This window comes from Pseudomonas sp. PS01297 (genome assembly GCF_029959305.1).
GTDB classification, from domain to species: domain Bacteria; phylum Pseudomonadota; class Gammaproteobacteria; order Pseudomonadales; family Pseudomonadaceae; genus Aquipseudomonas; species Aquipseudomonas helleri.
The window spans coordinates 1-56,657 of the sequence record NZ_JASCPQ010000026.1 but is presented as its reverse complement, the minus strand read 5'-3'; the positions used below and the strand labels follow the sequence as shown (position 1 = coordinate 56,657).

General features: G+C 59.4%; 44 protein-coding genes and 2 tRNA genes. 30 read left to right on the top strand and 16 right to left on the bottom strand.

Features of this window, described 5'->3' with window-relative positions; genetic code table 11:
- Positions 1 to 110: 110 nt before the first annotated feature.
- Positions 111 to 848, bottom strand: a complete 738-nt coding sequence (locus tag QMX84_RS10460; protein ID WP_048366625.1) for an RsiV family protein — start codon at positions 846 to 848, stop codon at positions 111 to 113.
- 223 nt (positions 849 to 1,071) lie between these two features.
- Here QMX84_RS10460 and QMX84_RS10455 point away from each other — a divergent pair, with 223 nt between their 5' ends.
- From QMX84_RS10455 to QMX84_RS10415, 9 genes are all read left to right on the top strand, one after another.
- A complete protein-coding gene (locus QMX84_RS10455; RefSeq protein ID WP_123751141.1) occupies positions 1,072 to 1,695 on the top strand; it encodes an NUDIX domain-containing protein in 624 nt (207 codons plus the stop codon).
- Positions 1,686 to 2,138, top strand: a complete 453-nt coding sequence (locus tag QMX84_RS10450; protein WP_048366623.1) for a DUF1249 domain-containing protein — start codon at positions 1,686 to 1,688, stop codon at positions 2,136 to 2,138. The genes QMX84_RS10455 and QMX84_RS10450 overlap by 10 nt, the downstream gene beginning before the upstream one ends.
- 131 nt (positions 2,139 to 2,269) lie before the next feature.
- A complete protein-coding gene (cpdA, locus tag QMX84_RS10445) occupies positions 2,270 to 3,085 on the top strand; it encodes a 3',5'-cyclic-AMP phosphodiesterase (protein WP_282363775.1) in 816 nt (271 codons plus the stop codon).
- A 109-nt stretch (positions 3,086 to 3,194) separates the two neighbouring features.
- Positions 3,195 to 3,803, top strand: a complete 609-nt coding sequence (locus QMX84_RS10440; RefSeq protein WP_282363774.1) for a YqiA/YcfP family alpha/beta fold hydrolase — start codon at positions 3,195 to 3,197, stop codon at positions 3,801 to 3,803.
- Positions 3,804 to 3,855: 52 nt separating this feature from the next.
- A complete protein-coding gene (gene parE, locus QMX84_RS10435) occupies positions 3,856 to 5,760 on the top strand; it encodes a DNA topoisomerase IV subunit B (RefSeq protein ID WP_282363773.1) in 1,905 nt (634 codons plus the stop codon).
- A complete protein-coding gene (locus QMX84_RS10430) occupies positions 5,760 to 6,740 on the top strand; it encodes an esterase-like activity of phytase family protein (RefSeq protein WP_262124808.1) in 981 nt (326 codons plus the stop codon). Before parE ends, QMX84_RS10430 begins: the two co-directional genes overlap by 1 nt.
- Positions 6,737 to 7,258: a TIGR02281 family clan AA aspartic protease gene (locus QMX84_RS10425; RefSeq protein WP_048366618.1), complete on the top strand. Its 522-nt coding sequence runs from the start codon at positions 6,737 to 6,739 to the stop codon at positions 7,256 to 7,258. Before QMX84_RS10430 ends, QMX84_RS10425 begins: the two co-directional genes overlap by 4 nt.
- Before the next feature lie 11 nt (positions 7,259 to 7,269).
- Positions 7,270 to 9,534: a DNA topoisomerase IV subunit A gene (gene parC, locus QMX84_RS10420; protein ID WP_262124807.1), complete on the top strand. Its 2,265-nt coding sequence runs from the start codon at positions 7,270 to 7,272 to the stop codon at positions 9,532 to 9,534.
- A gap of 171 nt (positions 9,535 to 9,705) precedes the next feature.
- Complete coding sequence (locus QMX84_RS10415) at positions 9,706 to 10,410, top strand: ABC-type transport auxiliary lipoprotein family protein (protein ID WP_262124806.1); 705 nt, start codon at positions 9,706 to 9,708, stop codon at positions 10,408 to 10,410.
- A 178-nt stretch (positions 10,411 to 10,588) separates the two neighbouring features.
- Here the strand turns inward: QMX84_RS10415 and QMX84_RS10410 are convergent, their stop codons facing one another.
- Positions 10,589 to 12,118 carry an AhpA/YtjB family protein gene (locus QMX84_RS10410; RefSeq protein ID WP_262124805.1) on the bottom strand — a complete coding sequence of 510 codons (1,530 nt, stop codon included), beginning with the start codon at positions 12,116 to 12,118 and terminating at the stop codon, positions 10,589 to 10,591.
- A gap of 132 nt (positions 12,119 to 12,250) precedes the next feature.
- On the opposite strand from QMX84_RS10410, the gene serB reads away from it, so the two are divergent.
- Positions 12,251 to 13,465 (top strand): phosphoserine phosphatase SerB, encoded by a 1,215-nt coding sequence (gene serB / locus QMX84_RS10405; protein WP_282363772.1) that lies wholly within the window; start codon positions 12,251 to 12,253, stop codon positions 13,463 to 13,465.
- Between the two features lie 96 nt (positions 13,466 to 13,561).
- On the opposite strand, the gene asd is transcribed toward serB, so the two are convergent.
- From asd to QMX84_RS10390, 3 genes are read right to left on the bottom strand one after another with little or no spacing between them, the layout of a single operon-like run.
- Positions 13,562 to 14,413 (bottom strand): archaetidylserine decarboxylase, encoded by an 852-nt coding sequence (asd, locus tag QMX84_RS10400; RefSeq protein WP_048385252.1) that lies wholly within the window; start codon positions 14,411 to 14,413, stop codon positions 13,562 to 13,564.
- A gap of 9 nt (positions 14,414 to 14,422) precedes the next feature.
- Positions 14,423 to 15,250: a rhodanese-like domain-containing protein gene (locus QMX84_RS10395; RefSeq protein ID WP_282363771.1), complete on the bottom strand. Its 828-nt coding sequence runs from the start codon at positions 15,248 to 15,250 to the stop codon at positions 14,423 to 14,425.
- A 43-nt stretch (positions 15,251 to 15,293) separates the two neighbouring features.
- A complete protein-coding gene (locus tag QMX84_RS10390) occupies positions 15,294 to 16,832 on the bottom strand; it encodes an HDOD domain-containing protein (protein ID WP_282363770.1) in 1,539 nt (512 codons plus the stop codon).
- 166 nt (positions 16,833 to 16,998) lie between these two features.
- Between QMX84_RS10390 and motA the strand changes: the two genes are divergently transcribed.
- Together motA and motB are read left to right on the top strand one after the other, a co-directional pair.
- Positions 16,999 to 17,850, top strand: coding sequence for a flagellar motor stator protein MotA (gene motA / locus QMX84_RS10385; protein ID WP_123751150.1), 852 nt, complete (start codon positions 16,999 to 17,001; stop codon positions 17,848 to 17,850).
- A 3-nt stretch (positions 17,851 to 17,853) separates the two neighbouring features.
- On the top strand, positions 17,854 to 18,843 hold the full coding sequence (motB, locus tag QMX84_RS10380) for a flagellar motor protein MotB (protein ID WP_048366609.1): 990 nt from the start codon (positions 17,854 to 17,856) through the stop codon (positions 18,841 to 18,843).
- 60 nt (positions 18,844 to 18,903) lie between these two features.
- On the opposite strand, the gene rsgA is transcribed toward motB, so the two are convergent.
- Positions 18,904 to 19,935 carry a small ribosomal subunit biogenesis GTPase RsgA gene (gene rsgA / locus QMX84_RS10375; RefSeq protein WP_123751152.1) on the bottom strand — a complete coding sequence of 344 codons (1,032 nt, stop codon included), beginning with the start codon at positions 19,933 to 19,935 and terminating at the stop codon, positions 18,904 to 18,906.
- A gap of 104 nt (positions 19,936 to 20,039) precedes the next feature.
- Between rsgA and orn the strand changes: the two genes are divergently transcribed.
- From orn to QMX84_RS10355, 4 genes are all read left to right on the top strand, one after another.
- Positions 20,040 to 20,582 (top strand): oligoribonuclease, encoded by a 543-nt coding sequence (gene orn / locus QMX84_RS10370; RefSeq protein ID WP_048366607.1) that lies wholly within the window; start codon positions 20,040 to 20,042, stop codon positions 20,580 to 20,582.
- A 185-nt stretch (positions 20,583 to 20,767) separates the two neighbouring features.
- Entirely contained in the window at positions 20,768 to 21,379 is a 612-nt protein-coding gene (locus tag QMX84_RS10365; protein ID WP_048366606.1) for a trimeric intracellular cation channel family protein, read from the top strand.
- A gap of 411 nt (positions 21,380 to 21,790) precedes the next feature.
- Complete coding sequence (locus tag QMX84_RS10360) at positions 21,791 to 22,786, top strand: hypothetical protein (RefSeq protein ID WP_282363769.1); 996 nt, start codon at positions 21,791 to 21,793, stop codon at positions 22,784 to 22,786.
- Between the two features lie 62 nt (positions 22,787 to 22,848).
- Positions 22,849 to 27,504 carry an RHS repeat-associated core domain-containing protein gene (locus tag QMX84_RS10355; protein ID WP_262124801.1) on the top strand — a complete coding sequence of 1,552 codons (4,656 nt, stop codon included), beginning with the start codon at positions 22,849 to 22,851 and terminating at the stop codon, positions 27,502 to 27,504.
- On the opposite strand, the gene queG is transcribed toward QMX84_RS10355, so the two are convergent.
- Positions 27,481 to 28,587, bottom strand: coding sequence for a tRNA epoxyqueuosine(34) reductase QueG (gene queG, locus QMX84_RS10350; RefSeq protein WP_262124799.1), 1,107 nt, complete (start codon positions 28,585 to 28,587; stop codon positions 27,481 to 27,483). The two genes, QMX84_RS10355 and queG, sit on opposite strands and share 24 nt — an antisense overlap.
- 62 nt (positions 28,588 to 28,649) lie before the next feature.
- On the opposite strand from queG, the gene QMX84_RS10345 reads away from it, so the two are divergent.
- From QMX84_RS10345 to QMX84_RS10290, 12 genes are all read left to right on the top strand, one after another.
- Positions 28,650 to 29,510 (top strand): NAD(P)H-hydrate dehydratase, encoded by an 861-nt coding sequence (locus QMX84_RS10345; RefSeq protein ID WP_262124798.1) that lies wholly within the window; start codon positions 28,650 to 28,652, stop codon positions 29,508 to 29,510.
- Positions 29,498 to 29,968, top strand: a complete 471-nt coding sequence (tsaE, locus tag QMX84_RS10340; protein WP_262124797.1) for a tRNA (adenosine(37)-N6)-threonylcarbamoyltransferase complex ATPase subunit type 1 TsaE — start codon at positions 29,498 to 29,500, stop codon at positions 29,966 to 29,968. The genes QMX84_RS10345 and tsaE overlap by 13 nt, the downstream gene beginning before the upstream one ends.
- 2 nt (positions 29,969 to 29,970) lie before the next feature.
- Positions 29,971 to 31,413: an N-acetylmuramoyl-L-alanine amidase gene (locus tag QMX84_RS10335; protein WP_228392679.1), complete on the top strand. Its 1,443-nt coding sequence runs from the start codon at positions 29,971 to 29,973 to the stop codon at positions 31,411 to 31,413.
- 8 nt (positions 31,414 to 31,421) lie between these two features.
- A complete protein-coding gene (gene mutL, locus QMX84_RS10330; RefSeq protein WP_282363776.1) occupies positions 31,422 to 33,320 on the top strand; it encodes a DNA mismatch repair endonuclease MutL in 1,899 nt (632 codons plus the stop codon).
- Positions 33,320 to 34,300 carry a tRNA (adenosine(37)-N6)-dimethylallyltransferase MiaA gene (gene miaA, locus QMX84_RS10325; RefSeq protein ID WP_282363768.1) on the top strand — a complete coding sequence of 327 codons (981 nt, stop codon included), beginning with the start codon at positions 33,320 to 33,322 and terminating at the stop codon, positions 34,298 to 34,300. Before mutL ends, miaA begins: the two co-directional genes overlap by 1 nt.
- A gap of 90 nt (positions 34,301 to 34,390) precedes the next feature.
- Positions 34,391 to 34,651 carry an RNA chaperone Hfq gene (hfq, locus tag QMX84_RS10320; protein WP_048366600.1) on the top strand — a complete coding sequence of 87 codons (261 nt, stop codon included), beginning with the start codon at positions 34,391 to 34,393 and terminating at the stop codon, positions 34,649 to 34,651.
- 12 nt (positions 34,652 to 34,663) lie between these two features.
- A complete protein-coding gene (hflX, locus tag QMX84_RS10315; RefSeq protein WP_048366599.1) occupies positions 34,664 to 35,965 on the top strand; it encodes a ribosome rescue GTPase HflX in 1,302 nt (433 codons plus the stop codon).
- Positions 35,966 to 36,061: 96 nt separating this feature from the next.
- Positions 36,062 to 37,246 carry an FtsH protease activity modulator HflK gene (hflK, locus tag QMX84_RS10310; protein WP_048366598.1) on the top strand — a complete coding sequence of 395 codons (1,185 nt, stop codon included), beginning with the start codon at positions 36,062 to 36,064 and terminating at the stop codon, positions 37,244 to 37,246.
- Complete coding sequence (gene hflC / locus QMX84_RS10305) at positions 37,246 to 38,118, top strand: protease modulator HflC (protein ID WP_048366597.1); 873 nt, start codon at positions 37,246 to 37,248, stop codon at positions 38,116 to 38,118. Before hflK ends, hflC begins: the two co-directional genes overlap by 1 nt.
- Positions 38,119 to 38,462: 344 nt before the next feature.
- Positions 38,463 to 39,650, top strand: coding sequence for an ATP phosphoribosyltransferase regulatory subunit (locus tag QMX84_RS10300; RefSeq protein ID WP_153333288.1), 1,188 nt, complete (start codon positions 38,463 to 38,465; stop codon positions 39,648 to 39,650).
- Positions 39,651 to 39,704: 54 nt separating this feature from the next.
- Positions 39,705 to 40,994 (top strand): adenylosuccinate synthase, encoded by a 1,290-nt coding sequence (locus QMX84_RS10295; RefSeq protein WP_048366595.1) that lies wholly within the window; start codon positions 39,705 to 39,707, stop codon positions 40,992 to 40,994.
- 418 nt (positions 40,995 to 41,412) lie between these two features.
- The gene (locus tag QMX84_RS10290) at positions 41,413 to 43,347 is read left to right on the top strand and encodes a methyl-accepting chemotaxis protein (protein WP_262124794.1); all 1,935 of its coding nucleotides are present in this window, start codon (positions 41,413 to 41,415) and stop codon (positions 43,345 to 43,347) included.
- A gap of 188 nt (positions 43,348 to 43,535) precedes the next feature.
- Here the strand turns inward: QMX84_RS10290 and QMX84_RS10285 are convergent, their stop codons facing one another.
- The 9 genes from QMX84_RS10285 to QMX84_RS10245 form a co-directional block, all read right to left on the bottom strand.
- Positions 43,536 to 43,793 (bottom strand): DUF3077 domain-containing protein, encoded by a 258-nt coding sequence (locus QMX84_RS10285; protein WP_282363767.1) that lies wholly within the window; start codon positions 43,791 to 43,793, stop codon positions 43,536 to 43,538.
- 467 nt (positions 43,794 to 44,260) lie between these two features.
- Positions 44,261 to 45,814, bottom strand: coding sequence for an iron ABC transporter permease (locus QMX84_RS10280; RefSeq protein ID WP_048366592.1), 1,554 nt, complete (start codon positions 45,812 to 45,814; stop codon positions 44,261 to 44,263).
- Complete coding sequence (locus QMX84_RS10275; protein WP_282363766.1) at positions 45,814 to 46,836, bottom strand: iron ABC transporter substrate-binding protein; 1,023 nt, start codon at positions 46,834 to 46,836, stop codon at positions 45,814 to 45,816. The genes QMX84_RS10280 and QMX84_RS10275 overlap by 1 nt, the downstream gene beginning before the upstream one ends.
- 121 nt (positions 46,837 to 46,957) lie before the next feature.
- A complete protein-coding gene (locus tag QMX84_RS10270; protein WP_282363765.1) occupies positions 46,958 to 48,064 on the bottom strand; it encodes a cytochrome c peroxidase in 1,107 nt (368 codons plus the stop codon).
- Complete coding sequence (locus QMX84_RS10265) at positions 48,061 to 50,802, bottom strand: TonB-dependent receptor (protein ID WP_282363764.1); 2,742 nt, start codon at positions 50,800 to 50,802, stop codon at positions 48,061 to 48,063. The genes QMX84_RS10270 and QMX84_RS10265 overlap by 4 nt, the downstream gene beginning before the upstream one ends.
- A gap of 113 nt (positions 50,803 to 50,915) precedes the next feature.
- Entirely contained in the window at positions 50,916 to 51,890 is a 975-nt protein-coding gene (locus QMX84_RS10260) for a FecR domain-containing protein (protein ID WP_282363763.1), read from the bottom strand.
- Positions 51,883 to 52,389, bottom strand: a complete 507-nt coding sequence (locus QMX84_RS10255; protein ID WP_282363762.1) for a sigma-70 family RNA polymerase sigma factor — start codon at positions 52,387 to 52,389, stop codon at positions 51,883 to 51,885. Before QMX84_RS10255 ends, QMX84_RS10260 begins: the two co-directional genes overlap by 8 nt.
- Before the next feature lie 193 nt (positions 52,390 to 52,582).
- Positions 52,583 to 52,669, bottom strand: a tRNA-Leu gene (locus QMX84_RS10250).
- 175 nt (positions 52,670 to 52,844) lie between these two features.
- Positions 52,845 to 52,931: transfer RNA gene (locus QMX84_RS10245), tRNA-Leu, on the bottom strand.
- Positions 52,932 to 53,154: 223 nt separating this feature from the next.
- Between QMX84_RS10245 and rnr the strand changes: the two genes are divergently transcribed.
- Together rnr and rlmB are read left to right on the top strand one after the other, a co-directional pair.
- Positions 53,155 to 55,818: a ribonuclease R gene (gene rnr, locus QMX84_RS10240; RefSeq protein ID WP_282363761.1), complete on the top strand. Its 2,664-nt coding sequence runs from the start codon at positions 53,155 to 53,157 to the stop codon at positions 55,816 to 55,818.
- A complete protein-coding gene (gene rlmB / locus QMX84_RS10235; protein ID WP_048366586.1) occupies positions 55,815 to 56,582 on the top strand; it encodes a 23S rRNA (guanosine(2251)-2'-O)-methyltransferase RlmB in 768 nt (255 codons plus the stop codon). Before rnr ends, rlmB begins: the two co-directional genes overlap by 4 nt.
- Positions 56,583 to 56,657: the final 75 nt, after the last annotated feature.

The following is a 56,657-nucleotide window of genomic DNA, read 5'->3' as shown; positions in this document are numbered from 1 at the left end:
AAACCCACAACCACAACCCACTGTAGGCGCGCGCTTGCCTCGCGATCTTTTGATCTTTTTAAAAGATCGCGAGGCAAGCTCGCTCCTACAGACGTTTTGGGCGTTTTGGGTTAGCCGCGACCCGGCAACCACTCCGGCTTGATAATCCCGTTCAAGCGCGAATACGGAATGCTCAGCTCAACGTTGCCATCGGAGTACGGGGCAATGCTGTACACGTCGTACTTGAGCAAGACGCTGTCTTTAAGCAGCGCCACGTTCGGGGTTTGCTGGAACGGCCAGGTTTTGACGAACTCCGCATCGTTGCTGCGGTGCGAGTTGATCAGCCAGTTGTTGTGCGCCACTTTGGCCGCGCCCCAGAAGGCTCTTTCCTGACCCGGCAGGAGCATGTCTTGCAAGGTCACTTCTTTATGGTCTTTACGCGACCAGTTGATAAAGCCACGGCCCGGCATGCCATGCGCGCCGCCGGTGTCCAGGTAGCTGATCAGCTCGATGATCACCAAGTCGTCATGCTGCTCACGTACCTTGGCCTGCAAATACATGCTGTTGCGGGTGTCGGCAGTGCGCAGGAACTGCTCGCGGTAAGCGTTCAGCGACGGCGCCAATTTGTCGTCCGGCGAGTTGACGGTCATTTTCAGCAGGCGCTGTTCGATCAGGGCGTCCAGCTTCGGGTCGGCGGCAAAGTGCACGGTCTCAATGTTGACCAGCGGGCAGTCATCGCCCTTGCAGCCCGCTTTGACCTGCTCGGAGGCATCGGGGGTGAACGCCAGCGGTTTGGGTTGAAAAGCACTCTGGCAAGCACCCAGCGCGAGGGCGATGCAAGTCAGGGAAGCCAGTTTTAAAAGTGACATGGTCGTCCTTCATCAACGAAAGAAAGGTGAACGCAGGCTCGTTCGACTGCCAACAAGGGCGTCAGTTCGCCGCTAAGCTTGAAGGTGTCAATTAGAGTTGGTTTGCAGGCAATCCGTCTATCCCCACGTTATAAAAGGGGCTGCATCCACAAGCACAGGCGCGTTAGGATGCGCGATGCCGTGGGGTCACCCCCGGTGTGAATTTGCCAGCAAGAGGTTTTCCATGACTGACATCACCAAGGCCAAGCCCAGCGCCGTCGAGATCGTAAAACGCGAAAACGGCTACCAGGGGTTTTACCAACTGGACCGGGTTTTCCTGCGCCATGAGCTGTTTGCCGGTGGCATGAGCCGTGAGATCAGTCGTGAAGTGTTTGTGCGTCATGACGCGGTGTGTGTGCTGCCTTATGACCCGGTGCGCGACGAAGTGGTGTTGATCGAGCAGTTTCGCGTTGGCGCCCTGGGCAAAATCGACAACCCGTGGCTGATCGAGCTGGTGGCCGGGCTGATCGACAAGGAGGGTGAAAATGACCCCGAAGACATCGCCCACCGCGAAGGCGAAGAAGAAGCAGGGCTGACGTTCTCGGCGTTATGGCCTATTACCCGTTATTTCCCGTCACCTGGCGGCAGCACTGAATTTGTGCACGTGTTTCTGGGGCGTTGCGACAGCTCTAATGCGGGCGGCCTGCATGGTCTGGACGAAGAAGCCGAAGACATTCGCGTGACTAAATGGGCGTATGAAGATGCGCTGCAAGCGGTGCGTGATGGACGTATTTCTAACGCGGCGAGCATTATTGCCCTGCAGTGGCTGGCGCTTAACCGCGCTGAAGTGAGGGGGTTATGGCAGTAAATGGCGTCCGTGATCGCTACCGGGTTGATTTGATTGGCTTGCAGGCTGCCTGCGAAGCCAACTATGCGCGGCTGATGCGTTTATTGCCTGACATGCGCGAGCAACCGAGCGCGCGACAGATCGCGGTCACTCAAGGTGAGCAGATGCTCGGCGTGCTGACCCTTGAAGTGATGCTCGACTGCCCGTACACCAGCACCTTGCGCGTGCGCCAGGAACACAGCCTGCCGTGGCTGCCGGTACCGGAACTGCAAGTGCAGGTGTACCACGATGCGCGCATGGCCGAAGTGATTGGCGCTGAACATGCGCGGCGCTTTCGCAGCATCTATCCTTACCCGAATGATGCGATGCACCAGCCCGACGAAAAGGCCCAGCTCAATGTGTTTTTGGGTGAGTGGCTGAGCCATTGCCTGGCCTGCGGGCACGAGTACGCCGAAGTCCGCTAGGCTTTCCTGCTGTAGGAGCGAGCTTGCCTCGCGATCTTTTAACGATCAAAAGATCGCTAGGCAAGCTCGCTCCTACAGAGGGTTCTGGAGTGGCATAATCGCGCCATTTATCTACCCACCGGGAGAACGCCTTGCCCAACGCTTCCACGCCGACCACCGAACATTCGGTGCTGCTGGTGCAACTGACCGATAGCCATTTGTTTGCCGACGCAGACGGTTCGCTGCTGGGGCTGAACACGGCGCAGAGCCTGCAACAGGTGGTCGACAAGGCGCGTGCCGAGCAGCCACCGGTCGATCTGCTGCTGGCCACCGGCGATTTGGCTCAGGACGGCAGTGTTGCGGCGTATCAGCGGTTTCGGCAAGTGAGCGAGCCGTTGTGCGCCAATGCCCGCTGGCTCCCCGGCAATCACGACCGATTGGCGCAGATGCGCGAAGCCACCGTGCAAACCCGTCTGCTCGACCCGGTTGTGGACATCGGCAATTGGCGCATCATTTTGCTCAACTCGCAGGTGCCGGGCGCCACGCCGGGGTATCTGGAGGATGAGCAATTACAGCTGCTCGCCAAGGCCGTGAGCGAAGCGCCGCAGCGTCATCATCTGGTTTGCCTGCACCATCACCCGGTGCCGGTGGGCAGCGAATGGATAGAGCCAATCGGTCTGCGTAACGCTAAAGAGTTCTGGGCCGTGCTGGATCGCTTCCCGCAGGTGCGTGCCGTACTCTGTGGGCACATCCACCAGCCCTTCGACCAGATCCGCAATAACGTGCGCTTGCTAGCAACGCCTTCTACCTGCGTGCAGTTCACGCCGGGCAGCACAGACTTTGATGTCAGCGGCGAGGCGCCCGGCTATCGCTGGCTCCGCCTGCACCCCGATGGCGCGCTGGACACCGGCGTGTCGCGGCTGGATAACTTTGTGTTCACGCCCGATTACAGCGCGAACAATTACTGAGTGGGCGGGCCTGAATTATCTTGAAACGGCCATGGGCCCTTGAGTCAGGCTAAACTGCGCGTCTTTCTTGAAACAGCGTTCGGCTAAATCTGTACTCGGGGGTTATTGCATGTCGGGTTCCATCTTGTATATCCATGGGTTCAACAGCGCCCCCGAGTCGAAAAAGGCCGTCCAGCTGGCCACCGTGATGCAGCGCATCGGGCTGAGTGAGCAGTTGCGCGTTCCGGCCTTGCACCACCATCCGCGTGAGGCGATGGCGCAATTGCAGGCGGCAATCAGCGAACTGGACCGTCCTCTGCTGGTCGGGAGCTCGCTCGGCGGCTACTATGCGACCTATCTGGCCGAGCAGCATGGGCTCAAGGCCTTGCTGGTCAACCCGGCCGTCAGCCCGCATCGTCACTTCGACGGCTACCTGGGCACGCAAACCAACTTTTACAGCGGCGAAACCTGGGAGCTCACCCACGATCACGTGCTGGCCCTGGCAGCGCTGGAAGTTCCGGCCCCGCAAGACTCGCAGCGTTATCAGGTGTGGTTGCAAACCGGCGACGAAACCCTGGATTACCGCCATGCCGAACAGTACTACGCCGCGTGCGCGTTACGGATTCAGGGCGGCGGCGATCACAGCTACCAAGGGTTTGCCGAACAACTGCCGGGGCTGTTGAGTTTCGCCGGGATAGCGGCACCTCAGTATCAAACCATCGACTTCGCAGCGCTTTAAAGCGCGAGTCGAATGGCCTTTATTTTTCACTTACGACTAACGACGAGACCCTATGGCCACTCCCAGCGCTAGCTCTTATAACGCAGACGCCATCGAAGTCCTCTCGGGCCTCGACCCGGTGCGCAAACGCCCCGGCATGTACACCGACACCAGCCGGCCAAACCACCTGGCCCAGGAAGTCATCGACAACAGTGTCGACGAAGCCCTGGCCGGTCACGCCAAATCGGTGCAAGTGATCCTGCACGCCGACCACTCGCTGGAAGTCAGCGACGACGGGCGCGGCATGCCGGTCGACATTCACCCGGAAGAGGGCGTGTCAGGCGTCGAACTGATCCTGACCAAGCTCCATGCGGGCGGCAAGTTCTCGAACAAGAACTACCAGTTCTCCGGCGGCCTGCACGGCGTGGGGATCTCGGTGGTGAACGCCTTGTCGACCCAAGTGCGGGTCAAGGTCAAGCGTGACGGCAACGAATACCAGATGACCTTCGCCGATGGCTATAAAGCCACCGACCTCGAAGTCGTCGGTACGGTCGGCAAGCGCAACACCGGGACCAGCGTGTACTTCGCCCCGGACCCTAAATACTTCGATTCGCCCAAGTTCTCGGTCAGCCGCCTCAAGCACGTGCTCAAGGCCAAGGCCGTGTTGTGCCCGGGCCTGTTGGTGAGCTTTGAAGACAAAGGCACCGGCGAAAAGGTTGAGTGGCACTACGAAGACGGCCTGCGCTCGTACCTGGTAGACGCGGTCAGCGAATTCGAACGCCTGCCGGACGAGCCGTTCTGCGGCAGCCTGGCGGGTAATAAAGAAGCCGTCGACTGGGCGCTGCTGTGGCTGCCAGAGGGCGGCGACAGCGTGCAAGAAAGCTACGTCAACTTGATCCCGACCGCCCAGGGCGGCACGCACGTCAACGGCCTGCGCCAAGGCTTGCTCGACGCCATGCGTGAGTTTTGCGAGTTCCGCAGCCTGCTGCCACGTGGTGTGAAGCTGGCGCCCGAAGACGTCTGGGAGCGCATTGCCTTCGTCTTGTCGATGAAAATGCAGGAGCCGCAGTTCTCCGGCCAGACCAAAGAGCGTCTGTCGTCCCGTGAAGCGGCGGCGTTTGTCTCGGGTGTGGTCAAGGACGCGTTCAGCCTGTGGCTCAACGCCAACCCTGAACTGGGCATGCAACTGGCAGAGCTGGCGATCAACAACGCCGGTCGTCGCCTCAAGGCCAGCAAAAAGGTCGAACGCAAACGCATCACCCAAGGCCCGGCCTTGCCCGGCAAACTGGCTGACTGCGCCGGGCAGGACCCGATGCGCTCCGAGCTGTTTCTGGTAGAGGGTGATTCCGCAGGCGGTTCTGCCAAGCAAGCGCGGGACAAAGAGTTCCAGGCCATCCTGCCGTTGCGCGGCAAGATCCTCAACACTTGGGAAGTCGACGGCAGCGAAGTCCTCGCCAGCCAGGAAGTGCACAACATCGCCGTGGCCATTGGTGTTGATCCGGGCGCCGCGGACATGAGCCAGCTGCGCTACGGCAAAATCTGCATCCTCGCCGACGCCGACTCCGACGGTCTGCACATTGCCACCTTGCTCTGCGCGTTGTTCGTGCAGCATTTTCGGCCGCTGGTCGACGCCGGTCACGTGTACGTGGCCATGCCGCCGCTGTACCGGATCGACCTGGGCAAAGAGATTTACTACGCCCTCGACGAAGCCGAGCGCGACGGTATTCTCGACCGTCTGGTGGCCGAGAAAAAACGCGGCAAGCCGCAGGTCACGCGATTCAAAGGCCTGGGCGAAATGAACCCGCCGCAACTGCGTGAAACCACCATGGACCCGAACACCCGGCGTCTGGTGCAACTCACTCTCGACGACTTTGCCGCGACGTCAGAAATGATGGACATGCTGCTGGCGAAAAAACGCGCCGGTGACCGCAAGTCCTGGCTTGAGTCCAAAGGCGATCTGGCGCAGGTGCTGGCCTGATGCGCAGTGCCTTGCTGGCGTTGCTGTGTGTGACTGCGGCCCCGGTTCTGGCGGATACCTGGCCAGAGCTGGCGCTGCAGTCCGAGCATCCGGTAGCAGGCATGCGCGGAGGTAACTTGTCCGGCCTGGCGATGTGCCAGGGCGAGATGTGGGCCGTGTCTGATCGCGATGATGATCAACTGTACCGTCTCGATACACGCGACCCGCTGTGGCAGGCCGAGGCGGTGGCCATTGAAGTGCCGCCTGCGCCCGAAAGCGGCTTGCCGTGGGGCGTGCGCATGATGGGTAAAGCCATCAGCCCGCTGCGCGGGGGCGATCTGGATTTCGAAGGCATCACCTGCGACGACGCCGGTAACCGTTACGTGGTCAGTGAAGCCCATGCTGCCGTGCTGCGGGTGCCGCCGATTGGCGCCCCGGCCTGGCTGAAAATCGACCCGGCGCTGGTGCGTCAGGCCCGCGCCAGCGGCATGTTGCTGCACTTTAATGCGCTGTTTGAAGGCATTGTGGTCAACCCGCAGGGCACGCAGCTCTGGTTGGCGGCCGAGCGCGAGCGCCGGGGTTTGCTGACCATTCGCAAAAAGCAGAGCGTGTGGGACTGTGAAAACGGTTGCGTGTTGATGAGCGAAGGCGGCCTTGAACAGCCACCGCCGCAACTCAAGGGCAAGCCCCAGCAGAAAGACTTTTCTGATCTGGCGCTGTTCGAGGGCAAGCTGTTTACCCTGGAACGCATGGCCTACCGCGTGTGCCGTCGCACTCTGGACACCGGTGAAGTCGAGCGTTGCTGGTCATTTGCCAACGACGCCTTGACCAAAGAACGTTTGTACAAAAGCCCGTACGGCAACGCCGAAGCGCTGGTCATCGACGCCAAAGGCGCGTGGATCGGGGTGGATAACGGCAGCCACGTGCGCGCCGATGGCGAGAAACGCCCGATTGTCTGGCGCTTTGCTGCCCCGCAAGGTGGCTGGAGCGCCAAGTCATGAGCCAGCAGGCGCCGGGTAAAGGGATGGGCCGCATCTTCATGATCGTGGCCTGGTGCGCCGGTTTGTACCTGGCTACCCAGTTTTTCGGGCGTGTAGAGCAGCGTCAGCAAAACCCCAATACCGAGGTGGCCTCGCAGCAAGGCAAGGGCTATATCGAAGTGACCCTGCGCGGCAACGTGCAGGGCCACTTTGTCGCCAGCGGCCGGATCAACAACGTGCCGGTGGAATTTTTACTCGATACCGGGGCCACCGATGTGGCGGTCCCGCAGGAACTCGCCAGGCAACTGGCATTGCCCAGGGGCGCCGCCGTGACCCTGAACACCGCCAATGGCCGGGTTCAGGGCTACCGCACGCAAATCGACCGCCTGCAACTGGGCGCCATCGTGTTGCGCGACGTGCGTGCGGTGGCGGCGCCGGGGCTTGAAGGCGAACAAGTGCTGCTGGGCATGAGCGCTTTGAACAAACTTGAATTTACCCAGCGCGACGGCACCATGCTGTTGCGCCAGACAACGAACTGAATGAGGTCCGCATGAGCGACTCCCTTGATCTCAGCCTGGACGGCGTAGAACGCCGGTCACTGGCCGACTTCACAGAACAGGCCTACCTCAACTACTCCATGTACGTGATCATGGACCGGGCCTTGCCGCACATCGGCGACGGCCTCAAGCCGGTACAGCGGCGTATTGTCTACGCCATGAGCGAGCTGGGGCTGGACGCTGACGCCAAGCACAAGAAATCGGCGCGTACCGTCGGTGACGTGCTCGGCAAGTTCCACCCGCACGGCGACTCGGCCTGCTACGAAGCCATGGTGCTGATGGCTCAGCCGTTCAGCTACCGCTACACCTTGGTCGACGGCCAGGGTAACTGGGGTGCGCCGGATGATCCCAAGTCGTTCGCGGCGATGCGTTACACCGAAGCGCGCCTGTCGCGCTACTCCGAAGTGCTGCTCAGCGAGCTGGGCCAGGGCACGGCAGACTGGGTGCCGAACTTTGACGGCACCCTTGATGAACCTGCGGTGTTGCCGGCACGTTTGCCGAACATTCTGCTCAATGGCACCACCGGCATCGCCGTGGGCATGGCCACCGACGTACCGCCGCACAACCTGCGCGAAGTCGCCAGCGCCTGCGTGCGTTTGCTCGATGAACCAAAGGCCACCGTCGAGCAACTGTGCGAGCACATTCAGGGCCCGGACTACCCGACCGAAGCTGAAATCATCACCCCGCGTGCCGACCTGCTGAAGATCTACCAGACCGGCCGTGGCTCGGTGCGCATGCGTGCGGTGTATCACGTAGAAGACGGCGACATCGTGGTCACGGCGTTGCCGCACCAGGTGTCGGGCGCCAAGGTACTGGAGCAAATCGCCGCGCTGATGCAGGCCAAGCCGACCAAGCTGGCGATGGTCACCGACCTGCGTGACGAGTCCGACCACGAAAACCCGTGCCGCATCGTGATCATCCCGCGCAACAACAAGGTGGATCTCGACGAGCTGATGCAGCACTTGTTCGCCGTGACTGAGCTGGAGTCGACCTTCCGGGTCAACATCAACATCATCGGTCTGGACGGCAAGCCACAGCTGAAAAACCTGCGTGCCTTACTGGTCGAGTGGCTGGAGTTCCGCGTACAAACCGTGCGCCGCCGCTTGCAGTTCCGTCTGGATAAAGTCGAGCGCCGCCTGCACCTGTTGGACGGTTTGCTGATCGCTTATCTAAACCTCGACGAAGTGATTCACATCATTCGGACCGAGGAACACCCCAAGGCTGAACTGATCGCCCGTTTTGAGCTGAGCGAAATCCAGGCCGACTACATCCTCGACACGCGCTTGCGCCAATTGGCCCGCCTCGAAGAGATGAAGCTGCGCGACGAGCAAGACGCCCTGCGTAAAGAACAAGCCAAGCTGCAAACCTTGCTGGGCAGCGAAGCCAAGCTGAAAAAACTGGTGCGCAGCGAGTTGCTGGCCGACGCCGAAACCTACGGCGACGACCGTCGTTCACCGATCGTGGCCCGTGCAGAAGCCAAGGCCCTGTCGGAAAACGAGCTGATCCCGACTGAAGCCGTCACTGTGGTGCTGTCTGAAAAAGGCTGGGTACGTTGCGGTAAAGGCCACGACCTGGACGCCACCGGGTTGTCCTATAAAGCTGGCGACGGTTATAAAACCGCGGCGGCCGGGCGCTCCAACCAATTTGCCGTGTTTATCGACTCCACCGGGCGCAGCTACTCGGTGGCGGCGCACACCTTGCCGTCGGCTCGTGGCCAGGGCGAGCCGCTGACCGGGCGTTTGGCCCCGCCACCGGGCGCCACCTTTGAATGCGTGCTGCTGCCTGACGACGACGCGCTGTACGTGATCGCCTCGGACGCCGGTTACGGTTTTGTGGTGAAAGGTGAAGACCTGCAAGCCAAGAACAAAGCCGGTAAAGCCTTGCTGACCCTGCCAAAAGGCGCGCAAGTGATGGTCCCGCGCCCTGTGGCAGACCGCGAGCACAACTGGCTGGCGGCGGTGACCACCGAAGGCCGGCTGTTGATCTTCAAAGTCAGCGACCTGCCGCAGTTGGGCAAGGGCAAAGGCAACAAGATCATCGGCATTGCGGGCGAGCGCGTGGCCAGTCGCGAAGAGTACGTGACCGACCTCGCCGTGCTGCCCGACAACGCCACGCTGGTATTGCAGGCGGGCAAGCGCACCTTGTCACTCAAGGCCGATGACCTTGAGCATTACAAAGGTGAGCGCGGGCGCCGAGGCAACAAGCTGCCGCGTGGCTTCCAGCGCGTAGACGCCCTGTTGGTAGAGACGCCTAACTAAGCACGGTGCGCCGATCTGGGTTTTTTCGCGCAGATCGGCGCTGCGGCGCTGGAGTCAGGCTGCATATTCACGGATGATATGGCGCTCTTTCGCACAGCTAATGGCGATGTGCCCGATATTTTCTGAGAATGACACTGTGGCGTGCCGTGTGGCGGCCACCTGGATGGAATGATGAACGTTCTGCGCCTTCCTTTAATTGCGTTGCTGGCCGGTGTGCTTGGCCTGGCGGGGTGCAGCGTGCACCAGCCAGCGTCCTTGTACCAACTGGACAGCGGCAACCCCGGCCAGCCCAAGCAAAGCGCTGGCATGGCCGTACTCCTTGGCCCGGTGACCGTGGCTGATTACCTGCAACGTGAAACCCTGTTGCAGCGCCAAACCGATGGCAGCCTGAGCGCGGCGACCGATGGTCGTTGGGCGGGCAGTTTGTCGTCCGACATTGACCAGTTGCTGGTGCGCCAGTTGGCCTGGCGTCTGGACAGCCAGCGCGTGGTACTGGCCCCGGCCACGGCGGGGTTTGCCCCGGACGTGCAAGTGCTGCTGTCGATCACCCGATTGGACTCGGGTAAAAACCAGCCAGCGATCCTTGATGCCCAATGGCGTTTGCTCGACCGTCGCGGTCAGGTGCGTGACAGCCGTATGGTGCACCTTGAGCAGAAGCACGATGGCAGCACGGCCGATCAGGTCCGCGCCCAAGGTGAGTTGTTGCAGCAACTGAGCGAACAACTGACCGTGGCGCTCAAGCCATTGGCCAACCAGCCGCCGTTGATCGAGCCACGCAAGCCCGAGCCCAAGCCTGCGCCCAAGCAGGACGTGAACAGGCCCAAGATCCCGACGGCTTCACCGATTCGCACCGACATGGAAGTGTTCCGCTTCTGAGGTGATAGCCAGAAAACAAAAATCCCGCACGTGTGCGGGATTTTTTTTGGCGTGTGGCCGGTACGTCAACCTCTATGTGGGAGCGGGCTTGCTCGCGATTCAGTCGACTCGGTACGTCTGACCCACCGAGGCGTGGCAATTGCGAGCAAGCCCGCTCCCACAGGATGTTCCGAGTGGCCTACCCGCGGTTCTCGTGCATCCGCGCCAGTTGGCGTTCGAGCATGGACGGGTAGGGCTCCATCAGGCGCTCAACGCAGCAGGCGCCTTCGGGGCTGGCGATCGGGCGGATGCGCGCGCGCTGACGAATCAGTGCGTCGTCGCTGATCTTGCGCTCTACCAGCAGCAGGTTGCGGCTGTGTTGCGACAAGGCCAGGGCGTCCTGGGCGGTTTCGGTCAGCAGCAGGTCGATCTGGCTCATGCCACTCAGGCCTTCGCCCAACACCAGGCCCAATTGCAGTTGCAGGGTGATGCCGCTGTCCGCGACTTCGATCTGCAAGGCATGGCCCAACGCACGTAGCAGTTCACCGCAGCAAATGGCGTTGGTCAGGTAGTCTTCGCCGCTGTCGTCGCTGTGGAACAGCATCAGCGTGCTGCCATCGTTCAGCGTGTGCAGCTCGCTCTGGTACAGCGACGCCGCTTGGTTGAGGCAATCGCGATAACGCTCCAGCAGTTCCATCAAGCGGGCACGTGGCAGGCGACGCAGTTGCTCCTGGGCGCCCAGTTGCACGGCCAGTACAGCACTCGGTTGCGGTGCGGCAGGCTTGGCCGGTTGGGCCTTGACCACCGGCGCTGGCGCCTCGGACGCTGTGTCGCGCAGGTCGGCAAACGGGTCTTCGTCGTCGTTTTCGTCTTCTTCGGCGCTGATGACCTGACGCGGCGCAGCTTTTAGCGTCGGTGCAGGCGGGGTTTCATCAAAGCCCGGATCACGCAAGTTACGCACTTCGAACGCCGGCTCGTCGTCTTCGGCTTCTTCGTCGTCGTATTCGGGTTCTGGCTCGGGTTCCGGCTCAGGCGCTGGCGGGGCCAGGCGTGTGTGCAACTGGCGGGCGAGGTCGCCGATTTCATCCTGGCGGTTGATGGCCGGGGTGTAAGGGTCCGGCTCACGCAGCCAGACACGCAGTTGCAACAAAGGTGTCGTAATGTTCCTGCCCAAACGCAAGCTCAAGGCCAAGGCCAGCGCCAGCAAAATGGCACTCAGGATGCCCATGCTCTGCAAGCTGATGGTCATCGGCTGTTCGAACTGGTGCATGTCCAGGCTGATACGCAAATGCCCGGCGGTCACATCCTGAAAGGTGATCTTGGTTTGATACACGCCTTCGGTTTCGCCCAGCAGGCCGCTTTTCGGGCGTTGCCCGGCTTCAGCGAGGATGCGGTTATCGACGCTATAAATAGCGGCGTGCGCCACCAGCGGGTTTTTCGTCAGGTTATTGAGCAGCACGTTGAGGCTGAGGATGTCGTTGGACACCAGCAACTCGGTGGCCGACGTGGCTGTTTGTGTGGTCAGGCTCTGACCCAGCGCATCGGCTTGCTCGTGCATGGCCTGTTTGAACTGCAAACCCATGACGACTGCATAAATGACCAACGCCAACGCGACCAGAATCACGTTGTGGCTGGCAATACGCAGAGCTATCGGAACGCGTCTATCGCGAAGGGCCCGGAAGATCAGCAGGAAGAAGTTATCGGTTTTGACAGGCGATGGCCGGTTCACTGAGCGCGGCTCTTAGTCCGTTAAGTTGGTGCGCAGTATAGCGAGCAGCCCTGAGGCGGCAAAGCCTTGGCGATGCCCGATGGTCACTGAAAGTGGGTAGAATGCGTTTTTTTTAGCGAATGGGGGTGTGCCTTGCGCGAAATCGTCCTGATAAACATCACCGGTGAAGACCGTCCGGGTCTCACTGCGGCCATTACCGGCGTATTGGCCAGCAATGGGGTGAATATTCTCGACATCGGTCAGGCCGTCATCCATGGCGTTTTGTCGTTGGGTTTTCTGGTGAATATTCCCGAAGCCGAGCAAGTCTCCGCAGTGCTTAAAGACCTCCAGCCCTTGATTGCCAATGAGGGCCTGCAACTGCGTTTTGACCCGATCACTGAAGATCACTACCAGCGCTGGGTCAGCGAGCAAAGCCAAAAACGCCATGTGGTTACACTGATGAGCCGCCAAGTGACGGCCCATGAGTTACAACGTGTGACGTCGGTGATCAGCCAGCACGGGCTGAACATTGAACAGACCGATCGTTTGTCGGGCCGTGTCCCGCTGGACGCCCCCACCGAACTGAGCAAAAGCTGCATCGAATTGCGTGTGGTCGGTGAACTGGCCGACATCGACGCCCTGCGCACCGCCTTCTTTAACCTGGCGCAAGAACTCCAGGTTGATATCGCTTTGCAGGAAGACACCCTGTTCCGTCGCAACCGCCGCCTGGCGGTGTTCGACATGGACTCCACGCTGATTGAAGCCGAAGTGATCGACGAATTGGCCAAGGCCGCAGGTGTGGGCGACAAAGTGTCGGCCATCACCGAGCGCTCCATGGCTGGCGAGTTGGACTTCAAGGCCAGCTTCAAAGAGCGCTTGGCGCTGCTGCAAGGGCTGGATGTGAGCGTGCTGGACTCGATCGGCGCGTCGCTGCGACTGACCGAAGGGGCTGAGGTGCTGTTTGCCGAGCTCAAGCGTCTGGGCTACAAAACCGCTATTTTGTCGGGCGGCTTTACCTACTTCGCCAAGCAATTGCAGGCCAAGCTGGGCATCGACTATGTGTTCGCCAACGAGCTGGAAGTGGTGGATGGCAAAGTGTCTGGCGTGGCAGTCGAGCCGATTGTTGATGCACAGCGCAAAGCCGATTTGCTGACAGAGCTGGCGCGCAAGGAAGGCTTGAGCCTGGAGCAGACCATTGCGGTCGGTGACGGCGCCAATGACTTGCCGATGCTGGCAATTGCCGGGTTGGGTGTGGCGTTCCGCGCCAAGCCGCTGGTTAAAAAATCGGCTAAATACGCGATCACGACCCTGGGTCTGGATGGTGTGCTGTACCTGCTGGGCCAGCGTGACCGTAACGGCCAGGGCTAAGGGTTGACGCATCCCCTGTAGGAGCGAGCTTGTCTCGCGATCTTTTGAGGGTTTAAAAGATCGCGAGGCAAGCTCGCTCCTACAGAGGTAAAGGTGTTATTCGCCGATCTTCTCGCCCATCATCACCGGCGTACCGGCCGCCAGGGTTTCAGCCCACTTCACTTGCTCCGGGCCAAACAACACGATGGCCGTCGACCCCAGTTTGAAACGACCCAGCTCTGCACCTTTTTCCAGGTGGATCGGCGCACGGGCCGCTTCGTCGTAACGGAAGGTTTTCAGCTCGCGTTTAGGCGGCGTCACCAGACCGGCAAATACTGTTTCAATCGAGGCCACGATCATGGCGCCCACCAATACCACCGCCATCGGGCCGCGTTCGGTATCAAAAATGCACACCGCACGTTCGTTGCGGGCAAACAGCTCCGGCACGTTTTCAGCGGTGGTCTGGTTCACCGAGAACAGACGGCCCGGTACGTAGATCATCTCGCGCAGGGTGCCCGCCAGTGGCATGTGCACACGGTGGTAGTCTTTTGGCGACAGGTAAATAGTGGCGAATTCACCGCCCATAAACTGCGCTGCCACAGCGGCATCGCCGCCCACCAGTTCTTGCACGCTGTAGCTGTGGCCTTTGGCCTGGAACACGCGACCGTGTTCAATCGGGCCGAGCTGGCTGATTGCGCCGTCTGCCGGGCTGAGGATGGCGCCGGGCGTTGGGTCCAGCGGGCGGGCGCCGTCTTTCAGGGCGCGGGTGAAGAAGGCGTTGAAGTGCTCGTAGGCGGTGACGTCTTCAATCAGCGCCTGGGACATGTCCACTTGGTAGCGCTTGGCGAACCAGGTGGTGAAAGCATTTTTAAACCAGCGCACACGGCATTCGGCAATACAGCCCGCCAGGCGCGACAACAGATGGTGCGGCAACAGGTACTGACTCAGAAGGAACAAACGCTTTTTCATGCAAAATCCTTAGTGTTTTACAGGCGGCTCAACAGGCGTGTCTGGGTGGTTGCCCCATTCGCCCCAGGAACCGGCATAGGCTTTAACGCGCGGATAACCGAGCGCTTTGGCGACCAGATAAGTAAAGCCAGAGCGGTGGTGGGTCTGGCAGTGGGTAATCACTTCTTTGTCCGGCGTGATCCCGAGGTCCTTGAGAATCTCGGGCATGTCGGTGCGGATACGCAGGCTGCGTTCTTTGTCCATGCCTGCGGTCCATTCAAAATTCGCGGCGCCCGGGATGTGCCCACCCTTGGCTGCCAGCACTTTCTCACCACGGTATTCGGCGACGCTGCGGGCGTCCCAGATGGCCAGGTCCGCAGCGCCCAGGCGGCTTTGCAGGTACTCGCGGGTGGCGGTAGGTTCGTCGTGCAAGGTCAAGGCAACGGGGCCGCCGACCGCTGGCGGTACGTCTTGGGTAACGTCGTAGCCTTCAGCAATCCAGGCGTGAATGCCGCCGTCCAGATAGTGATAAGCCCGGTGCCCGATAACATCCAGTAACCAAATAAAACGCCCGGCCCAGCCGCCGCCTTCGTCGTCATAGACCACGTACACCGCGTCTGGGGTGTGCCCCAATTCGCCAAACAGCGCTTCGAGCGCGGCCTGGGTCGGCAGCAGTCCCGGTGCTGGCGGCAAACCCAGTTGCGTGCGTTTGGGCTCGACAAAGCGGGCGCCCGGGATATGCCCGGCTTCGTAGCGTGCAGCGCTGCTCAGGTCGACCACGATCACATGGGGCGCATCGAGCCGGGCTTTGAGGTCGCGGGGTTCAATGACTAACGGCAAGCCAGAGAAGTCAGGCATGTGTTCTCCAGAGCAAAAAAAGGGGTGAATTGTAGCGCAAGCGTTAGCGCCCGCGAGCAGTAAAGGTGTGCAGCGCTTTCTCGATACATTGCGCGGTTTTACCAAACGCTTGCACGCTGGTTTCCGAAAACGACCCGCCGTCCTGGTCGGCCAGTATCAGCATGACCACGCGCCCGTTATTGCTGAGCGAGCGTAACAGCAGATGCTCGCCGGGGAACAGACTGCGCAGGTTAGCGGGCATGGCTGCCGAAATCACCGCGTTGTTTTCGGGCGTGAGGCGCACTTGCGCCGGTTGCGCCATCAAGCGTTGCAGGGCAGGGCTGTCGCTGACATTGAGGGTCATGTCGAACGCAGTCTTGGGCAGGCCGAGCACTTGAAACGCGCGCAACAAACTTGAGGTTTTATCGGCCATCAGCAGGATGATCCGGCGCATGCCGCACGCTTGCAGGGCTTCACGGGCGCACAAGGTCAGGTGCATCGGGTTGGCGAAGGCCGTGGGTTCTTCCAGCAGTTGCCCGCAGTATTTGCGCCAGGCCTGCAAGGCTTGCGCGGACGGTGGCGGGGCCGGTTGCCCGTGGGTGTTTACGCGGCGCGCCTCCCACGGCATGAGCAAGGCCAGCGCCGGGTGCCAGAGGTCCGGGGTTGAGTGATAGCGGGCGCTGCTCGCGGCGTTCTGGTGCACTTGCTGCTGTACTTCATGCAGCGGCAGTTGCAGGTACAGGCTGGTCAGGTACTGCCAGCGCAGGTTGTGCGGCGAGTCCCAGCCCTGTTGCGCAGACAGTGCCAAACCGTTGGCCAGCAACAGGCTGTTGGCGGGATGGCTCAGCCAGCGGCGCAGGGCCGGGTCGGCATCCAGTTGTTGCTGCTGGTGCAATGGGCGATGGGTGTCGCGGGCAATATGCAGCACGCGGATCAACGTGCGTTTATCGTCGGTGATCACCGCGTAGCCCTGCATGATCCACTCGGGCAGCCGCCACAACTGGGCCAGCGCCCGGCAGATCTCGAACAGGCGCACGCCGAACAGCGCCCGTTCAACCTTGTCGGCGCATTCGCCTTTATGAATCACCCGCGCTTCCCATTCTTCCAGCTGTTTGGGGTGCGTCATCGCCATGGCCCACAACGGCGAGAAGAACAACAAACTGCCCCAGTACACTTTTTGCCACAATCTGGCCAGGCGGTTGCCGAACAGGCCAATCCCTTGCTGGGCCGCGTGCTGGCTGATGAGCAGCACTTGGCGCAGGGCAACGGGGATGTCTTCGGCCGGCAGCACCGGCATGCTTTCGAGCAACTCTTGGGTGCGTTTTAGCCCCAGCCGATTGAGCGCCACTTCAAGGCTTTCGGCGGGTTCGGTCAGGCTGCTTTGCGCGTGTTGATTGGCTTCGCGGATCAGGCTCAAGGCTAGCGCCGGGCTGTCTTGCATGACTTCGGCGATCTCGCGCAATGAGCGGCGACTGTCGCTGAGGGTCTTGGCGACTAACACATGGCTGCGCTGCGGGATCGGCAAACGCACCGCGTCGAGGTGGCTGACCCACGCGTCCAGAGAAGCAGGTATGACTGTCGATGGAACGGTTTCATTCGCCATGATGGTCGCGCGGTCATCATCTATTGTTTAAAGGCCCTATAGGGCCAAATGGCTTTTCGGCTTGAACGACTATAGTCTGGCGCAGATTAGCCGATAAGGATAAGAAGAGTTTTAGCGACGCTGGAATATGACCTTGAACCGGACTCAAAAAGTACCTTAATGACCTATGGCTAAAATTATCGGCATCATCGTCGTGTTTGCGAGCGTGCTCGGCGGCTACGTACTCTCTCACGGCAAGATCGGAGCGCTGATTCAGCCTTTCGAAGTCATGATCATCGGCGGGGCTGCCTTTGGTGCATTCCTGCAGGCCAACCCCGGCTACATGACCCTGCACGTGATCAAAAAATCACTCAGCATGTTCGGCACACGCTTTACCCACACCTTTTATTTGGAAGTGCTGGGCCTGGTGTACGAGATCCTCAATAAAAGCCGCCGCGAAGGCATGATGGCCATTGAGGCTGATGTTGAAGACCCTGCGGCCAGCCCGATTTTTGCCAAGTACCCGACTGTATTGAAAGACGAGCGCATGACCGCGTTTATCTGCGATTACCTGCGCATCATGTCGTCGGGCAACATGGCGCCCCACGAGCTGGAAGGGCTGTTCGACATGGAACTGTTCAACCTCAAGGAAGAACTCGAGCACCCGTCCCACGCCATCACCGGCATCGCTGACGGGATGCCGGGCTTCGGCATTGTGGCAGCGGTTCTTGGCATTGTTGTGACAATGGCGTCGTTGGGTGAGGGCGATCAGGCGGCCATCGGCATGCACGTGGGTGCGGCGCTGGTGGGGACGTTCTTCGGTATCCTCGCGGCCTACGGCTTCTTTGGCCCGCTGGCGACGTCGCTGGCCCATGACGCCAAAGAAGAGATCAACGTGTACGAGTCGATCAAAGCCTCGCTGGTGGCCTCGGCCTCGGGCATGCCGCCTTCGCTGGCCGTCGAATTTGGCCGCAAAGTGCTGTACCCCAAGCACCGGCCGAGCTTTTCCGAGCTGGAACAAGTGGTTCGCGGTCGCTGAGTTATGGAAAACAATCAGCCGATCATCATCAAGCGCGTCAAGCGCTATGGCGCAGGCCACCACGGTGGCGCCTGGAAGATCGCCTTTGCGGACTTTGCCACCGCGATGATGGCGTTCTTTCTGGTGTTGTGGCTTATGACCGCCGCCACGCCAGAGCAGAAAATCGCCATTGGTGGCTACTTTAAAGACCCGATCGGTTTCTCTGAAAGCGGCACGCCGTACACCATCGACCTGGGCGGCACGCCCGCATTGGCACCAGAAAACACCCTCAACCCGGAAGAGAAAAAGGAGCCCGTGCCGGACAAGATCAAAATCGATGCGGACCAGATTCAGGGCATGGCCGAGCAGGTTGAGAAGGAGCGCCTTGAGTTGCTGCTTCAGGAGTTGCAAAACAAGGTCGAAGAAAACCCGCAACTGAAGAAATTCAAAGACCAACTGTTGTTCGAAATCACCCCGGACGGTTTGCGTATCCAGGTGATGGACGCCGAAAACCGCCCGATGTTTGACGTGGGCAGTGCGCGCCTCAAGCCGTATTTCGAAGACATTTTGCTGGCCATGGCTGACACCATCGCGGCGGTGCCGAACAAGATCAGCATCAGCGGTCACACCGACGCCATGCCCTATGCGGGCACGGGCGATTACGGTAACTGGGAATTGTCGGCCAACCGCGCCAACGCGGCGCGGCGCACGCTGGTGGCGGGCAGCTACCCCGACAGTCAGGTCGCGCGGGTGGTGGGGTACGCCTCGTCAGTGCTGTTCGACAAGGCCCACCCAAACAACCCGGTCAACCGCCGGATCGACATCGTGGTGCTGACCAAAAAGGCCCAACAAGCGATTGAGGGTGAACAAGGGCCGGACCCGGTCAAGGCTGAACAGTTGCCCAAAGCCCTGGACGACCCGATCACCTTGCCGCCCGACCAGCAGCCAAAGCCGATGCATGAAGAGCGCCAGAAGCTGAACTTGTTTGATGACAAGCCCCCGGCCAACCCCTAAACCTGTGTAGGAGCGAGCTTGTCTCGCGATCTTTTAAACGATCGCGAGGCAAGCGCAGGCTTAGTAACTGCTTTCCGGCAAGCTCGCAATAATCGAGCGGTAGCTGTTCATGCGCTGTTGCTGCACACGGCCGTCTTCCAGGGCCATCAACAACGCGCAGCCCGGCTCGCGGTCGTGCTTGCAGTCGCGGAAGCGGCAGCGGCCGATCAAGTCGTGGAACTCGATAAAGCCCGCCTCAACGTCAGCCCGGCTGACGTGGCCCAGGCCAAATTCACGAATACCCGGTGAGTCGATCAACTGACCGCCGCCCGGGAAGTGGAACAACCGCGCGGTGGTGGTGGTGTGCGTGCCCTGACCGGACAGCTCCGACAGCGGCCCGACCCGCAGGTTGACCTCCGGCAGCAAGCTGTTGACCAGCGAGGATTTACCCACGCCCGATTGGCCCACAAACACGCTGATACGGCCGTTGAGTTGCTCTTGCAACTGCTGCATGCCGTCACCGTGGTGCGCAGACACTTCCAGCACCGGGTAGCCCAACTGGCGATAAACCCCCAGCAGTGCATTCAGAGCGGGTGCGTTTTGATCGTCGATCAAGTCTGCCTTGTTCAGCAGCAGGAACGGGCGGATCCCGGCGTGCTCGGCAGCCACCAGATAACGGTCGATCAAGTTGGCATGAGGCTCGGGCATTGGCGCGAAGACGATCACGATCATGTCGACGTTGGCCGCGACCGGCTTGAGCTGGCCACGGTTGTCGGGGCGGCACAGTTCGGTCTTGCGCGGCAACTGGGCGACGATCACGCCGATGCCCTGATTGCCTGCGCGCCACACCACGGTGTCACCGGTGACCAATGCGGGCAGGTTGGCGCGCAAGTGGCAACGGAACGTCTGGCCTTTCAGCTCGCCTTCTTGAGCCTCGACTTCGACCTGCACACCGAAGTGCGCGATCACCAGGCCGAGTTGCTCGGGGCCTAAGTCGCCGCCCTCAAGCGCTTCAAGGGCGCTGGATTCGCGTTTGGCGGCGCGGGCAGCGCGCTCGCCCTGGATCTTTTCGATGCGCCAGTTTTGGCGACGATTGAGCTGGCGTTTGGCCATGGGTGTTCCGTGTTGATAACGATAAGAAGGGTAAAACGCTGGCGAGTTTAGCACGTGGGCCGGGCGCCTAAGCTAAACTGCGCGACTAAGCACTGGAGGCCTTTATGAACAACGCGCAGAACCTGATCTGGATCGACCTGGAAATGACCGGCCTTGATCCGGACAACGACGTCATTATCGAAATGGCCACCATCGTCACCGACAGCAACCTCAACACCTTGGCTGAAGGCCCGGTGATTGCCATCCACCACAGCGACGAAGTGCTCGCCCGCATGGACGAATGGAACACCCGCACCCACGGCGCCAGCGGCCTGACCCAGCGGGTCAAGGACAGCACCGTGAGCATGGCACAAGCCGAAGCGCAGACCTTGGCCTTCCTTGAACAGTGGGTGCCTAAAGGCAAATCGCCTATCTGCGGCAACAGCATCTGCCAGGACCGACGTTTTCTGTACACCCACATGAAGGCCCTCGAAAGCTACTTCCACTACCGCAACCTGGACGTCTCGACCCTCAAGGAACTGGTCGCCCGTTGGGCGCCTGAAGTGCGCGATACCCTGGTGAAAAAAGGCACGCACCTGGCGCTGGACGACATTCGCGAGTCGATTGCCGAGCTGCAGCATTACCGCAAGCACTTCATCAAGTTTTAAGCGCCCGCCCCTGTAGCCGCTGCCGCAGGCTGCGATGGGCTGCGCAGCGGCCCCCGCTTTTAAGATTCAAAGAGAAGGTCCTTCGGCCCTTATCGCAGCCTGCGGCAGCGGCTACAAAAATACGCCCCCTTTTGGTGCTCTCAGCAACTGAGTAGACTGCGCGCCTCATTGCAAGGATCGCCGCCATGTTGCTGATGCTCTATTTAGTTGCCATTACTGCTGAAGCCATGACCGGCGCGCTGTCTGCCGGGCGTCGGGGCATGGACTGGTTTGGTGTGGTGCTGATTGCCTGCGTCACCGCGCTGGGCGGCGGTTCGGTCCGTGATGTGCTGCTGGGGCATTACCCGCTGACGTGGGTCAAACACCCGGAATACCTGGTGCTCACCACCTTTGCCGCGTTGGTGACGATTTTTATCGCACCGCTGATGCGCCATTTGCGTTCACTGTTTTTAGTGCTCGATGCGCTGGGGCTGGTGGCGTTTACCCTGATCGGCTGCATGACCGCCCTGGAAATGGGTCAGGGCATGCTGGTGGCGTCAGTGAGCGGGGTGATAACCGGCGTGTTTGGCGGTATCCTGCGTGACATCTTCTGCAACGATATCCCGCTGATCTTCCGTCGCGAACTTTACGCCAGCGTGTCCTTCGCGGCCGCGTGGTGCTTTTTGCTGTGCACCTACCTGAACATGCCCAACGAACAGGCGATCTTCGTCACCTTGTTCGGTGGGCTCTTGCTGCGACTGTTGGCGATTCGCTTTAACTGGGAAATGCCCAAGTTCGTGTACAACGACGAGCATTAATCGGCCAGCAGCGCCGAGGAGTCTCGCGAACTCGGCGCACCCGAAGATGCCCACATGGCCGTCATAAAGCGGTGATAGCCATGCGAGCTCAATCGATCTGTCAAAACCAGCAGCTGACATCAGTGACCTGGCGAGACTATCCGCACAGTTCCAGCGCCACAAGGCGGAGGGGGATCTCTCGGATATATCCCGCAAGGGAAAGGGGAATATAAGGTTAAAACGTTGCTGTTTGTGTGAGATGTAACGCCCTAGCGTGTAGTTTAATATCCATTAATAAATCCCTCTTCATAACTGAATACTCCTACATAATGCGTAGATGATAAGGGGTGGTTGTGCGCAGTTGTTTAACTATTCTAAGGGGGCGGTTAATTAAAAATAGTTAGTTAAACAGGGAAAGGTTGGGTTTATATCATGGATAGATTATTGGATTCTGCGCCAACGGCGCAAACAAACCAGATTGTAGGTGTGGCAACTTTTGAAGTTGTGTTTGACTCAGCCCCGGGTACGGCTGTCAAAAAAATATACGCCAATGGGCGGATGCGAGCGCGTTTGATTGTGTGTGTGAGTTGCCTTGATTCGGAGGGGCGAGAAGTTCGTCCTGCACCCGAGATTTTAGAATCACTTAAATTAATTGAATATTTCGGTGGCGCTGATCTTGGTTCACACTGGAGTGTCTCTGAAAAGCCTAATAAATACAGGCATGACATGTCAGGCGCGGGTGGTCGTAGTCGCCGGCACATTGGCGAATTTGACGATAAGGTCGTACGAATTGAGCGCTGGGTCAGTTGTGAGCAGCCCGATGAAAAGCGGATCGCTGCAGCCATCACGTTGCCTAATGGCAGGCTTGTCAAAAGCAATAATCCGAGTGCGCCGTTTGGAGGCAGCGACAGTTCTGTCACCCTCAATGCAATTGCACCTGTCCAATATGGTTTGGAAAATTTTCGATTAACAAAAGTCGACGAGTTTTCTGGAACGGACAGATCAATTTGCAAGTGGTACTTGGGGCTGTATCTTGGTGGTGAAAAAGTACCGCTTGCAGGGTGGTTTTCCCCTGGGTTTGATAGCGAAAGTGAAGTTGAAATTTACTGTAATTCCTGGCGGCAAGGAACATGGGAATACCCGCAATATATAGTGTGCGCTATCGCTGATGATCACCATGGAATGATAAATATGTGGTTGCCAAAAGATTCGGCAGACCACAGTGGGCGGGTCAAGGAGAATTATTTAATTAGTGTCAACGACAGGCCGGGTGAAATCTCGTTGGTCCAAGGCTTCTCGGGGTGGGCAGACAGAAGTGTGTCGGCCAATACTCAACCGTTTGCGATTACGGTATTGGATGATTTTGGTACCGCTCACAACTTTCAAATTGTCACTAACTCGAACAGTTTTGAACTTGAATTAAAGTAGGCTTGTCGCCTTTGAAATAGTGGCGGCGTGCTTGTAAATTACTTATTAAATGGACGTTATTTATGTCGGATGTGGAATACGATGAAGTGTATTCAAATGCTTTTAATTTCAGTAGCTTCCTGTTAGGAGGTGTCGATCCGCGAACGGGTATTTATAGTTGCACGCTGTCATTGGGGGAGATCACTTCGCACGCTCTGAATGGTCCCTCCTTGCCCATTAATTTTCACTTCAATCCGCTCAACCCCTTGGACTGCGGTTTTGGCAAAGGTTGGACCCTGGCGTGTACGCGTTATGACCGAGCGGCTAAATGTTTAACGTTGGTCAGTGGTGAAACCTCTAAAACGCTGGAGTTACCTGACGAAGTCCAGCTCGTTGACCAAAAAATTGAGCGTTTCAGGCTGGTCAAAACCGACGAAAACCGTTTCATCCTTTCGACTGTTAGTGGTCAGCGTGAAGAATTAAGCAGAGTGGGCCAGAGCAGCGTAGCCGTATCGCAGCGTATATGGGCAGCCAATGGAGCAAGACTTGATCTGGAATACACGCTCTTCAACGGCCGGCCAATGCTTGCAGCCGTTCGTGATAGCCAGCGTACGTTGCTATCGATAACGCGCACTGGCGCCGGGGTACAGCTCAAGCGATACCCCAACTCAGATCAAGAAGCCAGTTTTGATATCCGTTTCACCAATAACCGTATCGTGAGTATTACGCTGCCCTGCGCAGGCCGTTGGGATATTGGTTATCAGGTCATTGATGGCTTGACGTATGTATCTCGAATTTTCTCGCCCATGGGGGCTGTTGAGCGCGTCAGCTATAAAAAATCGGGATTGCGCTTTCCGGCAGGCGCCGGCCGCGCGGCAATGGCGTCGGTGGCAGCCTATACGGTGTTTCCAGGTAATGGGCAGCCAGCCATCCATAAGCGCTATAGCTTCTCGGACCAAAACTTTTTGGGTTTTGGCGCCCCCGGTGTTTCAGCGTCAACGGCCAGCGATGCGCTCTATAAATTGGCTGGGGACTACAACTACACGTCCTGCGAAACCCTGTTGCGAGACTCCAACGTTTATCAGGAGACGGTGCGTACCTATAACAAGTTTCACCTGTTGGTGTCTGAAGTCCGCCGTAGCGGCGCAAAAATCACCTCTCAGTTGTTTGATTATTACTATGAGCCAGGCAAAAGCTTTGAAGAGCAGCCTGCTCAATGCTGTTTACCAAAGCGCTCGGTCATGCGCTATGACGACGCCATTTCGAAGCGCTCGCGAGAAGATGTCACGCAGTTTGAATACGACAATTTCGGGAATGAAATCAGGAGAGTGGAGCCCGGTGGCTTAACCACGTTGACGGAGTATTTTGCAACTGAGGGCGGTATTGACTGCCCGCCAGATCCGCTCGCTTTTGTCAGGTTTCCCCGCCAGAGAACGGAATTCAACCCCGCAGACTCAAAGTCTGGCAGCAGTATCACGCGCTACCGGTATGCGAGCTCCCCGCTGCTTGAAGGCTATTCAATTGCTTCAATTGTTCCCGTACGCGAACAGTTTTATTTGCGCGACGAACAGGCGGAGCATTTATACGAACAAATCGATTATGAATACGTTAATGCGCCCCAGGCTCCTGACGTCCATGGCCGCTTGTTGGCCAAGACGTCGACGCTCAACGCTTTGGCTACCCGGCAAACCTATACCTACAGCGTCAACAACCTGACAGTGAGTGTTAAAACTGTGCTCACGGCGCACGACGCAAAGAGCGCCGCGAGCACGGTCGTCTATGCAGCGCTGACGGGCAATTGCCTGATGACCCAAGAAGAAGGTAAGGCGCCTGTTAGTTACGAATATGACGCATTGGGGCGTGTGACCCGCGAAACAGTGTCGCAAGGTACGGCCTATGCGGCGCATACCGTACGCGTTTATCAATTGCCGCAGGCAGAGTCTCAGTACCCCACTCTATGGGTGACCGATGTTAATGGCATGCAGCAGCGGGTGACTTATGACGGTATTGGCCGTGTCTGCACACTCGAAGAAGAGGAGGAGGTAGACGGTTCTGCGAGCGGCATCCCTTTGCGGGTCGTTAAAGCGAATATGTACAACAGTTCTGGCCAGCTTCAGAGTGAAACAGCCACTGACTGGCTCAATGGAGCCCCTTTAGCCCAGCGCACCCGCTATGAGTATGACGAATGGGGCCAGGTTAAAAGCATTCAGGGCCCAGATGGTTTGCATGACTACATCGAGCGAGAGCAAGAGCGCTTATGTGAAACCCGATGGAAGCAGGGACATGGCAAAACCGTGACGTTTTTCAATGAGCGGGGCAAGCCTGTGAGTGTCGAGTTGTTCGACTTGGAGGGGGTTAGCCAGGCTAAGATCACCCATGTCTATGATGGCTTTGATCGGTGCACACAACAGATAGACCCCGCAGGCAACGTGACCTCCTTTCGCTACGATGCGTTTGGGCGTCTTAGTCGAAGTACGTTGCCAGATGGCAATGTGGTTGAAACCCGTTATGCGTCCTTTAGTCATGACGCTCTGCCTGTAGAGATTCGCGTGGCGGGCAAGACCTTGGGCAGTCAAACCTTCGATGGATTGGGGCGATTGACCAGTGCCGTGACGGGCGGGAGGGAGGTCAAGCGCGAATACGTTGGCTCGGGGCTCGCGCCCACGGCCATCATCCAGCCTGATGGTCGACGAGTTACCCACCAATACGAGCCTTTGCTGGATGGGCTTTTGACCCGACGTACGCAGGCCGATCAAATCTCGAACTATGCCTATTACCCTCGGTCGGGGTTGATGTCGGAGTGCTCCGAGCAGGGCCGCGTGGGAACTTTCCGGTATTCACGTGCCGGGTGGCTGACCTATGAGCGATGGGCTTTACCTGGGCACGCCTATGAAACAACCAACCGCTATTCGTTGGGCGGCCGTGTCTTGAGTCATGTAGACGTGAAAGGGGAGGAGCACCGTTACGAGTACGATGCTACGGGTCGAGTTAAGTCTTTCAGGCATACGAGTTTAAATGCTGAGTTCACATACAACACGCTAGGTCAGTTGCATGTGATGCGCGCGACGGATGCATCATCACAGCAGTTGAAGACCACGCTGAGCTATGACGCGCTGGCGCGTGAAGTGCAGCGAGTGATCGAACTTGTTGGTAGTGAGTCCTATACGTTAACAACCCGCTACACCAAGGCCAGCAAAGTGGCGCAGCGCACCCTGGTTGGCGCGAATGATATGCTTCGGGACGAAAACTTCAGTTATGACTCGCGGGGCAGGCTAGAAACCTACCAATGCTCGGGTACGCACCGGCCGCTTGACGTTTTCGGCAAAGAGATAGTGGGGCAACGGTTCACGTTTGACGCGTTTGACAATATTGTTTCGCTGGAAACCCAGTTCCCAGGGGGAGTAAACACCACCATTTATACGATGAGTGAGCGTGATCCGACCCAATTGATCAGCATCCAGCACTCTCATCCGGATTACCCGGCGGCGATCACGCTGCATTATGACGATAACGGCAAACTGCTAATCGACACTCAGGGCCGTAGCCTGGGTTATGACGGGCTGGGTCGTTTGAGCGAAGTCTCAGTGGCAGTGAGTTCGGTCATCCGGCGTTATGGATATGACGCCCGGGATCGGTTACTTGAAATGACCGATAACGAGCAAACATCCACGCATCTTTTTTATCGAAATGATGCCGTCAGCAGCGAAGTCAGGGGCCCTGATGCGGCGACGTTCTTCCGGCTGGGGGATGTATTACTGGGGCAAGGCTTGCGTGGCTCGCTTGATCAAACAGTGTTGTTGGGTGTTGACCATCAAAATACCATCTTGGCCGAGGCGGCACCTTTACGCGCTGTCACCTATACACCCTATGGCGCACGCACAGCCCAAGATGGCCTGCAGAGTTTGTTAGGGTTAAACAATGAGCGATTTGATTCGATCACCGGGTGCTACTTATTGGGTAATGGTTATCGCGCTTATGATCCGCTGCTGATGCGTTTTCAAAGCCCTGACAGCCTTAGCCCGTTTGGTGAAGGTGGTCTCAATCCTTATGTGTATTGCTTGGGTGATCCGATTAATCGCAGTGACCCCACTGGGCACTCTTCGTGGCAGGCCTGGTTGGGTGTTGGCCTTGCAGTGTTTGGTATTCTTGCGAGCATTCTAAGCTTCGGCGCCGCGACCCCCTTGGCGATTACCGGGTTGGTGGCGGGGGTCGCCAGTGGCGTAGCAGGTATCGCGGGAGCCGCAGCACAGGAGTTGTTTCCGAACTCGGGCGCGGGGGACGTGCTGGGTTATGTGAGTTTAGGTTTGGGGCTTTTATCGTTAGGGGCTGGGCTCGCGGCCTCGACGAAAGCATTCAGTCAGTGGGGTAACCGCATGAATGATGCATTTAAACAAGGCCTCTCTGGGAGGGGGGGAGCAAAGGCGGCAAATCGGATGGCCAAGTTAAAACCGGTAGAGGAAGAGTCTTCGGTCACGTGGAAGCTTATCAGGCCCAAACCGCGAAATATAAACCCCGACTTGAGCGATAGCGCAAAACGTGATTACAACGTGTTCACTGACGCGATTGAAAAGGAGAGCCTTCACCCTAGATCTGCTGCTAAACGAATAGGTGAATCGAAGTACGGCAAATTAGGAGGTACTTCGAATCAATATAAAGTGCGCATTGGCGGTAAAGACCGGGTGACGTTTTTACTGCATAAGGCCTCTGTAGAGATTTTACAAGTCGGGGGGCACACTTGAATTAAGGCCAGGGGCTGTTTGCCGAGTGGCGTGTTGTGCCAACGCCCATTCCACATGCTCTTGCACCAGCTCCGACGGGTACTCACGCCGGGCCTTCAGCGCTTCCAGCACAGGAATAGTTGAAGGCGCATTGCCCAGCCCCACCGCCAAGTTACGCAGCCAGCGCTCGTAACCGGCCCGGCGCAGGGGCGAGCCTTCGGTGCTGCTCAAAAATTTGTCTTCGTCCCACATGAACAATTCGGCCAGTTCGGCGTTGTCCAGGTTGTGGCGGGGCTTGAAGTCGCCCTCGCCGGTCGCGCGGGCGAAGCGGTTCCACGGGCAGACGATCTGGCAGTCATCGCAGCCAAACACCCGGTTGCCCATCATTGAGCGCAGTTCTTCCGGGATCGCGGTTTTAAGCTCGATGGTCAGGTACGAAATGCACCGCCGCGCATCCAGCACATACGGCCCCACAAACGCCTTGGTCGGGCAAATGTCCAGGCATGCGCTGCAGCGCCCGCAGTGTTCGGTGGTGTGGGGCTCGTCCTCGGGCAGCGGTATGTCGACAAACAGTTCACTTAAAAAGAAGTAACTGCCCGCCTTGCGGTTGAGCACCAGGGTGTTTTTGCCGATCCAGCCCAGCCCGGCTTTTTGCGCGATGGCTTTTTCCAGCACCGGGGCGCTGTCAACGAAGGCGCGAAAGCCGAACGGGCCTATTTCGGCCTGAATGCGGTCAGCCAACTGTTGCACGCGTTTGCGGATCAGCTTGTGGTAGTCGCGGCCCAGGGCGTAACGCGATACGTAGGCTTTTTCGGGTTGGGCCAGCAATTGCGCCATGTGCGTGTCGCCGGGCAGGTAGTCCATGCGCAACGACACCACGCGCAAGGTGCCGGGCACCAGCTCTTCGGGGTGCGAACGTTTGCTGCCGTGGGCGCCCATGTATTCCATGTCGCCGTGGTAGCCAGCGGCCAGCCAGCGTTCAAGGTGTTGCTCGTGTTCCCCCAGATCAAGGCCGGCAATGGCGACTTGTTGAAAGCCCAACTCACGGCCCCATTCCTTGATGGACTGAGCAAGAGCGGGGAGGTCGGCAGTAATAGCAGGCATGAGGCAAGAGAAACCAGAGCTGAGATGCGTATAATTCTGCCAGACATCGGAGCCCGACACGCATGCCGCAGACCAAACACCTCTTTGCTGACTCCCAACCGCTGCTGGCAGACACCCTGCCACGCCTGCCTGCACGTGCGCCCGACGCCCATAAAGGCCAGTTCGGCCATGTGCTGCTGATTGGCGGTGACCGGGGTTTTGGCGGCTCCATTACCCTCAGCGCCCAGAGCGCCTTACGCTGTGGTGCCGGACTGGTGTCACTGGCTACCCGCCCGGAGCATGTACCGGCTGCCTTGACCCGCTTGCCCGAGGTGATGACCCTCGGCGTGTCGTCGGCCAACCAGTTAATGGGCGTGCTGGCGCAAGCCAGCGTGGTTGTGGTGGGGCCGGGGTTGGGGCAGGCCGCGTGGGGGCGCAGCTTGCTGTCGGCGGCGGCTCAGGCAAAAAAGCCACAAGTCTGGGATGCCGATGCGCTCAATCTGTTGTCCAACGCTGACTGTGCGCTGCCAGCAGGCTGCGTGCTCACCCCGCACCCCGGCGAAGCCGCGCGTTTGTTGGGGTTGAGCACTGAACAGGTGCAGGCAGATCGCCCGGCGGCGGCTCGTGCGCTGGTTAAAAAATACTCAGCGGTGTGCGTTCTTAAGGGGGCAGGCACGCTGATTGCCGGGCTGGAGGGCCAATTGGCGCTGTGTACGCAGGGGCATCCGGCCATGGCCACGGCCGGTTTGGGCGACGTGCTGGCCGGTGTGGTCGGCGCGCTGCTGGCGCAGGGCATGAGCGCCTTTGATGCTGCATGCCTGGCGGTGTGGCTGCATGCCCGCGCCGGCGAACAACAAGGACAATTGGGCCGTGGGCTGGCGGCCAGTGATTTGATACCAGCCATTCGTCAGTTGTTGGAGGAGCAAACACCGTGTCTGAATTAACACTGCATCTGGCGGATGAAGAGGCCATGGTCGCCTTTGGCGGGCATTTGGCCCGCATCACCCAGGGGCATGGGCTGATTTTTCTGGAAGGGGATTTGGGCGCGGGTAAAACCACCCTGTCTCGCGGCATTATTCGCGGCCTGGGCCACACCGGCGCGGTTAAAAGCCCGACGTTTACCCTGGTTGAACCCTACGAAATTGGCGACATCCGCGCATTTCACTTCGACCTTTATCGCCTGGTTGACCCGGAAGAGTTGGAATATATGGGGATTCGCGACTATTTCGACGAAGACGCCCTATGCTTGATTGAGTGGCCCCAACAAGGTGCAGGCTTTTTGCCAAAGGCCGACCTGACCATTACCATTAGGCCGCATAACACCGGGCGCGCGCTGACGTTGTCGCCCCAAGGCTCGCGTGGCGAGGCTTGGTGTGCCGCAGTGGCGCTGGAATACAAATAATGATGGGGTTTGGTATGCGCTTTCGCGCGTTAGTGAGTGTCGTGGGTCTGTTGCTGAGTGTCATGGCGGTTAATGCCATAGCAGCGACACAAGTGAAAAGCGTGCGTTTGTGGCGTGCCCCGGACAACACGCGGCTGGTGTTTGACCTGACCGGCCCGGTGCAGCACAGCGTGTTCACGCTGACGGCGCCTGACCGTCTGGTGATTGATATCAACGGTGCAACCCTGGCCGGGCCGCTGAATGTGGCCACGGCCAATACGCCGATCACCAGCATGCGCTCGGCGCAGCGCACACCGACCGACCTGCGGGTGGTCATCGACCTGAAAAAACCGGTCACCCCCAAAAGCTTTGTGCTGGCCCCTAACGCCCAATACGGCAATCGCCTGGTGGTCGATTTGTTCGACCAGGGCGCAGACCTGACGCCAAGCCTGCCCGCCACGACAGTGGCCAAGGTGCCTGTGGTGCCGGTCCCGGTCCCTGTTCCGGTCACGCCTGCCCAGCCTGATATCAAGCTGCCGCCGGTGCCGAGCGGTAAGCGCGAAATTGTTGTGGTGATCGACCCCGGCCACGGCGGTGAAGACCCGGGTGCTTCGGGTTCTGCGGGCCAACACGAAAAGAACGTGGTGCTGGCGATTGCCAAAGAGTTGCAGCGCCAGATCAACGGCATGCGCGGCTTTCGGGCTGAGCTGACCCGTACCGGCGACTATTTCATCCCGTTGCGTGGCCGTACCGAAATCGCCCGTAAAAAGGGTGCCGACCTGTTTGTGTCGATTCACGCTGACGCTGCGCCGTCGAAGGCGGCGTTTGGTGCATCGGTGTTTGCCTTGTCTGAACGCGGCGCCACGTCCGAGACGGCGCGCTGGCTGGCTGACAGCGAAAACCGTTCTGACTTGATCGGCGGCGCGGGCAACGTGAGCCTCGATGACAAAGACAAAATGCTCGCAGGCGTATTGCTCGACCTGTCGATGACCGCCTCGCTGACCTCCAGCCTCAACGTCGGCCAGAAGGTTCTGAGCAACATCGGCCGGGTCACGCCGTTGCACAAGCAGCGCGTGGAGCAGGCCGGGTTTATGGTGCTCAAGTCGCCGGATATCCCGTCGATCCTCGTGGAAACCGGATTTATCTCGAACGCCAACGAAGCCTCGAAACTGTCCTCGGCCAGCCATCAGCAGGCGCTGGCGCGTTCGATCAGCAGTGGCGTGCGCCAGTTCTTCCAGCAAAACCCGCCACCGGGCACCTACATTGCCTGGCTACGTGACACTGGCAAAATCGCCCAAGGGGCCCGTGAACACACGGTTCGCCCTGGCGAAACCCTGGCGATGATTGCGGTGCGTTACCAAGTGGGCGTGGCGACGCTGCGCTCCACCAACGGCTTGAAAAGCGATGAACTGAAAATCGGTCAAAACTTGAGCATTCCGGCCACTGAGCTGGTGACCAAGCAATGAGTGATGAGGTGATGAACAGCGCCCGCATTGAACTGCTTAGCCCGCGGCTGGCTAACCAGATTGCCGCGGGTGAAGTGGTTGAGCGCCCGGCCTCGGTGATCAAAGAGTTGCTGGAAAACAGCCTCGACTCGGGCGCCAAGCGCATTGACGTGGACGTCGAGCAGGCCGGGATCAAGCTGCTGCGGGTGCGTGACGACGGCAGCGGTATCTCCAGTGACGACTTGCCGCTGGCGCTGGCGCGACACGCCACTAGCAAGATCCGCGACCTCGAAGACCTTGAGCGGGTGATGAGCCTGGGCTTTCGGGGCGAGGCGCTGGCATCGATCAGTTCGGTGGCCCGCCTGACCCTGACCTCGCGCACCCGTGGCGCCGAGCAGGCGTGGCAGGTCGAAACCGAAGGCCGCGACATGGCCCCGCGGGTTCAGCCAGCGGCGCACCCGGTGGGCACGTCGGTTGAAGTGCGCGACCTGTTTTTCAACACCCCGGCGCGGCGCAAATTCCTCAAGACCGAAAAAACCGAATTCGATCACCTGCAAGAAGTGATCAAGCGTCTGGCTTTGGCGCGTTTTGATGTGGCGTTCAACTTGCGCCACAACGGCAAAAGTATTCTCAATCTGCATGAAGCTCGCGACGCCACGGCCCGCGCCCGGCGTGTGGCGGCGGTGTGTGGCCCGGCGTTTCTGGAGCAGGCGCTGCCCATCGAGGTCGAGCGTAACGGCCTGCATTTGTGGGGCTGGGTGGGCTTGCCGACGTTTTCTCGCAGCCAGGCCGACTTGCAGTACTTCTATGTGAATGGCCGTGCGGTGCGCGACAAGCTGGTGGCGCACGCGGTGCGTCAGGCGTACCGCGATGTGCTGTTCAATGGTCGGCACCCGACCTTTGTGCTGTTTTTTGAAGTCGACCCGTCGGTGGTCGACGTCAACGTGCACCCGACCAAACACGAAGTGCGTTTCCGTGACGGGCGCATGGTGCACGACTTTTTGTACGGCACGCTGCACCGCGCGCTGGGCGACGTACGCCCCGAAGACCAATTGGCCGCGCCTGCGCCGGTGCCGGGGGCTGAACGCCCGACCGGGATCGAAGCCGGTGAGTTCGGCCCACAAGGCGAGATGCGCCTGGCCGCGCACCTGCTGGAGCAGCCTCAGGCTGCACCGGCTGCGCACGTACCGGGTTCCGGCGCGGGGGCGGGTTATCAGTCTTACTACCGGCCGCCGACTTCCGGGCCGTCCATGGCGACCGCCGAAGCCAAAAATGCCTACCGCGAGTTTTTCGCGCCATTGCCCGAGGCCACGGCGGCGCCGATGCCTGAGGGGCAGGGTGATATTCCGCCATTGGGCTTTGCCCTGGCGCAGCTCAAGGGTATCTATATCCTTGCGGAAAACGCCCACGGCCTGGTGCTGGTGGACATGCACGCGGCCCACGAGCGGATCATGTACGAGCGCCTCAAAATCGCCATGGCCAGCGAAGGCCTGAGCGGCCAACCGCTGCTGGTGCCTGAGTCGATTGCGGTCAGCCAGCGTGAAGCCGATTGCGCCGAAGAGCACGGCGAATGGTTCCGTCGCCTGGGCTTCGAGTTGCAGCGCTTGGGCCCGGAGACTCTGGCCATTCGCCAGATCCCGGCCTTGCTCAAGCAGGCCGAGGCGCAGCGCCTGGTGCATGACGTGCTGGCCGATTTGATGGAGTACGGCACCAGTGACCGCATTCAGGCGCACCTCAACGAATTGCTCGGCACTATGGCGTGCCACGGCGCGATCCGGGCCAATCGGCGTTTGGCCATCCCGGAAATGAACGGCTTGTTGCGCGACATGGAAAACACTGAGCGCAGCGGTCAGTGCAATCATGGTCGTCCCACCTGGACCCAAATGGGCCTGGACGACTTGGACAAACTCTTTTTGCGCGGTCGCTGATGACAGGTTCCAAGGCTTTACCCCCGGCCATCTTTTTGATGGGCCCCACCGCCGCAGGCAAGACGGATCTGGCGATCGAGCTGAGCAAGGTGCTGCCCTGTGAGCTGGTCAGCGTGGATTCGGCGCTGGTGTATCGCGGCATGGACATCGGCACGGCCAAGCCGTCCAAAGATATTCTGGCGGCGCATCCGCACCGGTTGATCGACATCATTGATCCGGCCGAGAGCTATTCGGCAGCTGATTTTCGCCGCGATGCGTTGCAATCCATGGCCGAGATCACCGCACGGGGCAATATCCCGCTGCTGGTGGGCGGCACAATGTTGTATTACAAAGCGTTGCTTGAAGGTCTGGCCGACATGCCAGCCGCCGACCCGCAGGTGCGTGCGCAGCTCGAAGAAGAAGCCCAGCGCCTTGGCTGGCAGGCGCTGCATGATCAGTTGGCAGCGGTCGACCCGGAGTCGGCGGCGCGCATTCACCCCAATGACCCGCAGCGTCTGACCCGGGCGTTAGAGGTGTATCGGGTGAGCGGCCTGAGCATGACGGCCCACCGGCACAAACAATCTGAAGAATCTACTAAAGCAGCAGCTTCTGGCGGCGGCCAATTGCCCTATACTGTCGCCCAACTGGCCATCGCTCCGGCGAACCGGCAGGTGCTGCATGACAGAATCGCGCAAAGATTCATGCAAATGCTGGAACAGGGATTCATCGACGAGGTCTTAGCCCTGCGAGATAGAAGTGACCTGCACGCCGGGTTGCCGTCTATACGTGCAGTGGGCTACCGCCAAGTCTGGGATTATCTGGACGGCAAGCTGACAGCGACCGAGATGCAGGAGCGCGGCATCATTGCTACGCGCCAATTGGCCAAACGTCAGTTCACCTGGTTGCGCGGTTGGGATGATCTACATTGGCTGGACAGCCTGGACTGCGACAATCTGCCGCGCGCCTTGAAATACTTGGGATCGGTCTCCATATTGAGCTGAGTCCCGGAAATTGCCGTCTATCCTATGGGTATGGCGACATCGCCATCTAATTTTTGTATCTATTTTTTTATCCTTACAGGAGTGCGGCACATGTCAAAAGGGCATTCGCTACAAGACCCTTACTTGAATACTTTGCGTAAAGAGAAGGTTGGCGTTTCCATCTACCTGGTCAACGGTATCAAGCTGCAGGGGACTATCGAGTCGTTCGACCAGTTCGTGATCCTGCTGAAAAACACCGTGAGCCAAATGGTTTACAAACACGCTATCTCGACAGTCGTCCCAGTACGTCCGATCCGTCTGCCTAGCGCGAGCGAATCTGATCTGGCAGACGCTGAGCCAGGTAACGCTTGATAGGAGTCTCCTTTGTTCTTTGAGCGCCACGGTGGTGGTGAGCGGGCGATCCTCGTTCACTTGGAAGTTCAGGACCCTGAGGCGCACGAAGATCCGCAGGAGTTCCAGGAGTTAGCAGTATCGGCTGGCGCCGAGACCGTCGCGTTTTTCAACGTGCCGCGTCATCGGCCTTCGGCCAAGTACCTGATTGGCAGTGGCAAGGTCGAGGAGTTGCGCGACCTGGTCAAGGCCGAGAAGGTCGACATTGTGATTTTCAATCACGTCCTCACGCCCAGTCAGGAGCGTAACCTCGAACGCGTGTTCGAGTGTCGCGTGCTTGACCGTACCGGGCTGATTCTCGACATCTTCGCTCAACGCGCCCGTACCCATGAAGGCAAGCTGCAGGTCGAACTGGCCCAGCTTGATCACATGAGCACGCGTCTTGTGCGCGGCTGGACCCACCTTGAGCGTCAAGGTGGCGGCATTGGTATGCGCGGGCCGGGTGAAACCCAGCTCGAAACCGACCGCCGTCTGTTGCGTATACGCATCAGCCAGATCAAGTCGCGTCTGAAAAAAGTCCGCAGCCAACGTGAACAGTCCCGTAGAGGGCGCCAACGCGCCGATATTCCTACGGTGTCGCTGGTGGGGTATACCAACGCCGGTAAGTCCACGTTGTTCAACGCGGTCACTCAGTCAGACGTATTTGCCGCAGACCAGTTGTTCGCCACGCTCGACCCGACCTTGCGCCGCGTTGACCTGGACGACCTGGGGCCGATCGTACTGGCCGATACCGTGGGCTTTATTCGTCACTTGCCGCACAAGCTTGTTGAAGCATTCCGGTCTACGCTCGAAGAGTCGAGCAATTCGGATTTGCTGCTGCACGTGATCGACGCGCATGAGCCCGAGCGCATGCAGCAGATCGAACAGGTGATGATCGTCCTCAACGAGATTGGCGCGCAGGACTTGCCGATCCTTGAGGTCTACAACAAAATCGATTTGCTTGAAGGTGTAGAGCCGCAGATCCAGCGTGATGCCGATGGCAAACCGCAGCGGGTCTGGTTGTCGGCCCGTGAAAACCAAGGTCTGGAGCTGCTTGAGCAGGCCATTGCCGAGTTGCTGGGCAGTGATTTGTTCGTTGGCACCTTGCGCTTGCCGCAACGTTTTGCTCGACTGCGTGCACAGTTCTTCGAACTGGGGGTTGTGCAAAAAGAAGCGCATGACGATGAGGGCTCCAGTTTGTTGGACGTACGCCTGCCGCGTTCCGAGCTCAATCGCTTGGTCAGCCGTGAAGGGATGCAACCGCTGGAATTCATCGAAGAACACACTTTGCAATAAAAGCCTCCTAAAGCGGCCGTGCCGCTGTGGTAGGCATTCTGTAGCATTGGTCGGCGCGCCGTGGGCGCGTCTTTGCTTTATCAGATGGAGAGCGCTATGGCTTGGAATGAGCCGGGTGGCAACTCGAACAATCAAGATCCCTGGGGTAGCAAACGCCCTAAAAATGGCGACCGCAAGGGACCACCGGATCTCGACGAGGCCTTCCGAAAGCTGCAGGAAAGCCTGAATGGGTTGTTCGGTGGTGGAAAAAAACGTACCGGTGGCGGTGGCAACGAAGGTGGCTCAGGCGGTAAGAGCGCCGGCTTCGGTGTGCTCGGCCTGGTACTGGTCGTTATGGCAGCCGTCTGGCTGTACAGCGCGGTTTATGTGGTCGACGAGCAGGAGCAAGCCGTCGTGCTGCGCCTGGGCAAGTACTACGACACGGTAGGTCCGGGTCTGAACATCTACTTGCCGCCGTTCGATAAAAAGTACATGGAAAACGTAACGCGTGAGCGTGCGTACACCAAGCAGGGCCAGATGCTCACTGAAGACGAAAACATCGTCGAAGTGCCGCTGACCGTGCAGTACAAGATCAGCAACCTGCGCGACTACGTGCTGAACGTTGATCAACCGGAAGTCAGCCTGCAGCAAGCCACAGACAGTGCCTTGCGTCACGTCGTGGGTTCCACGTCGATGGACCAGGTGTTGACCGATGGCCGTGAACAAATGGCCGTAGAGATCAAGGAGCGCCTGCAGCGTTTCCTCGATACCTACAAAACCGGTATTACGGTGACTCAGGTCAACGTACAAAACGCTGCTGCACCGCGTGAAGTACAAGAAGCCTTTGACGACGTGATCCGTGCCCGTGAAGACGAGCAGCGTGCCCGCAACCAGGCCGAAAGCTACGCCAATGGCGTGGTGCCGGAAGCCCGTGGTCAGGCACAGCGCATCATCGAAGATGCCAACGGTTACCGCGATGAAGTGGTATCTCGCGCCAAGGGTGAAGCTGACCGCTTTACCAAGCTGGTGGCCGAGTACCGCAAAAATCCTGACGTGACCCGTGACCGTCTGTACCTGGACACCATGCAGGATGTCTTCAGCAACACCAGCAAAGTACTCGTGACCGGCAACAAAAACGGCCAGAGCAACCTGCTGTACTTGCCGTTGGACAAAATGATTGAAGGCCGTACTGGCGGCAGCAACTCGGTAACGGGTTCGGCAGCTGCGGCGAGCAGTTCTGATGCTGGCACGCACATCAACACGGATCTGCCGACACCACCGCGTACCAGGGAGAGTCGCTGATGAGCAATAAATCGCTGGTCGCCCTTATTGTTGCCGTTGTTGTGGCGATCGTTGCCTGGAACAGCTTCTACATCGTCTCGCAAACCGAACGTGCCGTGCTGTTGCGCTTCGGCCGTGTGGTTCAGGCCGATGTTCAGCCAGGCCTGCACGTGAAGATCCCTTACGTTAACCAGGTGCGCAAGTTTGACGCCCGCCTGATGACGCTGGATGCACCGACGCAGCGTTTCCTGACGCTGGAAAAGAAAGCGGTCATGGTCGATGCTTTCGCCAAGTGGCGTGTGAAAGATGCCGAGCGCTTCTACACCGCGACCTCGGGCATGAAGCAGATTGCTGACGAGCGCCTGTCGCGTCGTCTGGAATCGGGCCTGCGTGACCAGTTCGGTAAGCGCACCCTGCACGAAGTGGTGTCGGGTGAGCGTGATGCATTGATGGCTGACATCACCGCATCGCTGAACAAAATGGCTGAGAAAGAGCTGGGCATTGAAGTGGTCGACGTTCGCGTCAAGGCCATTGACCTGCCCAAAGAAGTAAACCGCAGCGTTTTCGAACGTATGAGCACCGAGCGTGAGCGTGAAGCACGTGAGCATCGGGCCAAGGGTAACGAACTGGCAGAAGGCATTCGTGCTGACGCCGACCGTCAACGTCGTGTTCTGCTGGCCGAGGCTTATCGCCAGTCCGAAGAAGCACGCGGTGATGGCGATGCCCAGGCTGCTGCGATTTACTCCAAGGCTTACGGTCAGGACCAGGAGTTCTACAAGTTCTATCGCAGCCTGCGCGCTTACCGCGAAAGCTTTGCGAACAAGAGCGACGTATTGGTTCTGGACCCAAGCAGCGAGTTCTTCCGCTACCTGGACAAGTCCAAGCCGCAGTAAACCTGTAGGAGCGAGCTTGCCTCGCGATCTTTTGATCTCCAAAAGCTCGCCCCTGCAGCAAAAAAGCATCCTGTACACGCACTCCGCCGGGCGGGCAAATTGCCTCGCGGGGTGATCCTTTTAGAAAACGTGTGTATGATGCGGCAGCCGGGAAATTCCCGGCTTTTTTGCGTCTGCATGTTTGATTGACCGAATGGCTGTGACAGCATCGGTAGATTTTTCGAGGAATGTGCTGAGCCTGTCATTCAGGCTTTTTTGCTGTGCGCGCTAAAGACGCAGCCACGTTCTGCTTTACTCAAGGCTTGCCTGCTGGCTGGCCACCCGGATCATAGGGGAATGGCGTAATGGCAACGGTAGACCGCTGGCTTCTGCCAGATGGCATCGAAGAAGTACTTCCACCAGAAGCTGCGCGCATTGAAGTCGCGCGGCGTCAGGTGTTGGATCTGTTCCAGAGCTGGGGCTATGAGTTCGTCGTCACCCCGCATATCGAATACCTGGAGTCTCTGCTGACAGGGGCTGGCCAGGATCTCGACCTGCGGACCTTTAAGGTTATTGACCCCAAGACGGGTCGCCAGATGGGTTTTCGTGCCGACATCACGCCGCAAGTGGCGCGCATTGATGCGCATACCTTGCGTCATGAAGGCCCGAGCCGTCTGTGCTACGCCGGTAGCGTTCTGCATGCTCAACCGCGTGCATTGTCGTCCTCGCGCAGCCCGATCCAGTTGGGCGCCGAGTTGTATGGCGATGCCAGCCCGAGCAGCGATGTAGAAGTCATCAGCTTGATGCTGGCCATGCTGCAACTGGCCGATGTGCCGGATGTGCACATGGACCTGGGGCATGTCGGCATTTACCGTGGGCTGGCCCGTGCGGCCAACCTGTCGGTTGAAGTGGAACAACAATTGTTCGACGCCCTGCAACGCAAGGCGATCGACGAAGTAACAGCCTTGACCGAAGGTTTGCCGGCCGATCTGGCTGACATGCTTCAGGCATTGGTGGGTTTGTGTGGCGGCCGTGATGTGCTGGTTGCTGCGCGTGAGCGTCTGGCCAAGGCTCCGGCCGAGGTGATGGCAGCTCTGGACGACTTGCAGGCCATTGCCGAGCGGTTGTCGGTGCGTTTCCCGCAGTTGCCGCTGTATTTTGACCTGGGTGAGTTGCGTGGGTATCACTACCACACAGGTGTGGTGTTTGCGGTGTTTGTTCCGGGCGTTGGGGATTCCATCGCCCAGGGCGGTCGTTATGACGATATCGGTGCTGTGTTTGGGCGTGCCCGTCCGGCGACCGGTTTTTCGACCGATTTGAAAACCCTGGTAACCCTGGGGCGTGCTGAGGTTCAGCTACCGTCTGGCGGTATCTGGATGCCTGACAGCACAGATGCGGCACTCTGGCAGCAGGTTTGCCAGCTTCGCAGTGAAGGTCAGCGTGTGGTTCAGGCATTGCCTGGCCAGCCACAGACCGCCGCCCGTGATGCGGACTGCGACCGCCAATTGATTCAGCAGAACGGCTTGTGGCACGTCGTGCCGCTGGCTTCTTGAGTTTTCCTGCCGGCGGTTGCCGGCACCAAGTTTGCGCGAATGAGGACAAGTGTTATGGGTAAGAATGTCGTAGTCCTGGGCACCCAGTGGGGTGATGAGGGCAAAGGCAAGATCGTTGATCTGCTGACCGAACATGCTGCCGCTGTAGTGCGCTACCAAGGTGGCCACAACGCTGGCCACACCTTGGTGATCGACGGCGAAAAAACCGTTCTGCACCTGATTCCGTCGGGCGTATTGCGCGAAGGCGTGCAGTGCCTGATCGGCAACGGTGTGGTGGTTGCTCCAGACGCTCTGTTGCGTGAAATCATCAAGCTGGAAGAGAAAGGCGTACCGGTGCGTGAGCGCCTGCGTATTAGCCCGTCCTGCCCGCTGATCCTGTCGTTCCACGTTGCACTGGACCAGGCCCGTGAAAAAGCCCGTGGCGAGCTGAAGATCGGTACCACCGGTCGCGGCATTGGCCCGGCATACGAAGACAAGGTTGCTCGCCGCGGTCTGCGCGTTGGCGATCTGCTGAACATGCCGCGTTTCGAAGCCAAACTGCGTGAGCTGGTGGATTACCACAACTTCATGCTGGTGGGTTACTACAAAGACACCGCCATCGACTTCGACAAGACGCTGGCCGAGTGCAAAGAATACGCTGAGCTGCTCAAGCCGCTGATGCTGGACGTGACCGCTGAGCTGCACGACCTGCGTCGCGCTGGCAAAGACATCATGTTTGAAGGCGCTCAAGGTTCGCTGCTGGACATCGACCACGGTACCTACCCGTACGTGACCAGCTCCAACACCACCGCCGGTGGCGTTGCGACCGGTTCGGGCGTTGGCCCGATGTTCCTGGACTACATCCTGGGCATCACCAAGGCTTACACCACTCGCGTAGGTTCGGGCCCGTTCCCGACTGAGCTGTTCGACGACGTCGGCGCTCACTTGGCCAAGCAAGGTCACGAGTTCGGTGCAACCACTGGCCGTGCCCGTCGTTGCGGCTGGTTCGACGCCGTTATCCTGCGTCGCGCTATCGATGTGAACAGCATCTCGGGCATCTGCCTGACCAAGCTGGACGTGCTCGACGGTCTGGAAACCATCAACATCTGCGTTGGTTACAAAGATGCAGACGGCAACGAAGTGGCGCCAACCGACGCTGACAGCTACGTAGGCCTGCAGCCTGTGTACGAAGAAGTACCGGGCTGGACTGAATCGACCGTGGGTGCCAAAACCCTGGAAGAGCTGCCAGAAAACGCCCGTGCTTACATCAAGCGCGTAGAAGCACTGATCGGCGCGCCGATCGACATCGTCTCGACAGGTCCGGACCGCAACGAAACCATCGTTCTGCGTCACCCGTTCGCGTAACACGTCGCGATGCAAAACAAAGGGCCCTTCGGGGCCCTTTGTTGTTTTAGCCCTCTGTAGGAGCGAGCTTGCCTCGCGATCTGTTGATCTTGATCTGGTTTTTGATCTTGATCTAAGAGGCCCCGTTAAACCACGCTGGCCGAACGCGGCGGGCCCACGGCGTAAGGCCGGAACCCTAAGTGGCCGTTGCCGCAGCAACGGATATGTACTCAAATCAAGAGCAACCCTCACCCTAGCCCTCTCCCGAAGGAGAGGGAACCGATTGGGGGATGCTGTCGATTATCGATGGCCTGTTTGCTGCGCGACAGCGCGGCGTCCAAGACTGTAAGTCCCGCAAGAGATCCACGGCATGACCCTTGCTTCAAAAACGCCATAAGCGTGCCATCAAAATAATGGCACCGTTGTGGAGGGGTTTTCTGTGTCTGCCGTACTCTCATTGTTACAAAGCCGTTTGTTGCGGCCGGTATTCGTTACCCTCGGTATCGCTCTTTTGGTGCAAGTGCTGGTGGCTGTCGCACTGACGCGGAGCACGGTCACGGCTCTGGAGTCTGATCTGGATGCGGGTCTGAGTGCAGACAGCAAGCAGTTGGCGGCCGAACTCGAGTTGGCCGGGCGTGAGGTCAAGAGCAACCTGGACGGGTTGTCGGTCAGCACTCGCCAGCGCCTGACCGCAGGCCTGGAACCGCGCCTTAAAGACGAACAGATGCAGCTCTGGGAAATGCTCGAGCAGAGCCTCAAAGACTCCGCGAACGACATGGCGCAGTTGCTGGCGGCCGTTTCGTCCCGGGCCATTTGGGATAACGATGTGCCAACCCTGTCGGACTTCGCCCGGCGTGCCCAGCGCAATCCCAATGTGCTGTTCGTGGTGTATGACGATGCCTCGGGGCAGCATCTGACGCGCTACCTCAACCGTGATAACCCGATCAACAAAGCCCTGCTGGAAAAGGGCAAGGGCGAGCGCGCGCTGGATAAAGTCCTCGATGCTGCGCGCAACGATCCGGCGGTGTATTACCTCGAAGCGCCCATCAGCCCCAACGGCGTGGTGATCGGCAAAGTCTTGATGGGTGTTTCTACCGCGTCGATCGAACAGTCGCTGGCGGCGCTGGACCAGCGTTTTGCGTCGTTGATTGTGAGCAGTGATCAGTTGGTCGACGACAGCCTGCAAGGCGCGGCCAGCGAAAGCTCCAAGGCCCTGGGCGCGCGTTTGCAGTCGGCGCAGGCAGCGGCCGCACAAATGCAGGTCAATACCGCGCACACCGTCCGCGAGGCAGCAGAAGCGCTGCGCTGGCGCATCGGCTTGAGCCTGGCGCTGGTGGGGCTTGGGGTGTTGCTGGTACTGGCGGTGGTGTTGGGGCGGCGCGTGGTGAGCAAATTACTGCTGCTTAACGCCGCCTTGAATGACCTGGCGGCGGGCGAGGGTGACCTGACCAAGCGCGTAGGCCTGAACAGCAAAGACGAGATTGGCGACATGGCGGCAGCGGTTGACCGTTTTGTCGACAAGTTGCAGCCCATCGTGCGTGAAGCGGGGGATGTGGCCCAGCGCACCGGGGTCGAGATTGGCGTGATGACGATGCGCAATGCCGGGGCGGATGCGGCGGCGCAGTTGCAGCGCGATGAAGTGGCGCAAAGCCTTGAGGCGCTGTCGACCATGGCTGATGCGGCGCAGTCTGAAAGCCAGGCGATGCAGGCGGCGCTGCGCCAAGTGGTGGACATTCGTCAGGCGACTGACGAAAACACCCGCACCTCGGCGCAAGTGGGCGGCTTGATTGAAGCGCTGGCCGGGCAAGTGGGCGAGGGCGCCAAAGTGATTGAGCGGCTGGCGCAGCAAAGCGAGCAGATCGAAGTGGTGCTGACGGTGATCCATGGCATCGCTGAGCAGACCAACCTGCTGGCGTTGAACGCCGCCATTGAAGCGGCGCGGGCAGGCGAGACGGGGCGCGGCTTTGCGGTGGTGGCCGATGAAGTCCGCGCCTTGGCGAGCAAAACGCAAAGCTCTACCGGCGATATTCAGGCGCACATCGTGGCCTTGCAGCAGGGCGCGAAAGAAGCGGTCGCGGCGATTGCACAGGCCGGGCGTCAGGCGGACGAAGGCTTGGCGGTGCTACGCGGCAGCGTGAAATTGCAGAAGACCGTGCAGGCCTCGGTTGAGCAGGTGCACACGGCCATAGACGATGCGACCAAAGCTGCAGCGCATCAGGCCCAGGGCGCCCATGCAGTGCGTGGGCGGGTCGAAGTGATCCATGCTCAGGCCGAACGCGCCGCCGAGGCCGTCACGCAGACCACGGCCAGCGGCAAAGTGCTGGACAGCCTGGCAGAGCAGTTGAAGGCCAGTTTGGGGCAGTTCAGGGCTTAAAATCAAAAGCCCCTCACCCTAGCCCACTCCCGGAGGGAGAGGGGACTGATTGGGGGATCTTGGAGATGATTTGCGGTCTGCAAGCAATGGCGTTGAATCCGAAACCACCTCGGTAAAGCTCCCTCTCCCTCGGGAGAGGGTTGGGGTGAGGGCTGGCGGGTTACGCACAAGCGCATTCATGGCGAGCATTAATCAGTCAGTAGCGAGTCCACCAGCGCACGGGCCATCTCCATGCTGTGGATAACATTCCACAGCTGTTCGGCTTCAAGGCCTGATAGGTGGGCGCTGACGTCGTCGGCGTTTAACTCTGCGCCTTTAAGCAGCAGCGAAACGTGTTCAAGCGCGTCTCGTGCGGGAATACCAGGGTGGGTGGCGAACAGCAGCGTGCCGCGATGGGCGCTGGTGTGGAAGGCATCGAGGGGTGGGTCTGGGACGATTTTATTCATAGCGGTAATTTCCAATTGAGTCTGGATGACCGCCACTGCCCGCTGTCAGACGGAGGGTGGCAGCTGCGTGCGGGCTGACAGATCGAGGGAAATACCAAAGCTCGATGCACCCGAAGGTGCTCCCGCACACAGCCGCCATGACACATGAACTGTGTACGCGCTGATTTTGGTTATTCCATTCGGTCTGTCAAAACCGGTCACTGAAATCAGTGACCCGTCGAGACTATCCGCGCAGTTCCAGCGCCACAAGGCGGTGAGGATTCTCTAGGAAAGGTCCTGCGAATGAAAGAGACGAAGCCGGTGCAGGCGTTGCGAATTGTGTGGGAAAAAGCCCCTCTCCCGGCGGGAGAGGGAGCTTTACCGAGGTGTTCTCAGGTTCAGTGCATGGCTTGCAGGCCGCAGAACATCTACAACATCCCCCAATCGGTTTCTTCTCCCTCCGGGAGAGGGCTAGGGTGAGGGCGGCTTCAGCGGCTCAAATACATCCGCGTGGTCAGCAAATACACCGGCAAGCCCGACACCACGATCAACAGCGCGGCATAAGGCGCCGCGGCCGCAAACTCGACATTCGAGGTGTGCGCCCACACTTGGGTGGCCAAAGTGTTAAGCCCGGTCGGGCTCAGCAGCAAGGTGGCGGTCAGTTCTTTCATGGCGTCGAGAAACACCAGTGCAAACGCTGCGCCCAGCGCCGGGAAGATGATCGGCAAGGTCACCCGGCAAAACGCCGAGAACGATGAGGCGCCCAAGGTGCGGGCGGCTTCTTCCAGTTGCGGGGCGGCCTTGTTTAGCGCGGTGCGGATCGGTGCTTGCGCCAAGGGTAAAAACAGCAGCGCATACGCCACCAGCAGCAACGCCGAGGTCTGATACAGCACCGGCACGTAATGCAGCGAGAAGTACACCAGCGCCAGGGCAATGACCAGGCCCGGCAGGGCGTGCAGCAGGTACGGCAGGCGTTCGGCCCAGATCGCCAGTTGGCCTTTGTAACGCACCACCAGCAACCCCACCGGCACCGCCAGCACCAGGCACAAGGCAGCGCCGCCCAACGACAAGGCCAGCGACGAGAACAGCGCCTCGCCAATCGCCGCCATCGGGAAGGCCGCCGAGCTGCCCTTGATCAGCCAGTACGCCAGCATGCCCAGCGGGATGCCGCTGCCAATCACCGCCAGCAGCAGGCAATACACTTGCCCCACCAGCGACCACTTGCCCAACCGTACCTGCTCGGCGCGCCGTGCAGCGCCTTGGCCGATGCGAATGTGGCGGCCTTTGCCGCGCACTTTCAGCTCCAGCCACAACAGGCTCAGGCACATCACCAGCAGCACCGCCGACAGCATCGCTGCATTGGCGTTGCTGAATTCCAGTTCAAATTGCTGGTAGATCGCGGTGGTGAAGGTTTGCAGGCCGATGATCGACAGCGCGCCAAATTCCACCAGCATGTGCAAGGCAATCAGCAGCGAGCCAGCCAGGAGCGAAGGCCACAGCAACGGCAGGGTGATCTTGAAAAACACGCCCCAACGGTTCTGCCCCAGGGTACGCGCTGATTCTTCCAGGGCCGGGTCAAGGTTGCGCAGGGTCGCGGCGACTGGCAGAAAGATCAGCGGGTATTTGGACAGGCTCATCACCAGAATGGCCCCGCCCAGGCCTTCAAAGCTGGCGCTGAGGGATACCCAGGTGAAGCTGCTGACGAACGCCGGGACGGCAAACGGCAAGCACAGGATCACGCCCCACAGGCGCCGCCCCGGCAAGTTGCTGCGTTCCAGCAGCCAGGCCAGCGACAGGCCGACCACGGCGCAGGTCACGGTGACGCCCACCATCAGCAGCAGCGTGTTGCGCATCAGGCCGAACACATACGGCCGCCACAGCAGGCTCAATGCCTGCGTCCAGCCGGCTTGCCAGGCTTTGGTGGCGACATACAGCAGCGGCAGCAGGCTGAGCCCGACCAGCAGCAGGACGGGCAGCAGCAGCCAGATCGACGGCCTTTTGCGCTTCAGGGTGTGGCGCACAGGGTGGGCAGTGGCGAGCATCAGAGCAGGCCGGTGTCGCGTTCGAGGTCCAGCGCTTCTTCAGCGTTGCCCAGGTCAGCCGGGGTGATTTTCGGCGCTTGCAGTTCTTCGAATGGCTTAAGACCACGGTCCGACACCATGCCTTTGCGCATCGGGTATTCGGCGGTGGTGTTGGTGATCACTCGCTGGCCTTCTTCGCTGGCCATGTAGGCGAGCAATTGCTGGGCTTCTTTGGGGTGCTTGCTGGCTTTGATCACGCCTGCGCTGGACACAGTGATCAAGCCGCCCGCATCACCGTCGGTGAAGTAGTGCAGTTTGGAGTCCAGTTTGCCTTTCTCTTTTTCCAGGGCGAACCAGTAGTAGTTGTTCACCAGCACGGTGGCGACTTCGCCGTTTTCCACCGCTTTGAGCGCTACCATGTTGTTGGTGTAGGTTTTGCCGAAGGCGCGCAGGCCGGTCAGCCATTCTTCTGCGGCGTCGCGGCCGTGCAGTTTAATGATGGCCACAGCCTGTTCCTGGAAGGCGCCGCTGGTGGGGACGAAGCCGACTTTGCCTTGCCACTCGGGGTCGGCGAAATCGAGTACCGATTTGGGCAAGTCTTCTTCCTTGATCAGCTTGGGGTTGAACGCCACGACGCGGGTGCGGGCGGTCACGCCGATCCAGGTGCCATTGGCGGCCACGTATTCTTTGGGCAGTGCTTGCAGGGTGCTGTCGTCGGCCTTGGCCAGAAAGCCTTGCTCGCCCAGGTTGTTCAGGGGCGGCGATTCTTCGGCGTAAAACACGTCAGCCGGGGAGCGGTCGCCTTCTTCCATGATTTGGCTGGCCAGTTGGTTGCTGCTGCCCTTGCGCACGTTGACGTGAATGCCGGTTTTGGCTTCAAAGGCGGCGGCCAGGTTGTCGCCCACTTCTTTGTGTTGGCCGTTGTACAGCGTCAGGGTGACGGGGTCGGCTGCGTAGGCGGGGGAGGTCAGTGCAAGACCGAGGATGGAGAGCGTCAGGCCGCGCAGTAGAGATGTCGCAAGCCGGGTATTTCGGAGCATCATTCGCTGGGTTCCTCACTTTGGTACTACAAAACTTGTAACAATAATAAACGATATCGTTTCTCAAGTGCGCTTGACCCAGCGTCCAATTGCGCTTGTGCGACGAGTTGTGATGTTGCTGGCGTTAAAGCGTGTCGAGAAAACTGCGCAAGGCTCGCAATTCGTCCTTGTCCAGGTTCAGTGCTTTCAGGCGTTCGCTGGTGCTCGGAAACAACGGGTCATTGGCCTGTTGCGCGGTGGGTCGGGGGCGTGGCATGCCCATGTTGTAGAAGGCCAGCGTGCCTTCCATGTTGACGAACAGGCCGTTGTGCATCCACGGGGCGGTCTTCATCACCAGCCGCAAGGACGGGGTGCGGAAGGCGCCCACATCCTGTGGCTGGTGTGTCACTTCATAGCGCCCCAAGTCTTCGTATTTACGCCCGTAATAACTCAGCCCCACGTTATGGAACTGTTCGTCGCTGAGGGCCGAGCCAAAGTGGCAGTTCATGCAGCGCGCTTTGGTGCGAAACAGGTGCAGACCGTAGAGCTGCTCATCGCTCATGCGTTGTGGGCGCCCGCGCAATAGTTGCTCGAAGGCGGTGTTGCGCGTGGCTTTGACCAATGTGCGCTGGAAAGTAGCGAGGGCTTGCCCGGTGAGTTCGGGGGTGATCGGGCCGGGGCCGAAGACCTGGGCAAATTGTTGCCGATAAGCCGCGTCGGCATTGAGCCGTTCGAGCAACGACGGGATATCAAAGGCCATTTCCACGGGGTCGACGATGGGGTGCAGGGCTTGTTGCTCGAGGCTGCCGCCCCGGCCATCCCAAAACAGGTGGGTGCTGTAACCGCTCATCACCAGGCTGGGGGCATTGCGGCGACCGCTCTGGCGATCATGCCCAAACGACACCCGACGACCATCGGCAAAAGCCATGTCGGCTTCATGGCAGGACGCGCAGGCAATTTGCCCGGAGCGCGACAGTTTGGGGTCGTTAAACAGCTTTTTACCCAGTTCGGCTTTGGCCTCGCTGAAGGGGTTTTCGGGCGGTGCCGGGGCGTGGTCGGGCAGGGCGGCCATCTCTTGCCAGTGCACATCGGCGTCTACCTGCGGGGCAGGCCATTGGGCGACGGGCTGGCGATACAGTTGGGCGACGCAGGCCGTGTATTGGGCGGTCTTCTCATCGCAAGCGTTTGCTGCGTAAGCGTCGAGGCAGCTTAACGCCAGTGCAGCGCTGAAGCAGGCGGTCAGGCGGTTCAAAAGGTGTACCCCACTTCCAGCATGAATTGGCGCCCGACTTCAAAGGTGGGCAGGCCGCTGGTTTCGGTGGCGCCGACGATTTTTTTGTCCAGCAGGTTGGTGACGTCTAGGTTGACGAACACGGCCTGGTCTTTGGCGGTGGGCATTTTCCAGGCCAGCCGGGTGTCCCAGGTCAGTGCGCCGGAATACGGTGTTTCGGCCCACACGTAAGCTTCGGAGCCTTCATGCACGACTTTTTTGCCCGTGGCAGCAATGCGACGATAGCCATCGCGATAACGCAGGAAGTTGCTCCAGGTGAGGTTCAAGGGGTCGATTTCGGTGATGGTCGTCAGGCGTGCTGTCCATGGCCGGTTGTAATTGGTCGCAGGCATGTCGGAATACTTCATGAACTTGCCGTCGTACTGGATCGTCGGGTCTTCAACGTAAATGGCGCCGATGCTGGCGTTGTAGTTCGATAGGCCGGTGTTGTTGATCTTGCTCCAGTCCATGGCGAACTGGCCCGAAGTGCGGGTGCTGCCCAGGGTAAAGGCTTGCAGCGGGGTGATGGTGAGGGTGTAGATGTCGGCGTCACTTTTGCCGCCGTTGTAGTAGGTGTAGTAGTTGGCCGCTAGGGCGCCGGTGTCTTCGGAGGGCTGGCCGATTTGCGCGCCCCAGGCGCGGCTGACTTGCTCGCGGCCCATGCGCTTGACGTATTTGACGGCGAACTCGGTGTCCCACTGCACGTGGCTCAGGCCCAGTGTCAGTTCATCGTCATAGGGCACTTTCAACTGGTTGAACTTGCTGTCGTTGGCGTTTTGCTTGCCCATCACCCAGTCAGAGGTCTGGCTGGCCCGGCTGTATTCAGTGCCCATGGCGGCGATGCCGTCGCGCAGACGGTAGGCGTACAGGTTGCGCCCGTAGTATCGGTTGGCGCCGCCGGTGATGCGGGTTTTGTTGTCGCCGAACACGTCCAGTTCAATGGCCAGGCGTGGGGCTACCGTTGTCTGGTTCATGTAGTTGTCGCCGTCGATGCGCACCCCGGGCCGCACGGTGAGGCGTTTGTAGCGCATTTCATCTTGCAGGTATAACGCCCATGAGCGGGTGTCGAAGGCGACTTTGCCCTGGGTCAGGGTCATCTTGTTGGCGTATTGCCCGGCCCAGCCATTGGCGGTCTGGCCGATGGAGCAATACGGGTCGTTGCCCATGCAGGTGTCGGTGCTGGCGACGCTGTAGCTGCTGTAAGGTTTATTGCGTTCATAGCTGGCCGAGCTTTGCGACAGTTCCAGGCCGGTTTGCAGCGCGTGGTCGATGCCCAGCCACTGGACGCTGTTCCAGTCGGCCTTGAGTTTGTAGGCCAGGGTCTTTTGGGTTTCTTCGATGTCGCCAAAGCCGCCCTCGGTGGCGAAAGCCGAAGTGCTCCAGTCTTTGCTCGTGGAGGTGCGCCATAGCACCATGTAGTCGCTGTCGGAATAGCGCGAGGTGTTCAGTTCACTCCAACTGAGGTTTTGTTCGACCCGGGCCAGTGGCGCATTCCACACCAGCCGTGCGCTGAGGCTGTCGCCGCCGGCCTCCATCTCGCGGGCAGAGAGCACTGAGTTGGGGCCAAAGGTTTTCGCGGTTTCCGGGGCGTGGGTCAGGCTGACGTCGAGCTTCCAGTCGTCGTTGACCTGCCAGGCGGCCTTGAGGAAGTAGTTGTCGATGCGTCGGGTTTGGGTCTCGGCGGCGTTGGCGGTTTCGGTCTGGTTGGAAATGGCAAAGACCCGGGTCGGAATGGTCGAGTCTTTACGCGAGAAACTGCCCAGCAAGCCGAAGTTGTCCGTCAGGTGCCCTTCGAGGGTGGCGCGTGTAATGACTTTTTTAAACTCGGGCTGGCTGCTGTTACCAAAGCCCGCTTTGAAGCTTTCAAGGTCGGGGTCGTCTTCATTGAGGTGGTAGCGGGTCCACTCGGAGCGCGACATCTGCACCGACAGTTTGCCGTGAAAGTCTTTCTTGGGATCGCGGGTATTGGCCTCGACCACGCCGCCGTTAAAGCCGCCAAATTCCACCGGCACGTTGCTGTCATAGACCTTGATGTTTTCCAGCAGGTCGGTGTCCAGGGCCATGCCCTGGCTGCGCCCTGGCAACTCGTCGAAGTCGTCGTTGCTGTTACCGGGATCGAGGTCGTTGTTCATGTTCATGCCGTCGACCACAAACAGGTTTTGCCATGGACGCGCGCCGTTGATGCTGATATCGGCCGGGGCAATTTCGCCGGGCGTCTTGCTGCTGAGCTGATTGTTGTCGAACTGTACGTTGGGGTTGGTGCGTAGCAGGCTGGTTATGTCGCCATTGCCTGAAGGCAAGTTCTCGATCATTTGCCGATCTATCACTTGTTCACCCTGGAAAACGGCGTCCATGGCGGTAATCGGTGTGCTTTTGATCAGCAAGACGTCGTTGTCGGTGGGCGGCAGGATCGATGCGCTGTCTGGCGAGGTGACTTCCCATTGCAGGCCGCTTGAGCGCAACAGGCTAGCCAGGGCGTGTTCCGGGTCCAGGTTGCCGTCTACCGGCGAGCTGCTTAAACCTGTGAGCAGGGCGCTTTCTGCGCTGACCTGCCAGCCCGACTGCTGCGAAAACGCAATCAGCGCGGTAGCCAACGGCTGGGCGGCTATCTGGTAATGCTGACGGTCGGGTTCAGCCTGAGCGGCGAGGGGCAGCGCCGGTAAACCCAGAAGCAGGCCCAAAGACAGTGAGCGCACGTAACGCAAACGCAGAGAAAGCATGAGAGGACCTACGAAATGAAACGCCTTGGTCACTAATGCGAATCTTTATCAGTGACGTTCGTAGGTAAAGACTCTCGGCTGCAGGAGATTTCCAGAAATAGTTGAAAAAAGATTTACGGCGCGTCGGTGACGATCAAGGTATACGGCAGGCCGTCTTGCACGGCGCCGCCCAGCGGGGCGATGGCAGCCTGCAAGGCGCGTTTTGGATCGCGCAAGTTCAGGGCGGCAGTGATGCGCCGTTGGCCCAGTGCTTTGTCTGTCAGCAGGATCAGGCCGGGCTGATAGCGCCGCAGTTGTTTGATGACGTCTTCTACCGATTGATCGACGGCAACCAGTTGCCAGCGGCGCCAAGGCGCGATGGACTCATTGGGCCATTGTGCCCGCCGGGTCTGGTTGTCTATCGCGCTGTAGCTCAGGTGCTCGCCGTGATGAAGGCTGGCGGGCTCAGGCGCGGTCGGGGTTTTTACCGCGACGGTGCCGCTTTCAACGCTGACCTGTACCTCGCCGTTTTCCACGCTGACGGCAAAGGCGGTGCCGGTGACACGAACGCGCACCTGCCCGGCATTTACGTAAAACGCGCGATCTGGCTCGGACTTGACCGAGAAAAATGCCTGGCCCCGCAACAGCGTGACCTGTCGCTGCTCGGGGTCGAAGTGCACATCGGCCACGCTGTTGCTGTCGAGCAGCATGTGGCTGCCGTCGCTCAGGGTGATGTCACGATGCTCGGCAGTAGGGCTGCGGTAATCGGCCTGCAGGGCTTGCCAGTCGGGCAGCAGCATAAACACTGCGCAGGCCGCAGCGGCTGCGCCGATCCATGAGTACTGGCGGCGGCTAAAGCGGCGCGGCGCAGGCGTGGCCACTGCAACTTGTGGCGCAGCGGCGGCGGGCGGATTTGGCAAGCTCAGGGCTGCGCCGCTCAGTTGCCAGACTTTCTGCGCCTTGCGCCACGCAGCGTCGTGTTCGGGGGCGCTGGCTCGCCAGTCATTCAGGCGGCGGTTGAGTTCGGGGTCGTCGGGGTTTTGCTGGATCAGCAGCAGCCAGTCCAGCGCTGTTTCCCAGACCAGATTCGGAGGGGGCGTATCAGTCATCGCTCAGTTGTTCCGCGCAGTAGGTCAGGGCATCGCGGACCAATTGATGGGCCAGGCTCACAGAGATACCCAGCTGGGTACCAATTTGTTGGAACGTCAGGCCTTGCAGTCGATGCAGGACAAAGGCCTGTCGAGTACGTTCAGGCAGGCGGGACAGAGCATGTTGCAATTTACGCAGCTCGTCCAGATGCAGGGCTTCTTGTTCAGGGGAGGGCGCGTTGGAAACGTGCTCGTCGAGCTGTTCGTCGCGCAAGGTGTGGCGGTTCTCCAGGGTGACCCGGCGGTTCAGGTCAAAGGCCAGGTTGCGCACGATCCGGTACAGGTAGCCGACCGGCTGAGTGAGCGGGACCAAGTTGTCGGCCCCTTGGCTAAAGCGTAACCACGCATCCTGAACCACATCTTCGGCCTTGGCGCGGCAACCCACGATGGGGGCGGCATAGTCCACAAGCGCATGTCGATGCGTGAGGTAGAGCTGAAGTCTTTCGTTGTTGTCGGACACTCGAATCCAGGAAGTCGCACAGGCGATCTGAAGGTGGCCGGATATTAGTGCGAGTGAGATGGATTATCAAATACAACGTTGGTGGACTGGATAGAAGGTGTCAGACCAAGGGAGGGGGGAATGCCGGAAACTAAAAAGCCCGCTTTCGCGGGCTTTTTGGGTGGTTTCACAACCGTAGGCTGTAAACCTGAATTGGTGCCCAGAAGAAGACTCGAACTTCCACGGCCTTGCGGCCACCAGCACCTGAAGCTGGCGTGTCTACCAATTTCACCATCTGGGCAGTATCAGCAACGTTGCCGCTGTTGATGTGGCGCACTATACGGAGAGCTATTTGATCTGTAAACCCCTGTTTTGGTTTATAAATCAAAATTCTTTATGAAACCCCCAAATGCAAAAAACCCGCTTTCGCGGGTTTTGTGTGAGATGCAAGATTGTACTAATCTCACTCTCTAAATTGGTGCCCAGAAGAAGACTCGAACTTCCACGGCCTTGCGGCCACCAGCACCTGAAGCTGGCGTGTCTACCAATTTCACCATCTGGGCAGTATCTGCAACGTCGCCGTTGTCGATGGCGCGCACTATACGGATGCCCCTTTGACCTGTAAAGCGTTGTGATTAAAAATATTGAAAATATTTCGCGGGCGGTGTGTTTGAGCCCGCCAGGCGCGTCAGAACCGGCTAATACGGCACTGCTAGAGTCCGAAATTTCCCGTTTCAATACGCGTATGCCAAACTAACCGCATATAGACAAGGTGAAAACTATCTAATGGCCGATTGGCAGACCCTCGATCCCGAGGCCGCACGTGAAGCGGAAAAATACGAAAACCCTATCCCAAGTCGCGAACTGATCCTTCAGCATCTGGCTGAACGCGGTTCGCCTGCTGCTCGTGAGCAGTTGGTCGCAGAGTTTGGACTCACGACCGAAGACCAAATTGAAGCCCTGCGTCGTCGCCTGCGTGCGATGGAGCGCGATGCTCAACTGATTTACACCCGCCGTGGCACGTACGCGCCGGTAGACAAGCTCGACCTGATCCTGGGCCGCATCAGCGGTCACCGTGATGGCTTCGGCTTTTTGGTGCCGGACGATGGCAGCGATGACCTGTTCCTGAGCCCGGCGCAAATGCGTCTGGTGTTCGATGGCGACCGTGCGCTGGCCCGTGTTTCGGGTCTGGACCGCCGTGGCCGTCGTGAAGGCGTGATCGTTGAAGTGGTGTCGCGTGCTCACGAAACCATCGTGGGTCGTTACTTCGAAGAAGGCGGCATCGGCTTTGTAGTGGCCGATAACCCGAAAATCCAGCAGGAAGTGCTGGTGACTCCGGGCCGCAATGCGGGCGCGAAGATCGGGCAGTTCGTTGAAGTGAAGATCACTCACTGGCCGACCCCGCGCTTCCAGCCGCAGGGTGATGTGCTTGAAGTGGTGGGCAACTACATGGCGCCCGGCATGGAAATCGACATCGCGCTGCGCACCTACGACATTCCTCACGTCTGGCCGGAGGCTGTGCTTAAAGAAGCCGCCAAGCTCAAGCCAGAAGTTGAAGAGAAAGACAAAGAGAAACGCATTGACCTGCGCCATCTCCCGTTCGTCACCATTGACGGCGAAGATGCCCGCGACTTCGACGACGCTGTGTACTGCGAAGCCAAGTCCGGCAAGCTGCGCTTGTTTGGCGGCGGCTGGAAGCTCTACGTGGCCATTGCCGACGTATCCAGCTACGTGAAAATTGGTTCGGCACTGGACGCTGAAGCCCAAGTGCGTGGCAACTCGGTGTACTTCCCGGAGCGCGTGATTCCCATGCTGCCCGAGGAGTTGTCCAACGGCCTGTGCTCCCTGAACCCGAAGGTCGACCGTTTGGCCATGGTGTGCGAGATGACCATCTCCAAAACCGGCGAAATGACCGACTATCAGTTCTATGAAGCGGTGATCCACTCGCAGGCGCGTCTGACCTACAACAAGGTCAGCACCATCCTTGAGCACCCGAAAACCAACGACGCCAAGCAACTGCGCAGCGAATACGCTGATGTGGTGCCGCACCTCAAGCAACTGTACGCACTGTACAAAGTGCTGTTGGGCGCTCGTCACACCCGTGGCGCGATTGACTTTGAAACGCAGGAAACCCGGATCATCTTCGGTTCCGAGCGCAAAATCGCTGAAATTCGCCCAACCACGCGTAACGACGCGCACAAGCTGATCGAAGAGTGCATGCTGGCGGCCAACGTGGCCACCGCTGAGTTCCTCAAGAAGCACGAAATCCCGGCCCTGTACCGTGTGCACGACGGCCCGCCGCCTGAGCGTCTGGAAAAACTCCGCGCGTTTCTCGGTGAGTTGGGTCTGAGCCTGCACAAAGGTAAGGATGGCCCTTCGCCGAAGGACTATCAGGCCTTGCTTGAGCACATCAAGGATCGCCCCGATTACCACCTGATCCAGACCGTGATGCTGCGCTCGTTGAGCCAGGCGGTGTACAGCGCTGATAACCAGGGCCACTTCGGCCTGAACTACGAAGCCTATACCCACTTCACTTCGCCGATCCGTCGTTACCCGGACTTGCTCACGCATCGGGCGATTCGCAGCGTTATCCACTCCAAGCAGGATACCCCGCACGTTCTGCGTGCCGGCGCGATGACCATCCCGAAAGCGCGCATTTACCCGTACGACGAAGCGATCCTGGAACAGCTCGGCGAGCAATGCTCGATGAGCGAGCGCCGTGCCGATGAAGCCACGCGTGACGTGACCAACTGGCTCAAGTGCGAGTTCATGAAGGACCGCGTAGGCGAGACGTTCCCGGGTGTGGTGACAGCGGTTACCGGCTTTGGCCTGTTCGTTGAACTGACCGACATTTATGTTGAAGGTCTGGTCCACGTGACCGCCTTGCCGGGCGACTACTACCACTTTGACCCTGTGCATCACCGCCTGGCGGGCGAGCGCACCGGTCGCAGCTTCCGCTTGGGTGACACGGTTGAAGTGCGCGTCATGCGGGTTGATCTGGACGAGCGCAAAATCGACTTCGAAATGGCTGAGAAAACCCTCAGCGCGCCGATTGGTCGTAAAAACCGCACCGACGAAAAGCCGGTGCGTAAAAACGCGGGCAAATCCGGGACCAAGCCGACTGAGCCGCCACCGGTTGAAGCGGCTAAACCCGCTCGCCGCAGCGCGCCAGCCAAAACCGTGAAAGCGTCTGATGGCGCTTATCGCTCCAGCGACGCGGCGGCCAATAACGCCGAAGTGCGCAAAAGCCGTGAAGTGAAAAAGGCGCTGTTGGCCGATGCGAAAAGCGGCGGTCGAGCATCGGAGTCGGGAAAGTCGGGGAGGGCAGCACCCGCTAAAGACGCGGGCAAGCCTTCCAAACCCAGCAAACATCGTAAAGGCCCGCCAAAATCGGGCATCGCGCCTGCCAGCAAAAGCGGTGGGTCGCGCAAACCTAAGGCCAAGTCATGAGTCAGTTGGAAAAAATCTACGGCATTCACGCCGTAGAAGCGTTGCTTCGTCACCACCCAAAACGCGTCAAGCACATCTGGTTGGCTGAAAGCCGCAACGATCCTCGCGTCCAGACCCTGGTCGCGCTGGCTGCTGAAAACCGCATCGACGTCGGTCAGGCCGAGCGCCGTGAAATGGACGCCTGGGTTGAAGGCGTGCACCAAGGCGTTGTGGCGGATGTGAGCCCGAGCCAGGTGTGGGGCGAGGCCATGCTCAACGAATTGCTGGATCGCACCGAAGGTGCTCCGCTGATTCTGGTGCTGGATGGCGTGACAGACCCGCATAACCTCGGTGCTTGCCTGCGTACCGCCGATGCGGCCGGTGCACTGGCGGTTATCGTGCCTAAAGACAAGTCGGCAACGCTGACCCCGACGGTGCGAAAAGTAGCCTGCGGCGCGGCGGAAGTGATTCCGTTGGTGGCTGTGACTAACTTGGCCGCGACGCTGAAAAAGCTGCAACAACGTGGTTTGTGGATCGTCGGTACGGCGGGCGAAGCCGAACAGGAGCTGTACGAGCAAGACCTGACCGGCCCGACCATCATGATCATGGGGGCAGAAGGCAAAGGCATGCGCCGCCTGACCCGCGAGCATTGCGACTACCTGGTGCGCCTGCCGATGGCGGGCAGCGTCAGCAGCCTGAACGTCTCGGTAGCGACCGGTGTTTGCCTGTTCGAAGCCCTGCGTCAGCGCAGCGTCAAAGCCAAGGCCCCTGCCAAAAAGAAATAACCCACACCCGGCCTCAACTGTAGGAGCGAGCTTGCCTCGCGATCTTGTAACGATCAAAAGATCGCGAGGCAAGCT

What these genes read in the sequence shown, in the direction of transcription:
- QMX84_RS10460 (WP_048366625.1), bottom strand. Translation starts at nt 848, where the DNA reads ATGTCACTTTTAAAACTGGCTTCCCTGACTTGCATCGCCCTCGCGCTG.
- QMX84_RS10285 (WP_282363767.1), bottom strand. Translation starts at nt 43,793, where the DNA reads ATGAATAAAATCGTCCCAGACCCACCCCTCGATGCCTTCCACACCAGC.
- rsgA (WP_123751152.1), bottom strand. Translation starts at nt 19,935, where the DNA reads ATGGCCAAACGCCAGCTCAATCGTCGCCAAAACTGGCGCATCGAAAAG.
- QMX84_RS10335 (WP_228392679.1), top strand. Translation starts at nt 29,971, where the DNA reads ATGGGGTTTGGTATGCGCTTTCGCGCGTTAGTGAGTGTCGTGGGTCTG.
- rlmB (WP_048366586.1), top strand. Translation starts at nt 55,815, where the DNA reads ATGAGTCAGTTGGAAAAAATCTACGGCATTCACGCCGTAGAAGCGTTG.
- QMX84_RS10365 (WP_048366606.1), top strand. Translation starts at nt 20,768, where the DNA reads ATGTTGCTGATGCTCTATTTAGTTGCCATTACTGCTGAAGCCATGACC.
- motA (WP_123751150.1), top strand. Translation starts at nt 16,999, where the DNA reads ATGGCTAAAATTATCGGCATCATCGTCGTGTTTGCGAGCGTGCTCGGC.
- QMX84_RS10260 (WP_282363763.1), bottom strand. Translation starts at nt 51,890, where the DNA reads ATGACTGATACGCCCCCTCCGAATCTGGTCTGGGAAACAGCGCTGGAC.
- QMX84_RS10430 (WP_262124808.1), top strand. Translation starts at nt 5,760, where the DNA reads ATGCGCAGTGCCTTGCTGGCGTTGCTGTGTGTGACTGCGGCCCCGGTT.
- QMX84_RS10395 (WP_282363771.1), bottom strand. Translation starts at nt 15,250, where the DNA reads ATGCCTGACTTCTCTGGCTTGCCGTTAGTCATTGAACCCCGCGACCTC.
- queG (WP_262124799.1), bottom strand. Translation starts at nt 28,587, where the DNA reads ATGCCTGCTATTACTGCCGACCTCCCCGCTCTTGCTCAGTCCATCAAG.
- QMX84_RS10390 (WP_282363770.1), bottom strand. Translation starts at nt 16,832, where the DNA reads ATGGCGAATGAAACCGTTCCATCGACAGTCATACCTGCTTCTCTGGAC.
- hfq (WP_048366600.1), top strand. Translation starts at nt 34,391, where the DNA reads ATGTCAAAAGGGCATTCGCTACAAGACCCTTACTTGAATACTTTGCGT.
- rnr (WP_282363761.1), top strand. Translation starts at nt 53,155, where the DNA reads ATGGCCGATTGGCAGACCCTCGATCCCGAGGCCGCACGTGAAGCGGAA.
- miaA (WP_282363768.1), top strand. Translation starts at nt 33,320, where the DNA reads ATGACAGGTTCCAAGGCTTTACCCCCGGCCATCTTTTTGATGGGCCCC.
- parC (WP_262124807.1), top strand. Translation starts at nt 7,270, where the DNA reads ATGAGCGACTCCCTTGATCTCAGCCTGGACGGCGTAGAACGCCGGTCA.
- QMX84_RS10415 (WP_262124806.1), top strand. Translation starts at nt 9,706, where the DNA reads ATGAACGTTCTGCGCCTTCCTTTAATTGCGTTGCTGGCCGGTGTGCTT.
- QMX84_RS10280 (WP_048366592.1), bottom strand. Translation starts at nt 45,814, where the DNA reads ATGCTCGCCACTGCCCACCCTGTGCGCCACACCCTGAAGCGCAAAAGG.
- QMX84_RS10295 (WP_048366595.1), top strand. Translation starts at nt 39,705, where the DNA reads ATGGGTAAGAATGTCGTAGTCCTGGGCACCCAGTGGGGTGATGAGGGC.
- QMX84_RS10440 (WP_282363774.1), top strand. Translation starts at nt 3,195, where the DNA reads ATGTCGGGTTCCATCTTGTATATCCATGGGTTCAACAGCGCCCCCGAG.
- hflK (WP_048366598.1), top strand. Translation starts at nt 36,062, where the DNA reads ATGGCTTGGAATGAGCCGGGTGGCAACTCGAACAATCAAGATCCCTGG.
- QMX84_RS10425 (WP_048366618.1), top strand. Translation starts at nt 6,737, where the DNA reads ATGAGCCAGCAGGCGCCGGGTAAAGGGATGGGCCGCATCTTCATGATC.
- QMX84_RS10360 (WP_282363769.1), top strand. Translation starts at nt 21,791, where the DNA reads ATGGATAGATTATTGGATTCTGCGCCAACGGCGCAAACAAACCAGATT.
- QMX84_RS10355 (WP_262124801.1), top strand. Translation starts at nt 22,849, where the DNA reads ATGTCGGATGTGGAATACGATGAAGTGTATTCAAATGCTTTTAATTTC.
- asd (WP_048385252.1), bottom strand. Translation starts at nt 14,413, where the DNA reads ATGAAAAAGCGTTTGTTCCTTCTGAGTCAGTACCTGTTGCCGCACCAT.
- parE (WP_282363773.1), top strand. Translation starts at nt 3,856, where the DNA reads ATGGCCACTCCCAGCGCTAGCTCTTATAACGCAGACGCCATCGAAGTC.
- hflC (WP_048366597.1), top strand. Translation starts at nt 37,246, where the DNA reads ATGAGCAATAAATCGCTGGTCGCCCTTATTGTTGCCGTTGTTGTGGCG.
- motB (WP_048366609.1), top strand. Translation starts at nt 17,854, where the DNA reads ATGGAAAACAATCAGCCGATCATCATCAAGCGCGTCAAGCGCTATGGC.
- QMX84_RS10265 (WP_282363764.1), bottom strand. Translation starts at nt 50,802, where the DNA reads ATGCTTTCTCTGCGTTTGCGTTACGTGCGCTCACTGTCTTTGGGCCTG.
- QMX84_RS10275 (WP_282363766.1), bottom strand. Translation starts at nt 46,836, where the DNA reads ATGATGCTCCGAAATACCCGGCTTGCGACATCTCTACTGCGCGGCCTG.
- QMX84_RS10455 (WP_123751141.1), top strand. Translation starts at nt 1,072, where the DNA reads ATGACTGACATCACCAAGGCCAAGCCCAGCGCCGTCGAGATCGTAAAA.
- QMX84_RS10345 (WP_262124798.1), top strand. Translation starts at nt 28,650, where the DNA reads ATGCCGCAGACCAAACACCTCTTTGCTGACTCCCAACCGCTGCTGGCA.
- orn (WP_048366607.1), top strand. Translation starts at nt 20,040, where the DNA reads ATGAACAACGCGCAGAACCTGATCTGGATCGACCTGGAAATGACCGGC.
- QMX84_RS10450 (WP_048366623.1), top strand. Translation starts at nt 1,686, where the DNA reads ATGGCAGTAAATGGCGTCCGTGATCGCTACCGGGTTGATTTGATTGGC.
- QMX84_RS10300 (WP_153333288.1), top strand. Translation starts at nt 38,463, where the DNA reads ATGGCAACGGTAGACCGCTGGCTTCTGCCAGATGGCATCGAAGAAGTA.